The organism is Peribacillus sp. R9-11 (assembly GCF_031345095.1).
Lineage (GTDB): Bacteria > Bacillota > Bacilli > Bacillales > DSM-1321 > Peribacillus > Peribacillus butanolivorans.
Genome location: NZ_CP133763.1, coordinates 4,933,809 through 4,991,479, shown reverse-complemented (window position 1 = coordinate 4,991,479; position 57,671 = coordinate 4,933,809). Strand labels below are relative to the sequence as shown.

Annotated in this window: 54 protein-coding genes and 1 pseudogene (2 of these 55 cut by a window edge); 34 read left to right on the top strand and 21 right to left on the bottom strand. The window is 39.4% G+C overall.

Annotated elements, in window-relative coordinates; translation table 11 throughout:
• The 3 genes from RE409_RS24180 to RE409_RS24170 form a co-directional block, all read left to right on the top strand.
• Nucleotides 1-125: the end of a S8 family peptidase gene (locus RE409_RS24180; protein ID WP_309558216.1), read on the top strand. The gene continues 3,049 nt to the left of window position 1, outside the view; the window shows 125 of its 3,174 coding nt (coding positions 3,050-3,174); its start codon lies off the left edge, out of view; the stop codon is at nt 123-125.
• Between the two features lie 1,047 nt (nt 126-1,172).
• Entirely contained in the window at nt 1,173-1,802 is a 630-nt protein-coding gene (locus tag RE409_RS24175) for a hypothetical protein (protein ID WP_309558215.1), read from the top strand.
• On the top strand, nt 1,783-2,118 hold the full coding sequence (locus tag RE409_RS24170; protein ID WP_309558214.1) for a hypothetical protein: 336 nt from the start codon (nt 1,783-1,785) through the stop codon (nt 2,116-2,118). Before RE409_RS24175 ends, RE409_RS24170 begins: the two co-directional genes overlap by 20 nt.
• Nucleotides 2,119-2,213: 95 nt before the next feature.
• On the opposite strand, the gene RE409_RS24165 is transcribed toward RE409_RS24170, so the two are convergent.
• The 3 genes from RE409_RS24165 to RE409_RS24155 all read right to left on the bottom strand — a co-directional run bounded on the left by RE409_RS24165 (nt 2,214) and on the right by RE409_RS24155 (nt 4,860).
• Entirely contained in the window at nt 2,214-2,708 is a 495-nt protein-coding gene (locus RE409_RS24165) for a hypothetical protein (protein WP_309558213.1), read from the bottom strand.
• A gap of 285 nt (nt 2,709-2,993) precedes the next feature.
• Nucleotides 2,994-3,494, bottom strand: a complete 501-nt coding sequence (locus RE409_RS24160) for a spore coat protein (RefSeq protein ID WP_201222863.1) — start codon at nt 3,492-3,494, stop codon at nt 2,994-2,996.
• A gap of 463 nt (nt 3,495-3,957) precedes the next feature.
• Nucleotides 3,958-4,860: a glutamate biosynthesis transcriptional regulator GltC gene (locus RE409_RS24155; protein WP_201222864.1), complete on the bottom strand. Its 903-nt coding sequence runs from the start codon at nt 4,858-4,860 to the stop codon at nt 3,958-3,960.
• A gap of 134 nt (nt 4,861-4,994) precedes the next feature.
• On the opposite strand from RE409_RS24155, the gene gltB reads away from it, so the two are divergent.
• Both gltB and gltD read left to right on the top strand, forming a co-directional pair.
• Nucleotides 4,995-9,545, top strand: a complete 4,551-nt coding sequence (gltB, locus tag RE409_RS24150; protein WP_309558212.1) for a glutamate synthase large subunit — start codon at nt 4,995-4,997, stop codon at nt 9,543-9,545.
• 16 nt (nt 9,546-9,561) lie between these two features.
• Nucleotides 9,562-11,043 (top strand): glutamate synthase small subunit, encoded by a 1,482-nt coding sequence (gene gltD / locus RE409_RS24145; protein WP_309558211.1) that lies wholly within the window; start codon nt 9,562-9,564, stop codon nt 11,041-11,043.
• A gap of 241 nt (nt 11,044-11,284) precedes the next feature.
• Here gltD and RE409_RS24140 read toward each other — a convergent pair whose 3' ends face one another.
• The 6 genes from RE409_RS24140 to RE409_RS24115 form a co-directional block, all read right to left on the bottom strand.
• Complete coding sequence (locus RE409_RS24140) at nt 11,285-12,628, bottom strand: MmgE/PrpD family protein (RefSeq protein WP_309558210.1); 1,344 nt, start codon at nt 12,626-12,628, stop codon at nt 11,285-11,287.
• 17 nt (nt 12,629-12,645) lie between these two features.
• Nucleotides 12,646-13,401 carry an amino acid ABC transporter ATP-binding protein gene (locus RE409_RS24135; protein ID WP_201186964.1) on the bottom strand — a complete coding sequence of 252 codons (756 nt, stop codon included), beginning with the start codon at nt 13,399-13,401 and terminating at the stop codon, nt 12,646-12,648.
• Between the two features lie 4 nt (nt 13,402-13,405).
• Nucleotides 13,406-14,077 carry an amino acid ABC transporter permease gene (locus RE409_RS24130; RefSeq protein ID WP_309558209.1) on the bottom strand — a complete coding sequence of 224 codons (672 nt, stop codon included), beginning with the start codon at nt 14,075-14,077 and terminating at the stop codon, nt 13,406-13,408.
• Between the two features lie 23 nt (nt 14,078-14,100).
• Entirely contained in the window at nt 14,101-14,901 is an 801-nt protein-coding gene (locus RE409_RS24125; RefSeq protein ID WP_201186960.1) for an amino acid ABC transporter substrate-binding protein, read from the bottom strand.
• 20 nt (nt 14,902-14,921) lie between these two features.
• Nucleotides 14,922-15,455: a GNAT family N-acetyltransferase gene (locus RE409_RS24120; protein ID WP_201222868.1), complete on the bottom strand. Its 534-nt coding sequence runs from the start codon at nt 15,453-15,455 to the stop codon at nt 14,922-14,924.
• Nucleotides 15,456-15,536: 81 nt separating this feature from the next.
• The gene (locus RE409_RS24115; protein ID WP_309558208.1) at nt 15,537-16,865 is read right to left on the bottom strand and encodes an LLM class flavin-dependent oxidoreductase; all 1,329 of its coding nucleotides are present in this window, start codon (nt 16,863-16,865) and stop codon (nt 15,537-15,539) included.
• 472 nt (nt 16,866-17,337) lie between these two features.
• On the opposite strand from RE409_RS24115, the gene RE409_RS24110 reads away from it, so the two are divergent.
• Nucleotides 17,338-18,486: an amidohydrolase gene (locus RE409_RS24110; RefSeq protein ID WP_277950972.1), complete on the top strand. Its 1,149-nt coding sequence runs from the start codon at nt 17,338-17,340 to the stop codon at nt 18,484-18,486.
• A 160-nt stretch (nt 18,487-18,646) separates the two neighbouring features.
• Nucleotides 18,647-19,075 (top strand): cytidine deaminase, encoded by a 429-nt coding sequence (locus tag RE409_RS24105; RefSeq protein WP_397329221.1) that lies wholly within the window; start codon nt 18,647-18,649, stop codon nt 19,073-19,075.
• Between the two features lie 108 nt (nt 19,076-19,183).
• On the opposite strand, the gene RE409_RS24100 is transcribed toward RE409_RS24105, so the two are convergent.
• Both RE409_RS24100 and RE409_RS24095 read right to left on the bottom strand, forming a co-directional pair.
• A complete protein-coding gene (locus RE409_RS24100) occupies nt 19,184-19,819 on the bottom strand; it encodes a FusB/FusC family EF-G-binding protein (protein WP_201186951.1) in 636 nt (211 codons plus the stop codon).
• A 162-nt stretch (nt 19,820-19,981) separates the two neighbouring features.
• Nucleotides 19,982-20,245, bottom strand: a complete 264-nt coding sequence (locus RE409_RS24095) for a CD3324 family protein (RefSeq protein WP_053347873.1) — start codon at nt 20,243-20,245, stop codon at nt 19,982-19,984.
• Between the two features lie 386 nt (nt 20,246-20,631).
• Here RE409_RS24095 and RE409_RS24090 point away from each other — a divergent pair, with 386 nt between their 5' ends.
• A complete protein-coding gene (locus RE409_RS24090) occupies nt 20,632-21,276 on the top strand; it encodes an SDR family oxidoreductase (RefSeq protein WP_309558207.1) in 645 nt (214 codons plus the stop codon).
• A 44-nt stretch (nt 21,277-21,320) separates the two neighbouring features.
• On the opposite strand, the gene RE409_RS24085 is transcribed toward RE409_RS24090, so the two are convergent.
• Entirely contained in the window at nt 21,321-21,887 is a 567-nt protein-coding gene (locus RE409_RS24085; RefSeq protein ID WP_201186948.1) for a maltose acetyltransferase domain-containing protein, read from the bottom strand.
• Between the two features lie 268 nt (nt 21,888-22,155).
• Between RE409_RS24085 and brnQ the strand changes: the two genes are divergently transcribed.
• The 5 genes from brnQ to RE409_RS24060 all read left to right on the top strand — a co-directional run bounded on the left by brnQ (nt 22,156) and on the right by RE409_RS24060 (nt 28,332).
• A complete protein-coding gene (gene brnQ / locus RE409_RS24080; protein WP_201186947.1) occupies nt 22,156-23,487 on the top strand; it encodes a branched-chain amino acid transport system II carrier protein in 1,332 nt (443 codons plus the stop codon).
• Nucleotides 23,488-23,628: 141 nt separating this feature from the next.
• On the top strand, nt 23,629-24,495 hold the full coding sequence (locus tag RE409_RS24075; protein WP_082527419.1) for an ATP-binding protein: 867 nt from the start codon (nt 23,629-23,631) through the stop codon (nt 24,493-24,495).
• A 15-nt stretch (nt 24,496-24,510) separates the two neighbouring features.
• The gene (locus tag RE409_RS24070) at nt 24,511-26,427 is read left to right on the top strand and encodes a vWA domain-containing protein (protein WP_309558206.1); all 1,917 of its coding nucleotides are present in this window, start codon (nt 24,511-24,513) and stop codon (nt 26,425-26,427) included.
• A gap of 75 nt (nt 26,428-26,502) precedes the next feature.
• Nucleotides 26,503-27,336, top strand: a complete 834-nt coding sequence (locus RE409_RS24065) for a hypothetical protein (RefSeq protein WP_309558205.1) — start codon at nt 26,503-26,505, stop codon at nt 27,334-27,336.
• A 300-nt stretch (nt 27,337-27,636) separates the two neighbouring features.
• Nucleotides 27,637-28,332 carry a hypothetical protein gene (locus RE409_RS24060; protein WP_242486069.1) on the top strand — a complete coding sequence of 232 codons (696 nt, stop codon included), beginning with the start codon at nt 27,637-27,639 and terminating at the stop codon, nt 28,330-28,332.
• Nucleotides 28,333-28,401: 69 nt separating this feature from the next.
• Here RE409_RS24060 and RE409_RS24055 read toward each other — a convergent pair whose 3' ends face one another.
• Entirely contained in the window at nt 28,402-28,521 is a 120-nt protein-coding gene (locus RE409_RS24055; protein WP_053347866.1) for a DUF4023 domain-containing protein, read from the bottom strand.
• 229 nt (nt 28,522-28,750) lie between these two features.
• Between RE409_RS24055 and RE409_RS24050 the strand changes: the two genes are divergently transcribed.
• From RE409_RS24050 to eutC, 7 genes and pseudogenes are all read left to right on the top strand, one after another.
• Nucleotides 28,751-29,494 carry an SDR family oxidoreductase gene (locus RE409_RS24050; RefSeq protein ID WP_309558204.1) on the top strand — a complete coding sequence of 248 codons (744 nt, stop codon included), beginning with the start codon at nt 28,751-28,753 and terminating at the stop codon, nt 29,492-29,494.
• Nucleotides 29,495-29,682: 188 nt separating this feature from the next.
• The gene (locus RE409_RS24045) at nt 29,683-31,056 is read left to right on the top strand and encodes a sensor histidine kinase (protein ID WP_309558203.1); all 1,374 of its coding nucleotides are present in this window, start codon (nt 29,683-29,685) and stop codon (nt 31,054-31,056) included.
• Nucleotides 31,057-31,063: 7 nt separating this feature from the next.
• A complete protein-coding gene (locus tag RE409_RS24040) occupies nt 31,064-31,648 on the top strand; it encodes an ANTAR domain-containing response regulator (RefSeq protein WP_201222874.1) in 585 nt (194 codons plus the stop codon).
• Between the two features lie 148 nt (nt 31,649-31,796).
• The gene (gene eutH, locus RE409_RS24035) at nt 31,797-33,068 is read left to right on the top strand and encodes an ethanolamine utilization protein EutH (protein WP_201186938.1); all 1,272 of its coding nucleotides are present in this window, start codon (nt 31,797-31,799) and stop codon (nt 33,066-33,068) included.
• Between the two features lie 15 nt (nt 33,069-33,083).
• Nucleotides 33,084-34,499 (top strand): ethanolamine ammonia-lyase reactivating factor EutA, encoded by a 1,416-nt coding sequence (locus RE409_RS24030; protein WP_201222875.1) that lies wholly within the window; start codon nt 33,084-33,086, stop codon nt 34,497-34,499.
• A gap of 18 nt (nt 34,500-34,517) precedes the next feature.
• Nucleotides 34,518-35,882: an ethanolamine ammonia-lyase subunit EutB gene (locus RE409_RS24025; RefSeq protein ID WP_309558202.1), complete on the top strand. Its 1,365-nt coding sequence runs from the start codon at nt 34,518-34,520 to the stop codon at nt 35,880-35,882.
• Nucleotides 35,883-35,896: 14 nt separating this feature from the next.
• Nucleotides 35,897-36,649: pseudogene (gene eutC / locus RE409_RS24020) on the top strand (ethanolamine ammonia-lyase subunit EutC); the annotation flags it as partial.
• Nucleotides 36,650-36,679: 30 nt separating this feature from the next.
• Here eutC and RE409_RS24015 read toward each other — a convergent pair.
• Complete coding sequence (locus RE409_RS24015; protein WP_201186934.1) at nt 36,680-37,405, bottom strand: DUF4261 domain-containing protein; 726 nt, start codon at nt 37,403-37,405, stop codon at nt 36,680-36,682.
• 287 nt (nt 37,406-37,692) lie between these two features.
• On the opposite strand from RE409_RS24015, the gene RE409_RS24010 reads away from it, so the two are divergent.
• Nucleotides 37,693-38,412, top strand: a complete 720-nt coding sequence (locus RE409_RS24010; RefSeq protein ID WP_201186933.1) for a YebC/PmpR family DNA-binding transcriptional regulator — start codon at nt 37,693-37,695, stop codon at nt 38,410-38,412.
• 278 nt (nt 38,413-38,690) lie between these two features.
• On the opposite strand, the gene RE409_RS24005 is transcribed toward RE409_RS24010, so the two are convergent.
• The gene (locus RE409_RS24005) at nt 38,691-40,109 is read right to left on the bottom strand and encodes a polysaccharide deacetylase family protein (protein WP_201222880.1); all 1,419 of its coding nucleotides are present in this window, start codon (nt 40,107-40,109) and stop codon (nt 38,691-38,693) included.
• A gap of 185 nt (nt 40,110-40,294) precedes the next feature.
• Here RE409_RS24005 and RE409_RS24000 point away from each other — a divergent pair, with 185 nt between their 5' ends.
• Both RE409_RS24000 and RE409_RS23995 read left to right on the top strand, forming a co-directional pair.
• Nucleotides 40,295-40,810 (top strand): RNA polymerase sigma factor SigV, encoded by a 516-nt coding sequence (locus RE409_RS24000; protein ID WP_057215326.1) that lies wholly within the window; start codon nt 40,295-40,297, stop codon nt 40,808-40,810.
• Nucleotides 40,795-41,664, top strand: a complete 870-nt coding sequence (locus RE409_RS23995) for an anti-sigma-V factor RsiV (RefSeq protein ID WP_201222881.1) — start codon at nt 40,795-40,797, stop codon at nt 41,662-41,664. The genes RE409_RS24000 and RE409_RS23995 overlap by 16 nt, the downstream gene beginning before the upstream one ends.
• Nucleotides 41,665-41,763: 99 nt before the next feature.
• Here RE409_RS23995 and RE409_RS23990 read toward each other — a convergent pair whose 3' ends face one another.
• Nucleotides 41,764-41,988, bottom strand: coding sequence for a hypothetical protein (locus RE409_RS23990; protein ID WP_201186929.1), 225 nt, complete (start codon nt 41,986-41,988; stop codon nt 41,764-41,766).
• Nucleotides 41,989-42,350: 362 nt separating this feature from the next.
• Between RE409_RS23990 and RE409_RS23985 the strand changes: the two genes are divergently transcribed.
• The 4 genes from RE409_RS23985 (at nt 42,351) to RE409_RS23970 (ending at nt 46,178) form a co-directional block, all read left to right on the top strand.
• Nucleotides 42,351-43,844: a peptide MFS transporter gene (locus RE409_RS23985; protein ID WP_201186927.1), complete on the top strand. Its 1,494-nt coding sequence runs from the start codon at nt 42,351-42,353 to the stop codon at nt 43,842-43,844.
• A 682-nt stretch (nt 43,845-44,526) separates the two neighbouring features.
• Nucleotides 44,527-44,988 carry a hypothetical protein gene (locus RE409_RS23980; RefSeq protein ID WP_309558201.1) on the top strand — a complete coding sequence of 154 codons (462 nt, stop codon included), beginning with the start codon at nt 44,527-44,529 and terminating at the stop codon, nt 44,986-44,988.
• Nucleotides 44,989-45,075: 87 nt separating this feature from the next.
• Nucleotides 45,076-45,849 (top strand): TraX family protein, encoded by a 774-nt coding sequence (locus RE409_RS23975; protein WP_201188081.1) that lies wholly within the window; start codon nt 45,076-45,078, stop codon nt 45,847-45,849.
• A gap of 167 nt (nt 45,850-46,016) precedes the next feature.
• Complete coding sequence (locus tag RE409_RS23970; protein ID WP_309558200.1) at nt 46,017-46,178, top strand: hypothetical protein; 162 nt, start codon at nt 46,017-46,019, stop codon at nt 46,176-46,178.
• 66 nt (nt 46,179-46,244) lie between these two features.
• Here RE409_RS23970 and bioA read toward each other — a convergent pair whose 3' ends face one another.
• The 3 genes from bioA to RE409_RS23955 are packed head-to-tail and all read right to left on the bottom strand — an operon-like array spanning nt 46,245 to nt 48,893.
• Nucleotides 46,245-47,627, bottom strand: coding sequence for an adenosylmethionine--8-amino-7-oxononanoate transaminase (gene bioA, locus RE409_RS23965; RefSeq protein WP_309558199.1), 1,383 nt, complete (start codon nt 47,625-47,627; stop codon nt 46,245-46,247).
• Entirely contained in the window at nt 47,620-48,330 is a 711-nt protein-coding gene (gene bioD, locus RE409_RS23960) for a dethiobiotin synthase (protein WP_201250340.1), read from the bottom strand. The genes bioA and bioD overlap by 8 nt, the downstream gene beginning before the upstream one ends.
• The gene (locus RE409_RS23955) at nt 48,309-48,893 is read right to left on the bottom strand and encodes a biotin transporter BioY (RefSeq protein ID WP_201222884.1); all 585 of its coding nucleotides are present in this window, start codon (nt 48,891-48,893) and stop codon (nt 48,309-48,311) included. Before RE409_RS23955 ends, bioD begins: the two co-directional genes overlap by 22 nt.
• Nucleotides 48,894-49,137: 244 nt before the next feature.
• On the opposite strand from RE409_RS23955, the gene RE409_RS23950 reads away from it, so the two are divergent.
• The 3 genes from RE409_RS23950 to bioB all read left to right on the top strand — a co-directional run bounded on the left by RE409_RS23950 (nt 49,138) and on the right by bioB (nt 51,595).
• On the top strand, nt 49,138-49,329 hold the full coding sequence (locus RE409_RS23950) for a hypothetical protein (protein ID WP_201222885.1): 192 nt from the start codon (nt 49,138-49,140) through the stop codon (nt 49,327-49,329).
• On the top strand, nt 49,326-50,489 hold the full coding sequence (bioF, locus tag RE409_RS23945) for an 8-amino-7-oxononanoate synthase (RefSeq protein WP_201186917.1): 1,164 nt from the start codon (nt 49,326-49,328) through the stop codon (nt 50,487-50,489). The genes RE409_RS23950 and bioF overlap by 4 nt, the downstream gene beginning before the upstream one ends.
• A 140-nt stretch (nt 50,490-50,629) precedes the next feature.
• Complete coding sequence (gene bioB, locus RE409_RS23940; RefSeq protein WP_242486162.1) at nt 50,630-51,595, top strand: biotin synthase BioB; 966 nt, start codon at nt 50,630-50,632, stop codon at nt 51,593-51,595.
• Nucleotides 51,596-51,652: 57 nt separating this feature from the next.
• On the opposite strand, the gene RE409_RS23935 is transcribed toward bioB, so the two are convergent.
• Nucleotides 51,653-52,579, bottom strand: coding sequence for a substrate-binding domain-containing protein (locus tag RE409_RS23935; protein ID WP_201254004.1), 927 nt, complete (start codon nt 52,577-52,579; stop codon nt 51,653-51,655).
• Between the two features lie 149 nt (nt 52,580-52,728).
• Between RE409_RS23935 and modA the strand changes: the two genes are divergently transcribed.
• The gene (gene modA / locus RE409_RS23930) at nt 52,729-53,532 is read left to right on the top strand and encodes a molybdate ABC transporter substrate-binding protein (RefSeq protein ID WP_201186913.1); all 804 of its coding nucleotides are present in this window, start codon (nt 52,729-52,731) and stop codon (nt 53,530-53,532) included.
• Nucleotides 53,533-53,742: 210 nt separating this feature from the next.
• On the opposite strand, the gene RE409_RS23925 is transcribed toward modA, so the two are convergent.
• Nucleotides 53,743-54,525, bottom strand: coding sequence for a COG4705 family protein (locus tag RE409_RS23925; RefSeq protein WP_309558198.1), 783 nt, complete (start codon nt 54,523-54,525; stop codon nt 53,743-53,745).
• A gap of 362 nt (nt 54,526-54,887) precedes the next feature.
• Here RE409_RS23925 and RE409_RS23920 point away from each other — a divergent pair, with 362 nt between their 5' ends.
• The 3 genes from RE409_RS23920 to RE409_RS23910 form a co-directional block, all read left to right on the top strand.
• Nucleotides 54,888-55,586 (top strand): response regulator transcription factor, encoded by a 699-nt coding sequence (locus RE409_RS23920; RefSeq protein ID WP_309558197.1) that lies wholly within the window; start codon nt 54,888-54,890, stop codon nt 55,584-55,586.
• A gap of 3 nt (nt 55,587-55,589) precedes the next feature.
• Complete coding sequence (locus tag RE409_RS23915) at nt 55,590-56,951, top strand: sensor histidine kinase (RefSeq protein ID WP_309558196.1); 1,362 nt, start codon at nt 55,590-55,592, stop codon at nt 56,949-56,951.
• A gap of 101 nt (nt 56,952-57,052) precedes the next feature.
• On the top strand, nt 57,053-57,671 hold the 5' portion of the coding sequence (locus tag RE409_RS23910; protein ID WP_201188079.1) for a polysaccharide deacetylase family protein. Its footprint extends 68 nt past the window's final position; the window shows 619 of its 687 coding nt (coding positions 1-619); it begins with the start codon at nt 57,053-57,055; the stop codon falls past the right edge of the window.

The window sequence follows — 57,671 nt, the reverse complement described above, 5'->3', positions numbered from 1 at the left end:
AAAATGGAAAATTCTCTGTTAAAATCAGCAAGAAAAAAGCAGGTTCTGTATTATATGTCTCAGCAAAAGATAAAGCTGGCAATACAAGTAAAGCAGCAAAAGTAACGGTTAAGAAGAAAAAGTAACGGTTAAGAAGCATAAAAAATAAAAAGTATAGCCGTTTAACATTTATGTTAAACGGCTGTTTTTTGTTTAGGCGGCGTTACTGTTTATACCCTTCTATTACAAATGATATAAAGACAAAAATATCAATGTCATACTAGTTAATTCGATTTGAAATACAAAAAACTATTGAGAAAGCAAAAATTTAGACATATTGTTTTTTGACATTCTCTTTCACTACATTTAGTTTTCTGCATCAAGCGCATACCAAGTGGGTTATTGACATGACCTTTGAAATAACCCAAGTGTCAAAAATTCGGGATATAGTTCAGGGCGTTTTTTTTGTGCATTTTATCAAAAGGCATTAGGAATCAAACTGATTATAGCAAGATTCATTATTTTATATGATATCTAGGGCGGGATTTACGGGGGTCATTAAATCCGCCTTTTATTTGGTGTCCGAGAGAGCTTGCAATGACTACTGCTGCAAAGAAAAGGATGAGCTTCTTCAATTTAAAAATCTTCTTTCCGTTTATTTATATTAAAAGATTACACCCAGATATCTCTTCCTTCAATCCCCTTTTTAAAATGTTGAAAATTTGTCACAAACCTATCCGACATTGCATTAAAATGAACGCATACCCAACATTACTAAGCAGTTTCATTGTGATGGAGTGAGTGCATAATGGAAAAAAAGCAGCCATGTTCAAACGACGAGCAATGGCTGCTTTAGTTGGTAATTATCCATTAAAGATAAACTCATCTGGAATCCTGCCCAATTTTCTTCTGGGTATATATAACGGTTTATTAGCTGAATATCTAAAACCACGCCTATTAATTTTGTATGATCACCAGCTTCAACTTTTTTGAAGGACTGGTATTGCAGTACCTCATCCGGTCAAAAAACCTAGATTTCCTAAGCGTGTTTATTCCTATAGGGTTCTCTAATTATTAGTAATAACTTGACTTATAATATTTGCCTAGTCACGCTTCCGTTCTATTCCCAACAGTGAATCATACAGTAGTGTAAAAAAACATTTCAAATGAATTGTTTTTAGTGGAGGTATGTAGTGAAGTTTATTGACAAAATTAATCCGTTTCACTATATATTCAGTAAACAAGAATCAACTTTAATTATGGGGGCTACATTTGAAAAGCAGGGTGATAAACAAACAGAAACAAGGGAGATAGGTAATGAATATAAAAAAGCAGATACTGAAAAGTATTTTCGCCCTTCATGTCGCTCTATCCTCAATGATCAGAAATTGGATTATAAGTTTTTTCAGCCGTATTATGAGAAAGCATTGGATAATATTATTCTTCCAGCATCCCTTATGAATTCACCTGAAAATACGCTTGTAAATTATTTCAGTATAATACGAGAGGCTGAAAATCTTACAGGTAATCAAGTAGGAGGCTGTGGAACGGTTGGGATGGCAAAAATCCCTTTTCCTATCGCTTATCATTTTTTTACAAAGGATTATCAGAAGAAGGTACCCTATACAGCATACCTAATGTCTTTCAAAGGGATTGGTCATACTAATCTAATCAAATTAAATAAGCTTTCCGTCCAAAACCAATCCAAAACCACCCGATACTTTATTGAGCTTGAAACGATTGAGGGGTCACCAAAGGACCTTACTTATTTTGCCTATTATTATGGATATGTCACTATAAAAAATGAAAACAACATGTTTTAAAATAGAAGAAGTTACATTGATTGGAGAAGATTTTTTATGCGCTGCCTATCATCTTTGGCAGCATAATGCGGAAGCGGTCGTGGATATTGAGTATGGTAATTGGTGTAAACTTATTAAAAAAAGATGGCCAACAAAGCAGGAGGGATACGTTAAGAATATTGATAGTGTAGGTACCGATGGTAGCGAATATCGTTTTGTCTTTTATCAATTGACGAATGATTCTGATATCTTAATTGCTCAATATAAAAAGAATTCTAAAGGGAAATGGGATCTAATTAAAATTGATCCAGAAAAGTGCTTGAAGGAAAATAAATAATATTTATAGGATCTTAATCACAGGTTAAATTATATGAACGCCAAACAGTGTTGTTACAAGTTGGAGCAAACTTGTAACAACACTATCTATAAAGCTTATTTAGTAAATTCACTTCTCAGAAGATAGACAACATCGTAATCTTTTAATTCGTTTATGTGACTATCCATATCATTATAAAAATCCGTAGAAAGAGAATGCATGCCTTCATGTCCGCTTGAATAGCAAATACTCGCTAATACGAGCTTGTTTGTTTTCAGCATATTTATCGTTTCAATACTGCCGGTTACGATGGAATCTTTCTCTTCAATCTTTTCTAAATAAGTAGCTGTAGACACACCATCATCACTTTGAATACTGATATTAAACATCGATAGATTTTGTTTTTCGGGCGTTTTAGATGTTGTAAAGATGATCGTACCATTATCTTTAATCCCAGTTGTCATGAGGCCCATTTCATCTTCAACAAGTTTGCCAGCTTCATATTTTTCGACCCAAACGGACATCTTCTTATATGTATCATCAACATCAAAATCGATAAGAAAGGAGTGTTCACTTGTATTCGTAAGGATGGACTTTTCTCTTTCGGTCAACTTAGAAACAGAAAGAGAAGTCTCAGATTTTGGTTCAGCATTCTTACAGGCAACTAAAGAAAATGAGAGCAGGGATATCATGATTGATAGAAATACTTTTTTTATTATTTTCTCCCCCAAAATTTAATTCATAATCCAATAATAAACAATTATTTAATATTATAACATATTAATGGAGCTCATCTGTCCCATAGTTTGCAATTGAAACTACTGGACCCAGCAATTTAACGGAAAGTGAGAAAAAGGCAAGCGGACACCCATTCGGTGCACTTACCTTTTTTGTGTTTAGAATTGTTGGGAAAGAGCCTTATTAGCTACATTCACGTCATTTTGAAGCAGTTGATTAAAGTCATAAGCAGGATATAGGTTTCTTTCGTATAGATAGTTGAAAATTTTGGCATGGTTATCAATAGCTCCATTTAAATGCTTTTTAAATACTTTTCGAAGGGAAGGAGTGGCCGTTTCAGTTAAGGCAGTAGCATAATTGTTGATAGATGATTTGGCCAAGCCTAGCAAATCTCCGGCAGCCGTGGCTGATATATTGTCTCTTTGTTCCTCCTCCTCATCATCCCTCTCTGTTTTAGGTGCCAACGGATAAAATTTTAGCAACTCCATAATATTTTGAGTTAGTGTATCAATCATTTGCTTGTAAATCGTTTTTAAAATGGGATCTTTTACTTTTGGATAAGCTTTTTTCAATTTCATAAGTGCATTGGACTGGGCGGCGACCAATTCATGAAGTTCAAGTGTTTCGTGCCAAGCAAGGTGTGAATGAGTGGGTTTCATATAAACTCCTCCTGAACAAATAATCTTGATACGTTATTCGTAAAGTGGGCTCTTGGTAAGTTGTCTTTTGAAAAAAGATGAGTAAAATCGTCCAGCATTTTAGCTTAGATTACTTATCGAGAAACGCTTTCCGTTTTTTCAACGGCAAGCTTGATCAAACTCCGAAATAAAGGCAGAACAAGAAAAAGACAGTGGTCTCGGCAACTCAGGATTGAAATCCTGCGTGCATCGGTTAACTGTCTTTTTACCTCAAATTTCCTATCTTCAATCACACTGATCTACTGATCATTAATCCAATTGACTAAATTGCCAGTTTTGGAAGAAGGGTGATTTTTCAAAAGTTCCATCATTTCAATCACATATTTAATCCATTTTCAATATACTCTCAATATTGAAGTGGAAATAGGCTATGCAAGAGCTATGCATTGAGTAAGTATCATTCATTTATATTATTCTGAAATAATTATTGGTACTGCTCTAGAATCGAGAAAAACTTTTTGACAAACTGATAAAATACCTTTTCGGAAGGAGCCAAATCCCTGTTTTTAGGTGTGATGATACCAACTGTCCGCTTGACGTCAGGTGTATCAATCGGGATTTTTACAGTTAGTCTGGGAATTACTTCATAAAAGGTACTGTCAGGTAGAAGGCTGACTCCGATTCCCGCTGATACGAGTCCTTTTATGGAATCCATATCTTCACCTTCTGAGGCAATGATCGGTGTGAATCCTGCTTGCTTGCATGCATCGATTGCTATGCTATGGAGAATATATCCTTTTGGAAACAATACGAATGGAACGTCTCGTAAGTCGCTAAGTCGCAAACTCTTCTTATCAGCTAATGGATGAGAGATGGGAAGTAAAGCAGAAATGTTTTCTGTGAATAAAATATGGCCTTCGATATCTGGATCTTGTGTTGGAACTGGGCCAAGAAAGGCTAATCCGATTTCGCGGTTTTTGACAGCTTCCTTTAATGCGGAATACGAACCCTGTCTTAAGTGGAACCCGATATTCGGCTGCTCATCTTTAAATGCGGAAATAACGGTAGGTAATAATTGGGTGGAGAGACTTGTAGGAAAGCCGATCTTAATTGTTCCATGTTCAGGGTCTAAAAATTCTTCTATTTGATCTTTTGCATATTCTATCGCCTTTATTGCCGTTTTTGCATGGATTAAGAATATTTTACCAATAGGAGTTAACTGAATATTACGGCCTGCTTTTTCAAATAAAAGGACCCCAAGTTCATCTTCTAGTCTGGCGATCTGCCGGCTGATTGCTGATTGTGCGATATGCAGGTGCGCTGCGGCTTCAGAGACATGTTCTCTTTCAGCGACTTCAACAAAATAACGTAATTGACGTAGTTCCATTTATTCATCCTCCATTTATCCATCTCAATATGAGATGGATTTTAATAGAATTATATATTGTTTATATTGATTTGAAAACCTAGAATTAAATGTAAGTGAAATAACGGTATAAGAATACGATGGGGGCGATTAATATGACATACAATCAAATACCAAAGGCACAAGGTCTCTACCATCCTGAATTTGAACATGATGCATGTGGGATCGGTTTATACGCTCATTTAAAAGGGCTTGCTACACATGACATCGTCAAACAAGGACTAAAGATGCTGTGTCAATTAGATCATCGTGGAGGACAAGGAAGCGATCCCCTTACAGGAGATGGCGCAGGATTAATGGTGCAAATTCCTGATAAATACTTCAGACTGGCATGCCCGGAAATGAATTTGCCAGCTAAAGGGCGCTATGGTGTGGGGATGCTCTTTTTCTCAAACAATGATTTGGAACGGAATGAGATTGAAGCACGTCTAAATGCATTTATAGAACAAGAGGGACAAACGCTTTTAGGCTGGAGAACGGTTCCCGTCGATGTAGCAAAAATCGGAGAGGTCGGCAAGGAGACATGTCCGACGATCCGCCAAGTATTCATTGGGGCTAGTGAGGAGATATCCGACGATTTAGCTTTTGAACGTAAACTATTCATTATTAGAAAACAAGCCGAAAACTGGGCTCGTGAACGTGGTAATCGTTTTTATTTTGCTAGTCTTTCAAGTACAACGATTGTGTACAAAGGATTGTTGACACCAGAGCAGGTAGATGCTTTTTATCTTGATCTTCAACAAGAGGATTTTGTGTCGGCTTTTGCTTTAGTGCATTCCCGCTTCAGTACAAATACATTTCCAAGTTGGGAACGGGCACATCCAAACCGTTACCTGATTCATAATGGTGAAATCAATACGCTTAGAGGAAATGTAAACTGGATGAAAGCGCGTGAACAGCAGTTTGTTTCAGAAGCATTTGGAGATGATTTGCAAAAGGTCCTTCCTATATTAGATATAGATGGAAGTGATTCTTCGATTCTTGATAATGCACTTGAGTTCTTCGTACTTGCAGGTCGTAAACCGGCGCATGCAGCCATGATGCTTATTCCTGAACCATGGACGGAAAACCCACATATGACGAAGGAAAAGAAGGCTTTTTACGAATATCATAGCATGCTGATGGAACCGTGGGATGGTCCAACGGCGATTTCCTTTACGAACGGGAAACAAATTGGAGCCATTTTAGATCGTAATGGTTTAAGACCAGCACGATATTATGTGACCAAAGATGATTACATCATTTTCTCCTCTGAAGTCGGCGTGATCGATGTGGAGCCGGAGAATGTATTATATAAAGATCGTTTAAGCCCAGGTAGAATGCTTTTACTAGATTTAGAGGAAGGCCGCATTATTTCAGATGAAGAAATCAAATCCGAAATGGCACAGGAATATCCCTACCAGCAATGGCTGGATGAGCAGCTTGTTCAATTAAATAACGAAGAACATGTGGTTGAAGAGGAACTGTTGTCTGATTTGCTTTTCCGACAAAAAGCGTTTGGCTATACGTATGAAGATGTTCAAAAATATCTACTGCCGGTTATTAAGGAAGGTAAAGATCCATTAGGTTCCATGGGGAATGACATCCCGCTTGCGGTCTTATCTGACCGTCCGCAATCGTTATTCAACTATTTCAAGCAATCCTTTGCACAGGTAACCAATCCGCCAATCGATTCGCTTCGTGAGCAAATTGTCACGTCAACGATGACTTTCTTAGGTGCGGAAGGAGATCTTCTGAAGCCAAATGAAACAAATAGCCGCCGGATTCAATTGGATTCACCTGTTTTGACGCCAGGTCAGATGAAGCAGCTAAAAGAAAATGTATATCCGGAATTCAAAAGCAAGGTCATTCAAACTCTATTTTCAGAAGATTTAGAGAGCGAACTGGATCGAATCTGCCGTGAAGCAGAACAAGCGATTGCTGAAGGTGTTAGTCTCTTAATTTTGTCTGACAAAAATATGAGCAAAGAAAAGGCTGCTATACCTTCCTTGTTGGCTGCGAGCGCCCTTCATCAAGAGCTTATTCGTTATGGAAATCGTACGAAAGTGAGCATTATCGTTGAAGCAGGAGAAACAAGGGAAGTGCATCACTTTGCGGCACTTATCGGGTATGGGGTAGATGCCATTTATCCTTATCTTGCCTTTGAAACATACAAGCAGGCTGTATCAGAAGGCAGTTTATCCATCAGCTACGAAGAAACGGTAAACAAATACGTTCGCTCCTTAACAGAAGGCATCGTAAAAGTGATGTCGAAAATGGGTATTTCAACGATTCAAAGTTATCGCGGAGCTCAAATTTTCGAAGCGGTAGGAATCAGTGCAGATGTGATTGAACGTTATTTCAGTGGTACGGCTTCACAGCTTAGCGGGATTGAGCTAGAAACTATCGCAGAAGAAGCGTTAATTCGTCACCAAAATGCTGCAGCAGATTCTTATGATCAGACGCTTGAAAGCGGAAGTGACTTTCAGTGGAGAAAAACAGGGGAACATCATGCTTTCAACCCCAAAACGATTCATACACTTCAATGGGCTTGCCGAAAAGGTGACTACAGTTTATTTAAACAATATTCAAACTTGGCGAATGAAGAGAGACTCGGGTTTTTACGTAATTTATTCTCATTCGATCAGAAGCGCCAAAGTATCTCTATAGATGAAGTGGAATCCGTAGAATCCATCGTCAGCCGATTTAAAACAGGGGCGATGTCATTTGGCTCTTTGAGTCAGGAAGCACATGAAACATTAGCGATTGCGATGAACCGTTTAGGCGGAAAAAGCAATAGCGGTGAAGGCGGAGAACATCCAAGCCGATATCAATTGGATGAAAACGGTGATAACCGCCGCAGTGGGATTAAGCAAATTGCATCTGGGCGTTTTGGTGTGAAAAGTCATTACCTTGTCAATGCAGATGAGCTTCAAATTAAAATGGCGCAAGGTGCGAAGCCAGGTGAAGGTGGTCAGCTGCCGGGGAACAAAGTCTATCCGTGGGTTGCTGAAGTTCGTGGCTCTACACCGGGTGTTGGTCTGATTTCACCACCACCACATCATGATATCTACTCGATTGAAGATTTGGCACAGTTAATTCATGATTTGAAAAATGCAAATCGCGATGCACGGATCAGCGTCAAGCTTGTTTCTAAAGCAGGTGTTGGCACGATCGCAGCAGGTGTGGCCAAGGGTGCTGCAGATGTTATTGTTATCAGTGGATATGACGGCGGTACAGGTGCTTCGCCTAAAACGAGTATTAAACATACAGGTCTTCCTTGGGAGCTAGGCCTTGCAGAAGCACACCAAACGTTGATGCTGAACGGCCTGCGTAGTCGTGTAATCCTTGAGACAGATGGAAAGTTAATGACGGGACGCGATGTAGTTATGGCAGCGATCCTTGGGGCGGAAGAGTTTGGTTTTGCAACTGCACCACTTGTTGTCCTTGGATGTGTAATGATGCGTGCTTGCCATTTGGATACATGTCCGGTCGGAGTTGCCACGCAAAATCCTGAGCTCCGCAGTAAATTTGCAGGAGATCCGGATCATGTTGTAAATTTCATGCGCTTCATCGCTGAGGAAGTTCGTGAAACAATGGCTGAGCTTGGTTTTAGAACATTGGAGGAAATGGTTGGCCGCACCGATGTTTTACAAGTGAGTGAACGCGCTCAAAAGCATTGGAAAGCTAAACATCTGAACTTAACGACACTTCTTTTCCAACCAGAGGGCATTCGTACTTTCCAACGTCCTCAAAATCATAAAATTGAAGAATCCTTAGATATTCGGGAGATCTTACCGGCTGTGCAACCTGCTTTAGATGATCAATCCCAAGTGGATGTTAGCTTCCCGATTATGAACGTGAACCGTGTAGTCGGAACGATTGTCGGTAGTGAAGTATCCAAACGTTATGGAGAAGAAGGGTTGCCTGAAGATACGATAACACTCCGTTTCACAGGATCAGCAGGCCAAAGTTTTGGTGCATTCATTCCCAAAGGCATGTCGATGTATTTGACAGGCGATGTCAATGACTATGTTGGGAAAGGTTTATCCGGCGGTAAAATCATTGTCACGGCACCAACTGGTAATCAGATTGAGGCAGGAGATAATGTCATTGCCGGAAATATCGCCTTATACGGCGCAACAAGCGGCGAAGCATACATTAATGGCCGTGCTGGAGAACGCTTTGCGGTTAGGAACAGCGGTGTCAATGTCGTTGTTGAAGGAATCGGCGACCACGGCTGTGAGTATATGACAGGCGGGCGAGTGGTAATTCTAGGGGATGTCGGCAAAAACTTTGCTGCAGGTATGTCAGGCGGTATCGCTTATGTACTTGCAGATAATGCAGAAGAATTTAAGGCATTATGCAATGTAGAAATGATAGAATTCGAGACACTTGAGGATATAAATGATGTGAACGAAGTAAAAGAAATGCTCCATAGCCATCTACATTATACAGAGAGCGCCAAAGCTTCTTATGTACTGGAGAATTGGGACGATTTCGTTAAGAAATTTGTAAAAGTCATTCCAAAAGATTACAAACGGATGATGAAAAGTATCGAAGAGCAAAAGCATGCAGGTCTGACGGACGAAGAAGCGGTTATGAGTGCATTTCAAGCAAATGCCGTTCAAGATAAAAAAACCACAAAACAAGCTGTGATGCAGTAAGGAAGGGGAGAGAAAGATGGGAAAAGCAACAGGATTTATGGATTATCCGCGAGAAAAGCCAAAAGACCGGAATCCTCTCACTCGTTTAAGCGACTGGAGAGAGTATACAGCTCCTTTCTATGATGAAAAGTTAAGTACACAGGGAGCGCGGTGTATGGACTGCGCCACCCCTTTCTGCCATATGGGCATGGAATTGAACCGAGTCACAACGGGCTGCCCGATTCATAATCTGATTCCAGAGTGGAATGATTTGGTTTACCGCGGCAGATGGAAAGAAGCATTAGACCGTTTAACGAAAACGAATAATTTCCCTGAGTTCACGGGCCGCGTTTGTCCGGCCCCTTGTGAAGGGTCTTGTACGGTTGCGATTAATGATCCTGCGGTTGCCATCAAAAACATCGAACGTACTATAATCGATAAAGGGTTTGAAAATGGCTGGATCACACCTCGAATCCCCGAATATAGGACCGGAAAGAAAATTGCTATCATCGGTTCAGGCCCTGCTGGATTAGCAAGTGCTGATCAGTTAAATCAAGCAGGTCATTCGGTCACGGTTTATGAGCGTTCAGACCGTGCAGGCGGGCTATTAACATACGGCATTCCGAACATGAAGCTTGAAAAAGATGTCGTTGCGCGTCGAATCAAATTATTGAACCAGGAAGGTATCGATTTCGTCACGAATACGGAAATTGGAAAAGACATTTCATCCGAAGAACTGCAAAATCAATATGATGCAGTTATCCTATGTACAGGTGCTCAAAAGCAACGTGACTTAGTAATTGAAGGGCGCGAAGCAAAAGGCATTCACCTAGCGATGGATTACCTAACGACTTCGACTAAAAGCTTGTTGGATTCCAACTTTGAAGATGGTCAATTTTTAAATACAAAAGGTAAAGATGTCATTGTAATTGGTGGAGGAGACACAGGCGCTGACTGTGTGGCTACTGCTCTTCGCCAAGAATGTAAGAGTGTCGTACAGTTCGGGAAGCATCCTATCCTGCCGACAGCTCGGACTTCCGATAATATGTGGCCAGCCTACCCGAATGTATTTTCACTTGAATATGCGTATGAAGAAGCGGAAGCGAAATTTGGTGCAGATCCGCGCCAATATTCAATCCAAACTAAAAAAATCGTCGCGGATGAAAATGGCAACGTAAAAGAACTGCATACGATTTCAATGGAAAAAATTAAAGGGGAAGATGGAGTATACATTTTTAAAGAAATCCCGGGAACGGAAAAAGTATGGCCTGCACAATTTGTATTCATCGCAATCGGATTTGAAGGAACAGAACAGCCGCTTTTAACTCAATTTGGTGTAGAAACCGTCAATCAAAAAATTGATGCAGTCTATGGCGAATACAGAACGAATGTCGAAGGTGTTTTTGCTGCTGGAGACGCAAGAAGAGGGCAAAGCCTAATTGTTTGGGCCATCAATGAAGGCCGTGAAGTAGCAAGGGAAGTAGACCGCTACTTGATGGGTTCGTCGGTATTACCTTAAACAGAAAAAAGAAGTGCCATAAAAACGATTATGGCGCTCCTTTTTTTGTTGGCTGGTGAATTCACGAGTAAATTAGTGAAACTCACGAGTAAATCAGTAAAATTCACGAGTAAAGGAACAAAACTCACGAGTAAATCAGTAAAACTCACGAGTAAATTCACTTAGGATTAATGAGCAGCCAATATTGCTAGGTATACAAAATAGGCGAACAGTATATAAACACTGTCCGCCTAAAATACTATCATTCAGCTTCTGTAGTTGCTTCTTGAAAAACACCAAGTTCTGTGTGAGTTAGTGCATGGACAGATGCAATTATTTTTTCTGTCTTTACGTCATCTCCTACGGCTTGAAGCAATTTCTCTTTTAGTTGGGATTTAGTTAAAGGATTCCCAGGACTTCCTTTAGGTGTATCGGTTCGTTTCGAAAGCACATCCCCACTTGTTGTGGTCACGTTCACAATTGTAAATCGTCCCACTGGGAGTGCTGTTTTTGAAGGCTTGGTCGTTACATCTATCTCTCTAGTTACTTTCTGAAAAGATTTTCTCCATGAAGAGGGAATAGGTGTCGATTCAAAAGATGAAAAGGTCAGCGGTTTGCCTGAGAGCGCGAGCCATACAATATACTCGATCGAAAATCTGCCTTCTTCACCAGTCGCGGGGTTACGATGTATCAAAGCGGAATCACCATTTGGAGGAAAGCAAACACTCACCGATTGAATATCTTCATCCGACAAATCGTACTTCTTTTGTAAAAAAACAGCTGCTTCCACGCCATGTGCAGCAGCAGAACAAAAAGGGTACTGTTTAAACCATAACCCTGGTGTAACGATACGCCATGTCTTTCCCCAATTTACTGTCAAATCGGGAACTCCATTATCCGCATATACCTCAAAGAAACCGTTCTTTCCATTTAAGAAGTCTGGGTTGCTATGTAATCCCGCACGAATCCAATCCGCTGAATCCACAGCGTTTTTAGCAGCAATTCCTACATGGAGTGGCTTTACCACAGTACCAAACTGAAGCCGAAGACCCGCCGATTGCGTAGCGGCCAGACTCATCGTTTCAGCTATTAAACGTGGAGGATATTCCCGTAAGTATGCAATCGCCCCAGCAGCAGCTATCACGCCTAGTGTAGCTGTATTATGCCAACCTTTTGTATAATGATAGGGGTTCATAGCTTCGCCAAACCGAGCCATAATCTCCACACCAATCACATAGGCAGCTAAAAAACGATTCCCGGGCATTTCTGGTTCTCCCACCGCTAACAAAGCAGACAAAATGACTGCGCTTGGATGGCCTCTTACATCTGAATGTACATCATCATAATCTAGTAAATGAGCTTGAAAGCCATTGAAGAGTGCTGCTTGGGCCCTTGTTGCTTGAATGTCACTTCCAATCAAGTAACTCTTTCCATTTCCGCCCTCATCCAAAATGATTTGTTTTAAAATCGTAATCTCTTTCTCAGATTTTGTTTGATAGGAAACAGCTAGATAATCAAGCATTCCTTCGATGGCAGCATTTTTTACCAACTCATTTTCCAAAGGATTAGAATAATAGATCGCTTCTTCTAACATTTCCGTGTTCATCCACACCACTTCCTTTTTTACCTGGCTGCTCCGTCTGATTCATCTCCCATTTGCCGTAAAAAACGCTGCGTTCTCGGATTAAGAGAATGGTCAATTACTTGTTCTGGGGTGCCTTGTTCGATAATATGTCCATCAGCCATGAAAATGACATGGTCCGCGACTTCCTTCGCAAATTGCATTTCGTGCGTCACAATCACCATAGTGGTATCTTCTTTTGCCAACTCCCGTATTACTTGCAAAACCTCATTAACCAATTCAGGGTCAAGAGCGGAGGTAGGTTCATCAAATAAAATGGCATGTGGCTTTACAGCTAAAGCTCTAGCGATGCTAACACGCTGCTGTTGTCCACCAGATAAGGTAGCGGGGTATTGTTTTGCCTGTTTTTCTAAGCCAACCCGTTTCAATAAATCCTCGCCGATTTGAATGGCTTCCTCTTTTTTCATCTTTTTGCTGACAAGCAACGCTTCAATCACGTTTTTTAAGGCCGTTTTATTTTTAAATAGGTTATAGTGTTGGAATACCATCGCTGTTTGCTGTCTTAATTGATACGCGTCTCTCTCTTTATATTTTTGGGTATCCAATTTTACATCCTTGATTTCTATGGTGCCGCTGTTGGGCTTTTCCAACAAGTTCAGACAGCGTAATAACGTTGATTTTCCAGAACCCGAAGGACCAATAATGGCGACAACTTCCCCGGTTTTTATATCCAAGTTAATATCGTTCAATACTTGTTTATCATCAAAATGTTTGGTTAAGTTTCTTACTTTTATCATATGATCACCTTCTAAGTGGTTTGCTGAGCCAAATCTCCAGATATTTTTGTATCCAAGAATAAAGAATAACCAATAGCCAGTAAATCAAGCCAACCACCAAATACGTCTCGAAAAAGCGCATGTTAGCGGATGCAATCATTTTTCCCTCTGCAAATAGTTCCGTGATTCCTAATGTAAAGGCAAGGGACGTTTCTTTAATCAAAGATATAAATGTATTTCCTGTTGCTGGCAATGCATTTAAAGCAGCCTGTGGTAAAATGATTCGCGAGTAAATCTGCACTCGTTTCATGCCAGTTGCAAGGCCCGCTTCCATCTGCCCTTTGTCCACGGAATTCAATCCAGCTCGGGAAATTTCTGCTAAATAGGAGGATTCTTTCAAACTAAATCCAATGATCGCCGCCGTGATTGCTTCCATCGTTGACAACGACGGGAATAACTGTGGTAAACCGTAGTAAATGATGAATAAAAGCACCAATGTTGGCATCCCTCGAAATAAAGAGATATATAAGCCTGCCAAATGGGTGATTCCAAAAATAGTACTATTTCTTATTAAGGCTACTACAAGTCCGATAATAATGGCTAAAACCATCGAAATGATGGCTAAAACTAGAGTGATCGGAATAAATTTTGCGATTTGTAGGGAAATTTCCAACATATATTGTAAATCAAAATTCATAATGCTTTAAAACCTCCGCTATGTTATTCGCCGGAATTCGTGGTGATATCTTCACCAAAATATTTATTGGATAGCTTCGCTAATGTACCATCTTCTTTAAGTTTTTTTATTTCTGTCGTGAATTCTTCATTTAATTTTTTTCCCTTTTCTGTCTTGGGAAATGGATATCCTACATTTTCATAGGCAACTGGATCACCGACTAGTTTTAACGGAAGATCATTTTTCTTTATTTCTGCAACTAGGATTGGGCGGGAATTGATATATCCATCAACACGGTTGTTAATGGCATCTTGCATTGCGCCATCCCGAGTTTCATAGGTTCGTATTTTGATATCGCCGTTTTTATCATATTTTTCTAGGTTCGCAACGTTATTAGACCCCAACACACCGGAAACGGTTTTGCCTTTAAGATCAGCCAAACTTTTAATATCATTGTTTTTTGTGCTTGATACAATTTGTGCACCATAATAACTATATGGCTCTGTAAAATTAAATTGCTCTTGGCGTTCTGGTGTTATAGCAACCGCATTCGCAACGGTGTCTAATTTACCTGATCCCAATTGCCCCATTATCCCACTGAAATCAGAAGTGACCCACTCTACCTTGTATCCTAAATCCTTAGCGATGCGTTCTGTAACTTCTACGTCAAAACCAATTAATTTACCATCCTCTTGATAACCATTTGGATAGCTTTGGCCAGTTGACCCCACTTTGATTGTTTTTTGCAAGGAATCTTTTGCCGTATCCTCTTGTTTTGAATTGCCACATGCTGCAAGTACTACTATGAAAAGTAAAGAGAGTCCAAGGGAAAGGATTTTTTTCATCGTTGTTTTCCTCCTAATTATTAAATAGTTTGATTATGTTTTGCAGTCCAAGCTTGATATTGTTCCGGTTGCAATATTTTCCTCAAATATATCGTGAGATGACCTTTGCCTAAATCTTTTTGACCTATCTCTTCAAATCCACTTTTTTCGTACATTTCTTTTAGCCATGGATGATTATCCGCGGTTCCGAGTGTAACCGCGGGGGCTCTCAGTTGCTTCTTCAAAATTTCTTCTTCGAGCCATGACAGAACTTTTTTCCCTATGCCTTGACGCTTATATGCAGGGTTTGTAGCGAACCAGCCTATGTGTGGCAATACGAGCGGGCCAGGATTTGGGCCCCATGGTAACCGAATCGATACGGTGGAAATGAATGTCCCATTTTCCTCCAGAACATATACCTTATTTTCGGTTATGTGTTTAATCGCTTCCTCTCTTGTGGCTGTTGACGCAGAGAAGTGAATATCCAATTCTCGAATACTCGCATAAGCATCTAATGTTAAACGAAGAAATTTATCCACATCTTCTACTTGTACTTCACGAAATATTTGACTCATCTCGTACCTCCTATACTCTAGTAATTTCTTCTTCGGTGGGGTGGCTCTGTCTTTGCGAACCATCATCCAGGTGTAAGAAGTTTAAAAGTTATGAGAATATTGATTGACCGGTTTATCCAGGCCAAGATTCCCTCGTAATGTGTTACTTTCATATTTCGTACGGAAAATTCCTTTTGATTGCAGTTCAGGGACAACAAGTTCAACAAAATCTGTTAAAGAATCAGGTAATAGGGCTGGCATAATATTAAAGCCGTCAGCTGCATTTTCATTCACCCAATCTTCAATCTTATCCGCAATCTGCGTTGGTGTTCCAATTGCGATATGATGTCCACGTGATCCTGCAACCCATTGATATGTCTGACGTAATGTTAAATTTTCATTGGTCGCTCGTTTAACGATCAAATCATATTTACTTTGGATACTATCTACATTATCAGGCAATGAAATATCAGCAAACGGTGTATCCAAAGGGATACTCGGAAAATCCACATTTCCAAAATACCTTCCCATAATAGCCAACCCTATTTCGGGAATAATTAACTCCTGTAATGCCTCATACTTCTCTTTGGCTTCCTTCTCAGTCTGTCCCACAATCGGGAACAATCCTGGCATAATACTCAAGCTGCTTTTCTCCCGATTAAAAGCGGCCAAATGACTTTTTAACTCATTGTAAAATGAAATCGCGTCTTCCTTGTTCTCCTGCGCAGTAAAGACAATCTCTGCGTGCTTTGCTGCAAGCAATTGCCCATCGCCAGAAGAGCCTGCTTGTACGATAACCGGATGCCCTTGAGGAGAGCGAGAAACATTTAATGGTCCTTTTACAGTGAAGAACTCACCTTGATGATTGATTTCATGAAACTTGCTTTCATCAATAAATTGACCTGTTTCTTTATCAATAATCAACGTATCGTCTTCCCATGAGTCCCACAATTTCTTGGTAACTTCAACAAATTCAGTAGCTCTTTTATAACGTAGACTATGTTCTAGATGTTCTGATTTATTAAAATTTGCTGCTGTAGAGGCAAGGGACGTTGTGACTACGTTCCAGCCAGCACGGCCCGAGGTAATATGGTCTAAAGAAGCGAATCTTCTAGCAACATTAAAGGGTTCTTCGTAGGTGGTGGAGGCTGTTGAAACCAAACCAATATTGGAAGTCGCCGAGGCTAGATAAGATAACAGGGTCAATGGCTCAAATCGTGTCAGAATATTAGGGTGCGAGTCCTTTGCAACTGACAAACTATCTGCCAAAAATAATAAATCAAATAATCCTTTTTCTGCAGTCTGCGCTAACCCCTTAAAATAATCGATGTTCATATTAGCTTTCGGATTGGCGTTTGGATGTCTCCAAGAAGCAACGTGATGTCCTGTTCCAGCCAAAAATACACCTAGTTTTACTTTTTTCTTTTTCATGTGTCAATTACTCCTTTGTGTCTTCACTTTTAAACGCAGGGGATTTATAATATAAATATCCTTACTGGTTTACTCTGAATTATTGCTAAAATAAAACCCGCTTCCAATTAGAAGAGGGTTTCTTCCGCCCAAAGTGTATGTAATGTCTTTACTTTTTTACTACTATTGAAATTAAATACTTTTTTGTATTGATACGTTAATATAGTAAATTACTTCAAATGGTAGCATTTTGTATAATAAATTGTCAATGGAAAATATTCAAAATAAACACTTTTCATTTCTGGGATATGATTGACTTCATTCCATCAGATGCTTACCATGCTACATAAATTAGAACTCATACTTTACACGTTTATCAACAAGCGATAGCTGCTTCAATTGATATTCCTTGGAATTAGTTTCGTTCTTTAATTTTTTCATGAGAATGAATGTGGAAAACTTTTAATCGTATTTTTGAGGAGATGGATAACCGTTGACTATTAGCAATATAGAATTAGAGAATTATCTATTGAAATTCAGGCGTGATCTTCATATGACACCTGAGTTATCAAACGAAGAATTTGAAACGACTAGGAAAATTAAAGAAGCACTTCAATCTCAGGATATTAAGATACTTAATTTTCCATTGAAAACGGGTGTGGTAGCTGAGATAAAAGGAAGCAAGCCTGGACCTACGATAGCACTTCGCTCCGATATTGATGCTTTACCGATTTTGGAGCAATCTGAGGTGAGCTTCCCTTCAAAGCACGTCGGCGTGATGCATGCATGTGGTCACGATTTTCACACCTCTGTCATTTTGGGTACTGCTTTTTTATTAAAAAAAGAAGAAAGAGATATGGCCGGAACGATTCGTTTGATATTTCAGCCTGCAGAGGAAACGGGACACGGTGCAAGTGCTTTAATGGAGACCGGTGTGTTGGATGATGTGGATGTGATTTTTGGTCTTCATAATGATCCGACGTTGAAAGTTGGGGAGTTAGGAACAAAACATGGTGCATTGACAGCGGGAGTCGATCGCTTTGAAGTGCATGTTAAAGCAACTGGCTCACATGCGGCCAAACCGGAAGAGGGGAATGATCCGATTATCATAGCAGGACAAATTATCTCAACGCTGCAAACCATCATCAGCCGAAATGTGGCACCAAAAGAGACCGCCGTTTTGAGCATCACTCAAATTCATAGTGGATCAACGTGGAATGTTATCCCTGATAGTGCATATTTAGAAGGGACCGTACGCACCTTCAGTAAAATCCAACGAGAGTTTATACATAAACGTATGAAACAAGTCTTACATGGTATAAGTGAAACATTCAATGCGAAAGTTGAATTATCTTGGCATCCAGGTCCCCCATCAGTTGATAATACGCCAGAATGGGCAGATTTGATGCTTCAGGTTGGAGACTCAGCAGGCTACACGACAAAAACGCTAGAAGCTAGCTCAATAGGTGAAGATTTCGCTTTTTACCAAGAAAAAATACCAGGTGCTTTCGTAATGTTAGGTTCAGGCGGTCCATATGACCTGCATCATCCGAAGTTTATAGTAGATGAAACGGCACTTTTCCCAGCCGCTTCCTATTTTCGCTTATTGGCTTTAGAAGCGTTGAAAAAAGTAAAGAGTTGATAGTAAATCGAACACAATTTGTTAAACAAGCGAAGAAACAAGCTAAATAAGAAGGTCATCAAATTCGTTACCTTATGCATCCAATGAAAGTAGAAAAAAAATCGTATACAACAAGTCAACTAAATGAAATATTTGAAGTAAAAGAGAAGGGGGGCATATCATCATGAAAACCTATCCATTAAATGAATCCGATTATCATTTAATTGCTGCTGCAAGTGCTAAAATTACAGAACTTTACGAAGAAAATAAGCATCATGTGGGTGCTGCATTGAAAACAAAGACAGGGAAAATAGTTGCTGCCGTACATATTGAAGCATATATTGGCCGTGTAACAGTATGTGCAGAAGCTATTGCAATTGGAAAGGCAATATCGGACGGAGAAAAAGAATTTGATACAATTGTGGCAGTAAAGCATCCATATGCTGATGAAGTGGATAGAGCTTTAAAAGTTGTCAGTCCTTGTGGAATGTGTCGTGAATTAATCTCAGACTATGCGGAAGACTGTTTTGTCATATTAGATGTAAATGGAGTAACAGTTAAAACAAAAATTATTGAATTACTGCCACTGAAGTATACTAGAAATTCATAAAATACGATTCCACTTTTTCTAAGTTTGATCCTATACTATAACTAAAATTAAAACACAAAAAGCAATTCTTCCATAATGAAGGATTGCTTTTTTATTCGGGTACCATATCTACTTTATTCGCGCGATAAAATCATTTAATTTATCCAATGTGGTGATGTTTTGATTGCATTTTAAGCTATCCAAGCAAATATAATTACCTTTTTTAATGAATGTACCTTGTACTGTTCCTTTTGTTTCGGACATAAACATTCCTAATTCTTCAAAGCGACTGCATATGGCACAGATACCTTTTTTGTTAGAAGGTTTAATTGTCCCATGCAACCCCAATAGCTTATTGTGATGAGGTGCTATGATGAATTTTTTTCCGGAGCCGATATCATCCCATCCCAAATATGAAATCTCTCTCAAGTCTAAGTTCTCTAACATAGGGTTCTTTAACTTCTTCGCTTTAGGAAATAGCTTTTTGATCGTTTTTTCAGTCACTTCTTTAAAAGGAATCACAAATGGCTTTACCTTCAATAGAAACACTTCAGCTTGTGCAGGCTCTTTGATGGTATCAATTGGGTCTAATACTTGCCTTTGCTCCTCACTCAATTCATTGAATAAGCTTAACACTCTTTCTTTCGCGACTGTTTTCAGGGTATGAATAACATCCCTATCATTCGCAGTCGCGTGTCCATTTATGAGAATCTGAGTTTGAGACTTAATAAAGTTATATTGCTCACTTCTGATAAAAGGTTCCATTTTTCCACCCCTGTTCATGTTGCTACGATACCATTTAAACTTGGTACCGTTTCTAATTACTTTACAGAATTTGCATCAACATTGAAAGGTAGAGAACGACTAAGAAACATACTCGACATATGAGTAGCGCTGATAATATTGTCAGCGCTACAATTTTTTTACCTATTTAGAATAAACGATTTTTTTGATGGTTTCTATGGAGAGAAAATGTTCCTCGGCTAATTGATGAATTGTATGCCCCTTTTTAAATGCATATTTAATAGAAGCATTTCTGTCATCAATGTATTTCCTTGATCCCGAACTAGCTCCCCACTTTTGATAAGTCGTTTCTAGTTTAGGGATATATATCGTTTCACCTTGTATATACTTTTGAATTTCCACAATCAGCTTTTCAGGTAAAACAGTCGTTGCTTTTACATATTTCATTTCTGCCAGCCCCTTATTCTTTTTTTAGAACAAAATAAGGTGCAAAGCCAAATATATAGAAATGATAAGCTGGGCGATGTTAGTTTAGATTAATTTTACCCCATGCAAAGTATCGCCTCCAATACTAGGCTTTGCATGAGACGCTGCAGAAGGTGGCATTAAAAGTCTTATTGCCATCTTTACACCTCCCCTTTGTGTTATAAATAACACTTATTTTAATTATTATAAAATATATAAATGTGATTGCAAACTATTTCCAGTATATGACGATGCAAAATGAACGGACCCAAATGGATAGAAGGATGGGCTGATTGTTTGATAATGAACTTTGTACATGAAATAATTGAATATAGAAAGTAAACTAACCATTATGGGAGCTGACTTTTATGAAAGTATTCGTAGTTGGGGCAAATGGGCAGATCGGTAAACACCTGGTTGATTTGCTAAAAGATAGCCAGGAACATAGTGTACGAGCAATGATTCGCAAAGAAGAACAGAGGAAGCACTTTGAGAAAATCGGAGTCGAATCTGTAATCGTAAGTTTAACGGGATCAGTGGATGAGATTGCGAAAGCGGCAAATGGGTGCGATGCAATCGTGTTTACGGCAGGATCGGGAGGCAGCACAGGCGCGGATCAGACGCTTTTGATTGATTTAGACGGTGCTGTTAAAACGATTGAAGCAGCTGAAAACCTAGGAATCAACCGATTCATCATGGTCAGTGCCTTTCAGGCGAATAAAAGGGAAAACTGGAATGAAGCCATCAAACCATATTATGTGGCCAAACACTATGCGGATAGAGCATTGTTACAAAGCAGTTTAACGTATACCATCATCCGGCCGGGTGGACTTGTGAACGAACCTGGCACAGGCCATGTAGCCGCTGCTGAGGAACTGGAAAGAGGGACGATTGCGCGGGAGGATGTGGCTCAAACAATTCTTTCCTCATTAATCGAAGAAAATACGTATAACCGTTCCTTTGACTTAATAACAGGGGATACACCGATTCCTCAAGCGTTAAAAACAATTTAATAAGAAAAATAGAGGCAGAGCCATTCAGAAGTGAATGTGCTCTGCTATTTTATTCCTTCTATATATTTGATGATCTTAGCAGGGTTTCCACCTACAACCGCACAATCTGGGACATCTTTTGTTACAACAGCTCCCGAAGCAACAACAGCAGTGTTCCCTATTGTAATTCCGGGATTGATGATGGCTCTGCCGCCAATCCAAACATTGTCTCCAATCGTTACGGGCTTTCCGTATTCTACACCTGAACTGCGTTCGAATGGGTCTAGTGGATGTGTGGCTGTATAGATATGTACCCCAGGAGCCAACATACAATCCCTTCCTATACGGACTTCGCAAGTATCCAGGATGACACAATTAAAATTCGCATAAAAGTTTTCCCCTACAGTAATGTTATACCCATAGTCACAACGAAAAGTGGGCTCAATGTATATCTTTTTCCCACTGAAACCAAAAAGCTCCCTCAGAAGTTCAATTCTTTTACACTCATCGGTTTCCGTTGTCTGATTGTATAGTCGGGTTAATCTTCGTGCATTCTCTCTATCTTTTACTAATTCTGGGTCCGCCGCAATATATAGTTCTCCGTTCACCATTTTTTCTTTTTCTGTCTTCAATACTTCAACCTTCTTTCTAATTTGTTTTGTTATCTCTCATTTTAATAAAGGTAACAGGAAAAGAAAGATTTTTCTGAATAATAAATGTAATAACTTTTGACAAACGTTCCAGTGCATTTTATAGTAAGGGGTGTTGTGTTTAAGTTTCAGGTGGATACATGACTACGGAATAAGTCAATTCAGTAGTTTATTTCACTTTTAAATCGAAATTAGATGGACAACATCTCTTTTCTTTCGTTAAGAGAATCAAAATATTGGAGGCTTCAAAATGTCAAAGAAAGCACCACTTTCTTTTGTAATTGTTACAGGATTAATGCTTTTTGCTTTATTTTTTGGTGCAGGAAACTTAATATTCCCTGCTATGCTCGGTCAATCGGCCGGGACAAATTTATGGTCTGCTAGTTTAGGATTTATCATAACAGGTGTTGGATTGCCATTTGTCACAATATTGGCATTTGGTTTTTCAGGTAAAAGTGATGTGCAGTCGCTTGCAAGCAGAGCGCACCCGATGTTCGGTTTTATTTTCACAGCCGTTCTATATTTATCGCTCGGGCCGTTATTCGCTCTTCCAAGAACGGGAAGTGTGTCTTATGAAATAGGGATTAAACCTTTTCTTCCAGATGGAGTCGGCTTTTTACCTTTGCTAGTATTTACGGTCATATACTTTGGACTTGCCTGTTTATTATCTATTAACCCATCGAAAATGTTGGATATTGTCGGGAAAATTCTAACTCCACTATTATTGATTTTTATCGGGATACTAATTGTAGTGGCAATTGCAAATCCAATGGGGGAAATCCAATCTCCTATTGCAGATTATTCAGATAATTCTTTCTTCAAAGGCTTCAAAGAAGGATATTTAACTATGGATACGCTTGCTGCATTTGCATTTGGTATTATTATCATTAATGCAATCAAAGATAAAGGAATTACTTCAAGAAGAGAAGTTTTAGGTTTCTGTATGAAAGCTGGCCTTATAGCAGCTTCTCTATTAGTAATTGTTTATACTGCTTTAACTTATGTCGGAGCAACTAGTGTGGAGAAACTTGGTTATTTAGGGAATGGTGGAGACGTTCTAGCGCAAGCTTCGAATTATTTTTTTGGTCCTGCAGGTGCAGTACTGTTAGGGTTAATAGTAATCGCAGCTTGTTTAACTACTAGTATAGGCTTGATAACAGCTTGTTCTTCCTATTTCAATAAAGTAATTCCTGCTGTATCGTATAAGTCATTTGTTGTTATTTTTTCAGTTTTTAGCGCAGCTGTTGCCAATGTAGGTCTGACTAAACTAATTTCGATTACAGTGCCTGTGTTAACCGCGATTTATCCATTGGCCATCGTTTTAATTGTGTTAACATTCTTGCATTCCTTTTTCAAAGGAAAATCCGAGGTATACTTGGGGAGTTTATTATTAACAGCCATCATCAGTATTTTGGATGGATTAATGGCTTCCGGTGTTAAAATTTATGCTATTTCCGATTTTTTCACCGATTTCCTTCCATTATATAGTGTAGGAATAGGATGGGTGCTTCCAGCCATCTTTGGTGGTGTATTAGGCTTTACGATAAGCCTAATGAAAAGGAGTCCCGAAGAAGTGTATTAAGCCTAGTTATAGAAAATAGGCATCAGAACGTTGAATGTAAATGATTACTCTTAGAGCTGTCTTTATGACGGCTCTTTTTCTTAGTGTTTGTTTTTACCGGTAAAGAGCATTAAAATGATGAAAAAGGGGTGTATGGAGACAATGATTAATCGTTTACCAAAAGAAATAGCTAATATTTTACATACAAATAAAAAAAATTCTTCTCAATTTGAGGAACTGATAAGGAAAGGTGGATATCTGCCTCCTGAGATGGAGTTGATGGTGGATGCCATTACAGCCTTAAGTATGGGGAAGAACATCCTCTTGAAAGGACCGACAGGGGCAGGGAAGACGAAATTTGCCGAGACGTTATCGAATTTATTCAACCAACCGATGTTCAGTGTCAACTGCTCAGTCGATTTGGATGCTGAAAGCTTATTGGGCTTCAAGACGCTTGCTTACAAAGAGGAAAAACAGGTGATTGAATTCGTTCCAGGTCCTGTTATCAATTCGATGAATCATGGACATTTCTTATACATAGATGAAATCAATATGGCGAAGCCGGAAACACTGCCGTTAATCAATGGGGTGCTCGATTACAGGAGAACGATAACGAACCCGTTCACGAACGAAGTCATCACTGCGAAAGATGGTTTTAACGTAATTGCTGCAATAAACGAAGGCTATGTCGGTACAGTACCGCTGAATGAGGCGCTGAAAAACCGGTTTGTCGTGATCGAGGTTCCTTATATCGAAGGAGAGCAGTTAAAGCAATTGATTCAATCGAATACACAGTTGAAGGATTCAAGAAGTATCGAATTGTTCGTTAAGCTCTCAGGTGACTTGATAAACGCCGTTAATCAAGGAAAAGTGGCTGAAGATGCAGCATCAATTCGGGCTTTGCTTGATGCCTGTGACCTCAGTGTATTGATTCCCCCGAAACGTGCGATTCTTCGCTCCATCGTGGATAAGTTGGACGAGGAACGAGAGCGGGAGTTTGTGAAGAATTTGGCAGATACATTATTCTAACTAGGAGAATGCCGCATGAAGTATATTCGATTCAATGATTCAATAATTGATACGGCCCTTTTTTTACAGCTACAGGATCTATCGACTGTCTTATCAGGTATTCCTGACCTGGAATTTGAATATAATTATGGTTCCTTTATTGATCTGATTCAGACTAAGGTCACAGCCAGCCATTTTTGGGAAAATGGGAATCAGGAGGTAAAGGAAGCGGGATTGAAAACAGATGTGCTGCTTAGAACAATTGGGACGCTGCATCATTCTACAATCCGAAGCATGAAAGAGTACCAGGACATCATAGAAGAATGCTCTCTTCCAAAGTTTGCTGCTCAGTTGTTCACCATATTCGAAGATCTGCGTTTGGAGGAATTGGTGAAAAAAGAACGTCCTGGCACGAAAAAGTGGTTCTCTGTACGGGGAACGTACCTTAAACAATATTTCGAAAGCCAATTAGCGACAAATGTCACAAGAAGCTTTGCGCTAGACGAACTGTATTGCCTCGTTTATTTACTGATTCATTCAGATAGGCCCGATCCTGTTTTTCCGAGAGCTAATGAACGCCAACTAGAGGAACTGGAAAAAATTAAACCACTTATTCATTCGGTCTTTGAAGCAACAAAAACGAGTGATATCACTAGAATTTGTGAACAAATCGTTTTTAGGTTGAACGAAGAGTATCAGGATACGATGAATGAATATTTCATATTTCCTGTTGCTAATGTGGAGAAGTATACGGCGAATACGTTATTTGATGAACTAACAAGAAATGATGAACTGGTGAACGATGACGCAGAAGATGTAAGTGAAGAGAATAGTGAGTTTATTGATGAAAAATTCTCGACATGGCATCGCGAGAATAAAAATGGCGAGAACAATTCGACCTTCCTTCAGTTTGAATTGGAGCAGGGAACGAAAACAAGCTTGATGGGCGGAGGAGCTCGGGAAGCGGAAGATGCTGACCAGGCGCTGGCCACGATTCAAGGCTCGTCAGGAGAAAGTGAACAAAAGGAATACAAGCAACAGGAAACGCTCGAAAAGAAGCAAATGAATATCGGAAAAAGTGGTGAACATCCATTTGGCGAAGAAAATAAAGACGTCGTTCAGATAATTAAAGAAGCAAAAATGCCTTCGCCTATTGAGGAAAAACGCTATCGCGAGTTTGTTGCAGATATTGAACCGTTCAAGAGAAAACTCTCAAGTACGATTGAGAAAACACTCGAAAATAAAAAGAATGCACCAAGAAAAGACTTGGTCTATGGCCGCTTATCAAAGAAATTACTGCCGCTTGTACTCGACGAAAATCCAAGGGTCTTTTACAAAAAGAATAGGGATTCCAATGAAATAGATGCCGTGTTCACGCTATTGATCGATTGCTCGGCCTCTATGCATAACAAGATGGATGAAACGAAACGAGGGATCGTCCTGTTTCATGAAGTGCTAAAAAAATTAAGAATTCCTCACTCGATTGTCGGTTTTTGGGAGGATGCAAATGAGGTGAAAGAAGGCTATCAGCCAAATTACTTCCACGTGATCCAATCCCATTCTGATTCGTTTTATCAAAACTCAGGAGCAAAAATCATGCAGCTTGAACCGGAGGAAGACAACCGAGACGGATACAGTATCAGGGTTGCAACAAAAGAATTGGAAAAAAGGAGAGAAAAGAATCGCTTCTTGCTCGTATTTTCCGATGGTGAACCTGCCGCGGCCGATTATGACCAAAATGGAATCGTCGACACGCATCTTGCCGTATCCGAAGCCCGGAAAAAAGGAATCGAAATCATTGGCATGTTTTTAGCGGATGGAAGCGTGGATGAAAGTGAAGAACTGACGATGCAAAACATCTACGGCAAAGAACGGCTGATGATTCCGAGTGTAGCTGAATTGCCAGAGCATTTTACCCCGCTATTAAAGAAGCTGTTACTGAAGACCATTTGAGAAAGCCATGTACCTGCACTCTTTCGCTCAACATTCATATTCTAGACTGTAACCTAGATGGGGAGTGAAAGAAAAATGGAAGATACAATGCAAAACTATGGTGAATATGGAAGTTTTGATGGGGCCCCTATGACGGAAGGGTTTGGTGAATTTGATCGACCCGGAGGATTTGCAATGCCCGGAGGTCAAGGTCAACCTGGAGGATTTCCAATGCCCGGAGGTCAAGGCCAGCCGGGAGGATTTCCAATGCCCGGAGGTCAAGGTCAACCTGGAGGATTTCCAATGCCCGGAGGTCAAGGCCAGCCGGGAGGATTTGCAATGCCCGGAGGTCAAGGCCAGCCGGGAGGATTTGCAATGCCCGGAGGTCAAGGCCAGCCGGGAGGATTTGCAATGCCCGGAGGTCAAGGCCAGCCGGGAGGATTTGCAATGCCCGGAGGTCAAGGCCAGCCGGGAGGATCTCCAATGCCCGGAGGTCAAGGCCAACCTGGAGGATTCCCGATGCAAGGATTTCAAGGTCAACCTGGAGGATTCCCGATGCAAGGATTTCAAGGCCAACCTGGAGGATTCCCGATGCAAGGATTTCAAGGCCAACCTGGAGGATTCCCGATGCAAGGATTTCAAGGTCAACCTGGAGGATTCCCGATGCAAGGATTTCAAGGTCAACCTGGAGGATTCCCGATGCAAGGATTTCAAGGTCAACCTGGAGGATTCCCGATGCAAGGATTTCAAGGCCAGCCGGGAGGATTCCCAATGCAAGGATTTCAAGGCCAGCCGGGAGGATTCCCGATGCAAGGATTTCAAGGCCAGCCGGGAGGATTCCCGATGCAAGGATTTCAAGGTCAACCTGGAGGATTCCCGATGCCCGGAGGTCAAGGTCAGCCCGGAGGATTCCCGATGCAAGGATTTTAGAGCTAATATGTTGAATTTCCGATACAAGGCGGGGGAATTCAGCAACATTAAAGTAGGTTGAATAAATATTGAACGGAAAAATACATCCCAATTTGATTAACAGGATCATAAGAGGTACGTAAAACACAGTAGGATTCAGCAATGAATTCTACTGTGTTTTTTTGTATTTCACGCTAGTTATTCGCATGAATCCAATACTCTAAATCAGATGTAAACTATTAGAATAAATGATGAGGATTCTTTTTAGAATAATTAGGGTAAACCATAAATGACGAAAGATGGATGGAGGTAATAATCATAATGATGAATGTAGTGTTTATGGTGCTTTATTTTTTAATCATTGGTCTTGTTATTGAAATATCGGTTACCTTATTAAAACTGACTGGGTTAAAGAACACTGTAGCTAGATTTCAAGTTATCTCCATGCTAACAGGTACTGGATTCACTACTGACGAATCAAAGTCTATTATTGATCATCCTGTTCGAAGAAAAATAAGCATGTTTTTAATTTTATTTGGAGCCTTTTCTCTTGCTGTTATTATTTCATCAATTAGTACACTGCTTACAGATGATTTACGCTTAATGGAGTTAAGCATTATTATTGGGATATTGACGATCTTGACTATTACCGTTAAAACACCATTCATAAATAATAGATTATCGAATAAAATGCAAAGTGAAATGCACAATCATTATGAATTGTGGGAACACCCAATAGAAGAGGTTTTATTTTTAGAAAATGAAGACGTTGTTATGCAGATTGATATTAATGAGGACTCTGAGTTCATTGACGTTATTACTTTTGATATCGTATCGCGAGGAGTAGACATCAATATCTTGTATATCGAAAGCGGAGAAGCAAAAATTAGGAAAGAGTTAAATGAACATAAAATTCAACTTGGTGATAATCTCTTTCTGTATGGAAATAAAAACGAAATAGAAGAGACCTTTTCAAAAGAAATCGAAGCGATGAACAAGAAAGAGAATGCCTCATGAAACATTCCCCGCCCTAAATAGGAGCGGAGAATGAATATGAAGATGCGTACCTAATACAATGTTGCTGTATTAATGTTTTTTATTCGGTAATTTCTGGGCGGGATTGCCGTTACCTTGACGACGCTTATTGGCTGCATCTTTTTTTTGCTGTTCTTGAATATTCTCTACAAACTCTTCTGAACTTTTCATGGATAAAACCTCCTCAGTTATTTTCTTCTTTACTATAACCAGAAGAGGAGTAATTCATGAGCATTGATGGGGACAAGCACTTTTAAATTTTCTTTTATTGAAAATATAATCAGAGGAACTTTTTTTATTGAACGAAAAGAAACTGTAGCGAGGAAATGGTGGTAAAATATGGACTAATAAGTTTTGGTGTGAAATTGAATAACTATATGAAAAGAAAGAAGTGAACTTAATGAATAATCGTTTAGATGGAAAGGTTGCGTTGGTCACAGGTTCATCAAGAGGAATTGGCCGAGCTATAGTAGAACAGCTCGCGGATTTAGGTGCAAAAGTAGTAATCAACTATTCAGGCAGTTCACAAAAGGCGTATGAAGTAGTGGAAGGCATAAAGAAAAATGATGGAGAAGCAATTGCTATCCAAGCAGATATTAGCCAAGTTACTCACATTGTCAATCTCTTCGAAGAAACGGTCAAAGCGTATGGGAGAATTGATATTTTAGTGAACAATGCTGGACTGATGATTAATAAACCACTAGCAGAGGCAACGGAAGAAGACTTTGATAAACAATTTGGCGTAAACGTTAAGGGGACGTACTTTGCTTGTCAACAAGCATTAAAATATATGGAGCTCAATGGTAGGATCGTTAATATTTCTACCTCTGTATTAGGCCAAATGTTCCCTACGTATAGTATGTATGCAGGTACAAAAGGGGCAGTTGAACAATTTACAAGACAACTGGCTAAAGAGTTTGGTTCTAAACAGATCACTATTAACGCAATTGCTCCAGGTCCCGTTAACACAGAATTGTTTAATATAGGAAAATCCGAGCAACAAATCGAAGGGATGAAAAAAATGAGTGCATTCGGACGTTTAGGTGAAACGGATGACATTCCTAATGTGATCACGTTTTTAGTGAGTGAACAAGCACAGTGGGTTACGGGACAAACGATCAGAGTCAATGGAGGGTTTATTTAATTGCTTGAAATTAATACTAAAGCAACGTTAGTATGATATTTGCTTTAGTATTATGCTCCTATGAAAATATTATTTCTGATGTTAGGATATATAACATTAGAATATTTGGAATATTGACAAAAATGAAAGCGGTATCTATAATGATTAATAATAATACCCATGATTAAACTTTTATTGGAGTTTTGCCAATGGAGAAGACATCTTCAGTCCGAGAATTATGTGAAATGCATACTAACTTAATAGACAAGGATATATGCATACTTGAAAATCTGTCGAATAATCTAACATTGATTGCTAATTTGAATCAAGCCAATGTCTTTATTGACTGTCCAGTACGAGAAGGAAAGCATGCCATTGTTGTGGCAGAGCAAAGCGCACATTCTGTAAAGTCGGTTTATAATTATTCGGTTGTTGGTAAGATCGCCTATGAAGCCTTCGAGCCGGCAGTCTTTTATGTATTACGTACCGGAAAGGATATGTTTGTGAATCGAGCATTGACTCAAGAGGGAGTCATGGTCCAACAAAGTGTTGTTCCGGTTAGAGGGGAATGCAATCGTGTCATTGCCGTATTGATTATGGAGAAGGCGATTCAAGAAGAACCCGAAACTTCAAATTTTTTCGAAAGACAGGATGAACAAAATTCTTTAGTACCTGAATTTATTGAAGAGTCTATATTCCTGATTAATAATCATAATCAGATTGTCTATACTAATCCGGCGGCTATTAATCTAGTAACGGATATTTGTTTGACCGAATGTGTGCTAGGTACCAGCATTTTCGACTATTTTCCTAGCTTTGCTGATGTACTCGCATCAACAGAAGAAGTATTAATGAAGGAGCTGCACATTGGGAAGAAAATTTTTCAAGTAAAGAAATTTCATATACGCGGCAAGAAATCTAAGGAAGCATTTATCATCTTCCGGGATATGACTGAACTGCGGGAAAAAGAAAGAGAACTGATTAGTAAGTCAGTTGCGATTCGTGAAATTCATCATAGAGTGAAAAATAATCTGCAGACGGTTGCCAGTTTGCTTCGGCTACAGATGAGGATGGAGGTTCCTGAAGAAAGTAAACCTCATTTATTGGTCAGTTTAAACCGAGTATTAAGCATATCGTCGGTTTATGAAATCATTTTGGCTAGTAGCCATGTTGATCATGTAGATTTACTGGAGCTCATTAAAAAAATCGGTGATATGATTGTGTATAGTGAGAATCAAGAAAGTAAAAACCTAAGTATTGAATATATTGGTGAGCTTCATTCCATTGACTCCGATATAGCTGTATCAGTTGCGTTGGTGGCGAATGAACTCATTTATAATTGTGTGAGGCATGCTTTCAGTGGAAGAACGGTTGGAAAGATTACCGTGTCTTTACAAAAGGATGGTTCTGAATTAGAGATTCAAGTTTTGGATAATGGCATTGGGTATTCTCCGGCAGCTAAGCCTTCATTAGGATTAGATATTATCCGCATGACGGTCGAGAATGATTTGGGTGGAGAATTTTCGGTTTGTCGAATCATGGAAGGTACGTTGGCTTCCATAAGATTTCCATACAATAGGTAGGTGAGACATGGGCAAGAGGATTTTGGTCGTGGAAGATGAATCGATTGTTCTGCTTGATATTACTTATATGCTCAAGGATGCGGGTTTCGATGTGGTTGGACAGGCACGTGATGGTGAAAAGGCGATTGAGCTGGCACATACTTTGCAACCCGATCTCGTTTTAATGGATATAAAAATGCCTAAACTGAATGGGCTCAAGGCGAGTGAAGTGATTTCTAATACTTTTCAGATTCCGGTCCTTTTGTTAACGGCATTTAGCCAGCGTGAATATATCGACCAGGCAAAACGAGCCAATATCGTAGGATATCTTGTAAAGCCAATTACCGAAGCTAGTCTAATCCCAGCGGTAGAGATTGCCTTACTGCAAGCTGAGAATACAAAAAAGTATCAGGAACAAATGGCTCAATTGGATGAAACCCTCCACAATCGTAAAGCCATTGAAAAAGCAAAAGGAATTATCATGAAGAGAAAGAATGTAACCGAAGAAATCGCATATAACAAGCTACGAAGGTTGAGTATGAATAAGCAACTATCGATTGAAAAAGTTGCAGAACTAATAATTATAAATGATCAAAAACAAGTGAATAGATGAAGCAATGACGCTTTGATAGACCAAATGGTTGTATCGTAGAAACTTCTACGGAAAAACCTTAGTTTGGGCTATACGATGCGTCTTTTTTTATATTCTTTTTTCTAGTTGAAATGTGCAAAACCAAATCATAATTCAAGGGGGAAAACGTATGGAGATGGTTGGGAATTTCGTTATTTATATCATTATGACTTGTGCTGTGCTAGGTGCTTTTGCGTCGATTAAAGACAGTGAGCAAGGCTTGGGTAAGCAGTTCATGGAAGGCTTGCATACCGTTGGCCATATATTCATTCCTGCAGCTGGAATTATGGCGTCGATTCCTTATTTATCATGGTTCATTGATAAAGTGTGCGGCCCGATTTTTGCCGCGATAGGCGCAGACCCTGCCCTCGCTGCCACAGCGATTTTGGCAACTGACATGGGTGGTTACCAATTAGCAGCTCAACTACAGGAGACATATGAAGGCTGGATCATGGCGATGATTGTAGGTTTCATGTCTGGGGCAACGATTGTCTTTTCGATCCCGATGGGGCTGGCAATGCTAGAGAAACGTGATCATAAATATATGGCACTTGGCGTCATGTCTGGAATTTTGACGATTCCAATAGGTGCCTTTATCTCAAGCATACTAGTCGTTGCAACGAATTCAAAGGTACGCGAAGTGATTTCTACTAATGCGGATTCTACATATGAATTCACATTGAGCTATTTGAAAATCGTCTTGAATCTTTCACCGCTTCTTATTTTTGTTGTATTGCTTGCATTAGGTCTTTATTTCTTGCCAGATATGATGATTAAAGGGTTTATGTGGTTTGGGAGAATAATGGATGCGGGGATTAAACTCGTATTAGTGTTCTCGATTGTAGAAATTTTCACCGGGCTGTTTTCTAAGGTATTTGGTGCTTGGGGATTTCATCCAATCATGGCCGATAAGGCGGATCAGTTTCGTGCCCTGGAGACGGCAGGATATATCGGAATAATGCTTGCAGGTGCTTTTCCAATGATTTATCTGATTCAGAAATATGCTGGCAAGCCCCTTGAAGCAATGGGTAGAAAAGTTGGATTGAGCAAGGAGGGGAGTGCAGGAATTCTAGCCACGGTTGCCAATATATTAGCGATGTTCAAACTTATTAAAGATATGCCCCCAAAGGATAAGGTGATTAACATTTCCTTCTCAGTATGTGCTGCCTTCTTATTAGGGGATCACTTATCCTTCACGGCAAACTTTCAACCTTCCTTAATTTTACCTATCATCGTAGGGAAGCTATCTGCTGGTGTTATCGGAATCGGTCTGGCTTACTGGCTGTCAGTTCCGAAGGCTTTGGAATTAGAGAAAAAAGATCGTGAATTAGGTGTTATCGGTTTGAATGAATATAAAGAAAAAAACCAAGAAGAAGAGGACAATAAAATTCAAGTGGTTTAAAACTGAGGTGAGGTTTTGCTAAATAAACAGTTGGAGCGAATCATCAGTGCAGGAATTGATATTGGCACAAGCACGACGAAGCTTGTTATCAGCGAGTTTTCACTTATGAATGTGGCGGGCGGGGGACAGGTCCCGAAAATTGAAATTACCGATAAGAAAGTTCTGTATCGAAGCCCGATTTTCAGGACCCCGCTTTTATCGGATACAGTGATTGATATCCCGGCGGTTCAAAGAATAGTAGAAAGTGAATATCATCATGCAGGTATCACGATGGAAAAGATTCAAACAGGCGCAGTCATCATCACAGGCGAGACGGCAACAAAACAAAATGCAGAAGAAATGGTACACCAGTTGTCTAAAGCGGCAGGGGAATTCCTCGTCGCAGCAGCAGGACCGGATTTAGAGGGAATCATTGCCGCAAAGGGTTCCGGTGCTTATCAACATTCAATAGAGACAAGAAAAACTATAGCAAACATTGACATTGGCGGGGGAACAGCAAATATTGCCGTATACCGTTCGGGTACGCTTTGCGGTACATGCACCTTACACATCGGAGGCCGTTTGATGGAATGGGAATGGGAGGGGGCGGAGATGAAAGTCGCTCCTTCGATTGAACAATGGCTGAAAACAAAGGGGTATTCTCCTTCGAAAGAGAATAGGGGAATAATTACAGATGAGATGGCTAAGGTGCTGGCGAGGTTTTTGGACAATTCATATACGAAAGAAGACGAACAGCTTTTAGTAGGAAAGGTGCCAACTTGGACAGGTCGCATTGATGGATTAATGTTCTCGGGTGGAGTCAGTGACTGCATGTATCATGAAGAACTGATGTGCACCAGCTTTCAGGATATTGGCATGACTCTTGCCACTTCTATAAAAGAAAATAAAGAATTGGCTTATTGGGAGTGGGAAAAGCCAGTTGAAACGATTCGTGCGACTGTTCTTGGAGCCGGCACCCATACAACCGAGATCAGCGGGGCAACAATTGAAGTGAATGATTCCCACCTACCGGTACGAAATATCCCAGTCTATCGGATCGATTTTCAGGGTGTTCTAGAGCAAGGTATCGAGGGAATGACAAAAGCGGTTCAGGACGCGATTACGATATATGACCCCCAGCGGGAAGGACAGAATTTTGCCTTTTATTTAACGAACCTACCATATCTATCATTCCGGGACATTCAGCTGCTCACGTTGGCTTTTACTGAGGCACTGAAGCAAAAACCGAATCAGCAGCAGCCGCTGATAATCGTCATGGATAGTGATTATGGAAAGGTGCTTGGTCAGACCTTACTAGCGAATCAGCCGGAACAGCCGGTTATCTGTATCGATCAAACACAGGTGGAGCATGGTGATTATTTAGATATAGGAAGGCTATTGCGGTCAGGGGTTGTGCCGGTTGTTGTTAAAACACTAACTTTCCACAACTAAGAAATGGAGGAGGATATGATGAAATTATCTACACAATACTTTGGGGAAACCTATCAATTTACTTCACTTAAAGACGTCTTGGCCAAGGCAAACGAAGAGAAATCAGGGGATAGACTTGCAGGGATTGCAGCTGAATCGGTCCAGGAACGGATAGCTGCGAAATCGGTACTAAGCGAAGTGACTTTAGCAGACATTCGAAACTATCCATTACTCTCTCCGGATGAGGATGAGGTGTCCCGAATAATTGATGGACTCATCAATCGTAGCATCTATCAATCTGTGAAAAATTGGACGGTTGCCGAGCTGCGGGAATATATTTTAAGTGATGAGACGACTGGCGAAGAGTTAATGAGGATAAGTAGAGGACTAAATAGTGAAATGATTGCTGCTGCAACAAAGCTCATGTCGAATCTCGATCTCATCCATGCAGCCAATAAAATCGAAGTGCTTACCAAAAACAATAGTACGATCGGATACAAAGGAACACTTGCCTCCCGTCTTCAGCCTAACCATCCGACTGACAATGTGGAAGGGATGCTAGCTTCATTAAAGGAGGGGCTTTCCTATGGAATTGGGGATGCACTCATTGGAATCAACCCTGTCGATGATTCAGTGGAAAGTATCAAAAGGTTGTTAAATGCCACTCAGGACGTTATTCAAAAATGGAATATCCCAACCCAAAATTGCGTACTTGCTCATGTGACCACTCAAATTAAAGCCGTACAGCAGGGAGCACCCGCTGATATGATTTTTCAAAGTATAGCCGGAACGGAAGCGGCCAATCGTTCTTTTGGAATTAGCGTTGAATTGCTTGAAGAAGCCAATGAGGTAGCAAAGTCTTATGGAACCGGCACAGGTCCACAACATCTTTATTTTGAAACGGGGCAAGGTTCAGAATTATCAGCGGAAGCCCACTTTGGAATTGATCAAGTGACGCTTGAGGCCAGGAACTATGGCTTTGCACGCTATTTTGATCCGTACATCGTCAATACGGTCGTCGGATTCATCGGTCCAGAATATCTTTATAACAGTAAGCAGGTCATTCGCGCCGGATTAGAGGATCATTTTATGGGGAAAATGCATGGCCTGCCGATGGGAGTGGATATTTGCTATACGAATCATATGAAAGCGGATCAAAATGATATTGAGGACCTGGGTGTTCTTTTATCCGCGGCTGGTGTGAATTTTATCATTGCTACTCCAATGGGGGATGACTGTATGTTGAACTATCAGTCTTTGAGTTTCCACGATATTGCAACATTGAGGCAAACGATGAACAAGCGACCTGCACCTTTATTCGAATCTTGGCTAGAGAAGATGGGTATCATGGAAAACGGCAAGTTGACGAAACGCGCGGGTGATCCGACTATTTTTAACCGTTAGGAGTGGATGATATGGGAATAAACGAACCATTTAATAAGGAAGAATTGGAAGCCTTGATAACGAAAACTCCTGCTCGAATAGGGATAGGCAGAGCAGGGACACGTCCGAGGACAGATTCATGGCTGAAGTTTAGGTTTGACCACGCTGCGGCGGTTGATGCAGTATATGGTGACGTTAGTGAGGTTTTATTGAAACGGTTGGATCTGTTCAAAGTGAAAACGAGGGCGAGTGATAAGGAAGTCTATTTGCGTCGTCCGGATTATGGCCGAAAGCTTTCGGACGAAGCAAAGCAAATGATTGAAGCCAAGTGCATAAAGGGCCCTATGGTTCAAATCATCATTTCAGATGGCTTGAGCTCCAAGGCAGTGGAAGAAAATGTGGAAGACGTTTATCTATCTTTTAAACAATCTTTGCTAAGGGCAAACTTGGATGTCGGTACTCCCTTTTATATTGAAAAAGGCAGAGTTGCTGTGATGGATGATGTCGGTGAAATTCTTAGACCAAAGGTCATTGTCTTGTTGATCGGCGAACGACCGGGACTTGTCAGTGCTGAATCACTGAGCGCCTATTTTTGCTACGAACCTTGTTTGGGTACTATTGAAGCAGAGCGGATGGTTATCTCTAACATTCATAAAGGCGGCATTCCACCGGTCGAAGCGGGAGCACATCTCGGCACGGTCATTCAAAAAATCCTTAAATACCAAGCAAGCGGTATGTCACTCGTGAAGAAAGAAAATGAGGAAGAAAAGAGTACGGGATCAGCTTGAATAACAAAAATAGAGGAGCTTATAGCTCCTCTATTTACTTGTCCCTAAATTCCATAATCCAAATGGGTTGTAGAAAGGATGGTCTTCTTCGTATCTAAAGTCTTGAAGACCCGTCAATATATAGGTGGGTGCATCTGGTTGTACACAAAAGGTTTCACCATTTGTAAAGATGGGTCTTTCTCCTGCATGATAATAATTAAATGTGTTAAGTAAATCAGCTGCCTCTTTTGGTCTCATCGTGTTAAGTGTCACGGCATCTGGTAGACCAAATGCTTTCATTCCAAATGAACAATAATAATCTTCCTCGCCAATAATCGTAACAAAATGGGCATAAACCGAGAGAATATCCGGGGTATGATGAAGTTGTTGCCAATCCTCTTTTGAATGTGCAATGCCTGTGGTTTCTATTTTTACAGCCATTCCACCAGCCTTCAGGATTGCTGCCCCAGCATCAATCAAATCTGTAATATTTCCAAAGTCAGATACATCAGCAATTATATATACCGTAAAAGTATGATTATTGATTTCCTCTAATAAACGCTCCGAAAAGGCCCCTTTACTGGCATAGGAAAAGGTCTCTTTTAAACTCGGTTCATAATCATAGACTTCCACTTGGAAAGTTATGTTTTTATCCTTGCTATGCAAAATATGACCGGCTAGCAGGTACCCTTCACTTTGAGAAGCCACAGCTTGAATCAATTCTGTTCGGTTCTTCCACTTTCCAGGTATCCCGATAATAATTTGAGTATCCGTCATGTAGCATCTCTCCTTTGTAATCATTTTATACTATACTACTCTTGGCGTTTTCCATAGTATTAAAAAAAACAAAGTGCCAAGTTGGGATCAATTTGTCCCTAGAGATGGTGTGCAGGACTTTTTCAAATTTATACAATTGATGTATAATATAATCTAGTAATCGTATAGCATATCTTCCGTGGAATTTATTTATGGATTTCCTTGTAGTTATATGAAAAAATGCTGTAGAGACAAGAATTATAGTAATCAATTTGTGTATATTCAATGATGAAAGAGAGTGGAATATAATGGGTCGTAAGTGGAACAATATCAAAGAAAAAAAAGCTTCAAAAGATGCAAATACAAGTCGTATTTATGCTAAGTTTGGACGTGAAATTTATGTAGTGGCCAAACAAGGTGAACCAGATCCAGAATCCAATCAGGCTTTGAGAGTTGTACTTGAACGTGCGAAAACATACAATGTGCCGAGAGCGATTATTGACCGTGCGATTGAAAAAGCAAAAGGCGGTTCTGAAGAAAGCTATGACGAACTTCGTTATGAAGGCTTCGGACCAAATGGATCAATGGTTATCGTAGATGCGCTGACAAACAACGTGAACCGGACGGCATCAGATGTGCGTGCTGCATTTGGTAAAAACGGAGGAAACATGGGAGTCAGTGGATCTGTAGCCTATATGTTTGATGCAACGGCAGTTATCGGTATTGAAGGTAAAACTGGAGACGATGTGCTTGAACTATTAATGGAAGCGGATGTTGACGTACGTGACATTATTGAAGAAGAAGAATCGGTTATCGTTTATGCTGAACCTGAACAATTCCATGCTGTACAAAAAGCATTCAAAGATGCGGGCATTACGGAATTTACAGTAGCAGAGCTAACGATGCTTGCACAAAATGACCTAACCCTTCCGGAAGATGCACAAGTACAATTCGAAAAAATGATCGATGCATTAGAAGATTTAGAAGATGTTCAACAGGTCTATCACAATGTGGATCTTGGGGAATAAAAAAGTTGAGCAGACCTTTGCTATGTAATCAAAGGCCTGCTTATTTTGCATTCATGGGGCACTGAGAGCCTGGTATGTAAATGACGGACGTTTCTTTTATGACTGAAAAATCATTGGCAGTTCCATTTTGAACCTCAGCTCCTACTAAAGAAGATATTAAAGGCTTTAATGAAGGTGCATAACAGGGTTGAAAATAAAAGGAGAGAAGGATAGATAAAAGCGAATTAATTTGGCTTTTATCTATCCTTCTCTTTTTCGTTTAATCTGCTAACAATCTATTATTCTTGTAAGTCGATACCGTAAAGTTCGCGGTCTTTTTTTACCTGCTCTAGTTCGGAAATGGTAACTAGTTGATATCCTTTGTCATGCAATTGTTTGATGATTTCCACTGCAGCCTGGGCGCTAGTTTGGTAAATATCATGCATAAGAATGACTTTACCGTCTTTGGCTTTGCTCATTACTTTGCCTACAATCTTCTTTTTACTGCGATTTTTCCAGTCTTCAGGGTCAACATCCCAAAGTGTGACCTTCATATCTTCCATATATTCCCGGACATTATCGTTAATCGCTCCATATGGGGGACGAATAAGGTCTGGCTCAGTTCCGGTAGCTTTTTCAATAGCGTCTTGAGTCTGCTCAATTTGACTTTTGATTTTTTTCTTGCTTAGACGTGTCAATTGCGGATGATCCCAGGAATGGTTGCCGATTTCATTTCCTTGTTCAGTCATCTTTTGCAGCACCTCTGGATAGTGTTGCACGCGGCTTCCAAGCACAAAAAAGGTAGCATGTGCATCATACTTGTTTAGGGCTTCCAGGATAGACATAGTATGACTTGGATGTGGCCCGTCATCGAACGTTAAGGCGATTACCTTTTGTGAAGGGTCAATCCATTCATTTTTCACTGGGAGCTTGGCGACGACATGTTTCGGTTGCCATTCCTTTACACGATCCTGATTTAAATCTTTACTTTGATATGAATCTAGCAAACTATTTTTGAAAAGTTCTTTATTAATAGCGATGGTATGAGTCTTAGATGAGTCTCCATCCTCATCAGTCTTTACATAGAATACAAGCGTATTTTTCAGCACTGAAAAAGAATCAAAGTTGGCTGCTTTTAGTTGGGTTTTCTTCTTAACAAGACTTTTCGAAATGCCTTCTTCTTTACTCTCGGTTAACTCTTCAAAAACAATGTCAGATAAAACGGATAAATAATCAGTATCCGGGGCAAAAATGTCTTCTATAGAGAGTTTTTTCTGAGATGGAATATCATAAGTGAAGATCCGGGATCCGGACTGCTTCTTTCCTCCTACTTGTTCATATTTATCGAAGGAAATGGTAATGGTTTGCTTGCTGAAATGGAGTATCGTATAAGTGAGGTTAAGCTCAGAAGACGCTTTACCGCCAATGGCTTTCCATTTCTTTTCGTAATCTTTTATTTCTTTTTTTATGTAAGCTTCTAGTTGCATGTCGATATTTTCTATATGAAGAACGGGCCTGCTTACTGAATACCCGCCTTTCGTATCATCTTTTACAAACGTTTGAATATCAGCTTCTGGGTAATTTTGATCATTTGAATAAGCCGAAACAGTTTTCTTCTTATCAAAAGCTAGGCTTTTTATAGCTAAACCCATTGCTCCCACTGCAGCTGTTAGACAAAATAGAAAAATAAAGACCTTTTTATAATTTAATTTCCTCATGATGCATTCCACCTCGATAATCATTCTACTATATAGACGCGCCAAAAGCCTTAAAAGTTTGTAAGAAATTTCATTTTTTTATATGAAAATCTTTCTTTAGCCATTTTCAAACTTTTAAAGCCCGTCGAGCGTCTATTCTTTGTACCTAGGATACGTAATTTAAATGTAAGGAGCTCTTTAAGGGAATGAAAAATCTAGATATAAATCAATTAATAGCGGCCCGGATAACCGAACGGCAAGAAAATTTGTACAGACTTGCTTTTTACTATGTGAAAAATAAAGAGGATGCGCTTGATATCGTGCAGGAATCAATTAGAAAAGCGCTAGCCTCGAGCAGCAAAATTAAAGATGCTGCTTCTATAGACAGCTGGTTATATAAGATCATAGTCAGAACGGCACTTGATGTTTTACGAAAGAATAAGAAACTGACAATTGCGGATGACGAAACAATAGAATACTTACGTAGTGGAGAGGAAGATCACTATCGGGACCTGGATTTGCAAAGGGCCATGGAGGGACTTTCGATCAAGTATAAAACGGTAGTCATTCTTCGTTTCTTTGAGGACTTGAAGTTGGAAGAAATAGCGGAAGTGCTGGAAGAGAACGTAAGCACAATTAAAACGAGATTATATAAAGCACTGCAACTATTGCGGATCAACATGACTGAACAGGAGGAAACGAAAAAATGGAAAAAAAATTAAAGGATCTGCGAGAAGAGTATCTTCAAACACCAATCCCAAAGGAATTAAACGATGTCGTTCAAGCGGCCTTGAATGAAAAACCCAGGAAAAAGCCGAGGGTTGCCAGAACCATATGGATTACAGCAGCAGCGGCCATGCTGATTGTGACAGCCTCAGTAAACATGAGCCCAGCAGTGGCAAAAGCAATGAGCGACATTCCGATAGTTGAAAAAGTCATCGAAGTGATTACATTCGTTGAATGGAATGAAGAAGAAAATAATTCCTCAGCAGTAATCAAAACACCAGCTATTACAGGACTGGAAAATAAACAGCTGGAAAATAGCTTAAATGATAAATACTTAGCGGAGAGCAAACAGCTCTATAAGGAATTCACGGACTCCATGTCTACTCTGAAGGAAGGAGAAAATGGAAATATCTCGGTGGAAAGTGGATATAAGATATTAACCGATAATGACACGATATTATCCGTCCAGCGTTATACAGACAAGATTCAAGCTTCCAGTTCTACAGAGAGCCAATTTGATACAGTTGACAAGAAAAACGAAGTGCTATTAACGTTAAATAGCTTGTTTAAAGATGACCGCTATCTTCAGGTAATAAACGAGAATATTATGGAACAGATGAAACAGCAAATGGCTGAGGACCCAAATAAAATATATTGGGTGGAAGACGATGAATTTGTTGAATTTAAAGGTATCGATGCAACCCAAAACTTTTATATCAACAAAGATGGCAAGCTTGTGATCGCTTTTAACAGCTATGAAGCAGCACCAGGATATATGGGTGCAGTTGAATTTACGATCCCGACCAAGGTTATATCAGATCTTCTAGTTGGGGATCAATATATTCATTAAGAACTTACTTATTTAAACTTATATGTATGAAGAGCGATTTGTTTTTAAAACAGAGAACTCAAAATACTCGTTAATTAAAGACGAACCAAAGTTACGCGATTACAGTAACTTTGGTTCGTCTTTTGATTCCCCAAATTTCATCTGATCCAGTTCAAGCCTCATTTTTTCCGTTTCAATAAGAAAATTTGCGTGTTTAAGTTTTTCGAGTTCTAATTCGTCTTTAATCATATTGTGTTTAGTTTTTGCTTGTTTTTCGAAATGGCTCGTTATGATTCCAATAATGGGAATGGAAAATATCATTATAACTGTTACTAGACCTATCATATTTGTGCCTCCTCGTTTTAAAAAAGTATTTTTACTATATATATTATACGGTGTATTGAATGGTTTTGGTTGGATTTTTTTTACAATACACTCTTTTTATTTGCTCTTATATTTTTCGAACCCTCTTTTTTTTGCACAGTGTATCTGTTGCGATGCGGTCGGGAAAGTTAGGTATTATATCATTGGTGATTCATCTTTATAGGCAAAATTGAATAGTGGTTTGCCCTTTTGGAGATTGTAAGATCGGTTTTCAAGGTGAGAAGCACTATTTTATTTTGAAAACAATTATTTAAATATACTAAATATTTATTTACAATAGAGCAAATAAAAGTTATTATACAATAATAAAAGGAGGGCTAGGTATGGCAACGATAAATAAACAGAAAATTGTGGATAGTGTACCTCAAAAAGGTTTTTTTGGAAACCCCAAAGGACTATTCACCCTTTTCTTTACTGAGTTCTGGGAGCGTTTCTCCTATTATGGCATGAAGGCCATTCTTGTTTACTATATGTATTATGAGGTTTCTAAAGGGGGACTAGGTCTTGATGAACACACAGCCCTTGCCCTTGTATCCATCTACGGATCTTTAGTATATATGTCCGGTATAATTGGCGGATGGCTTGCCGATAGGATTTTCGGGACTTCAAAATCCGTATTTTACGGTGGTATCTTGATCATGCTCGGGCATATTGTCCTTGCTGTACCAGGCAGTCTCTCCATGTTCTTTGTTTCCATGGTACTCATTGTTCTGGGTACTGGTCTGTTAAAACCGAATGTTTCCAGCATTGTCGGGGAAATATACGCGGAAAATGACGATCGCCGGGATTCCGGTTTCAGTATATTCTATATGGGTATCAACATGGGTGCATTCCTTTCACCGTTTCTTGTCGGTACAGTCGGAATGAATTACAGCTTCCACCTTGGTTTTGGGCTGGCGGCAATTGGTATGTTACTTGGGCTTATCGTCTTTGTTGCAACAAAGAAAAAGAACCTGGGCCTAGCTGGAACTCTTCCTGCTAACCCATTATCGCAAAATGAAAAGAAAACCGTATTCACTAAATTGGGAATAGCTGCATTGATTGTAGCTGCCATCATCGGCATCACTGCCACTAAAGGTATCTTAACGATTAAAACCTTTATTAATCTTGTAGGTATCCTAGGGATCCTTATCCCGACCCTTTATTTCATTTTCATGTATCGCAGCCCTAAAACAACTTCTGTTGAACGTTCACGATTGATAGCCTATATTCCTTTGTTTATAGCAGCTGTCATGTTCTGGGCAATTCAAGAGCAAGGTGCAACTATATTAGCAAATTATGCAGACAAACGGACACAGTTGAATTTTGCTGGAATAGAAATAAACCCGGCATGGTTCCAATCATTGAACCCTTTGTTCATCATTACCCTTGCACCAGTATTCGCATGGTTATGGATTAAACTAGGAAAGCGTCAGCCGACCGTACCTCAAAAATTCTCATTAGGTTTGCTATTCGCCGGTTTATCATTCTTGGTGATCCTGCTTCCTGTTTATTTCGGTGGATCAGACTCATTAGTAAATCCATTATGGCTTGTACTTAGTTATTTCCTTGTAGTGCTTGGAGAACTTTGTTTATCCCCTGTTGGACTTTCAGCAACTACAAAATTGGCTCCGGCTGCATTCTCGGCACAAACGATGAGCCTGTGGTTCCTGGCAAGTGCAGCAGCACAAGCACTAAACGCGCAAATCGTTAGATTCTACACTCCTCAAACCGAAATGGCTTATTTTGGAGTGATCGGCGTTGCTTCAATGATCCTTGGACTGGCTCTGATGGCCTTATCACCAAAGATTCAAGGTTACATGAAAGGCATTCGCTAACACTTAGCCAGCAGTAAGGAAAAAAGGAATAGACTATAAAATGAAGATGACCTCTGAATTAAAGGGGTCATCTTTTTTATTACAATGATTATCATGTTTTGTGCATCCGCCGGAAATCCCTATGTTTGAGTAGAGTGACATCATTCAACAATTGTCGAAAAAAAGGGCATCCAATGTAACCCTTTGCAGAATCCGGAAGTTAGTCTAGAATGTTTTCACATCAGGCTAATTCTTTTATGGAGTCAACGGGCCATTACCATACGCCAGTTGTTCAGCGTTTTGAGAGGTCCTGCTAACAAAACGCGGAAAATATACGCTAAGGAAGGATTAGCTTTTATTTGTATTGGATAAGCGGACGCGGCGATTATCCTATATTCTTCATATCAAAGGTGTATTCACCAAGAAAATTGATATGTTCCCATCTTAATGACGAAATATGTTTTAGTAAAACTTCTCACGATTTCCCTTTTTCCTTCAACAAATTTGTTAGATTTTCCAACCCAATGTCAAAAACTATTACCCTAAATCTCTTCCATTACGGATAGAAGTGTTTGAATTGCCCATATGAAAAGTAAAATTAAAAAATGAAAATAAATTGTAATATATTAAAAAAATTTGGAATAACTAGTAAAATAGATTAATATAGGTTTCGTTGTCAAAATAAAGAAATTGGGTTTTAAAAATGAAGAAAATTTCAAAACTAGGTTTCTTATCAATTATGTTAGTAGTTTTAATGTTTAGTAGTACTGTTGCGTTTGCGGAAGAAGGAGAAAGTATTGGTGTAACAACTGAATCACCTGTTACTGAAAGCGGGGGAATTACTGTTTTTGGAACTGGTACTCCAACTACCTCTCATAATTTAGTAAGTAGCGGAAGAATGACATTTTCTGGTTCTGCTCAAGGATCAAATTTATTCACAAATAAGTATTTTAAAGGGAAATCTCAAGTTAAGGTTTATGTAAAGAATAACCATTCTACGAAATTAACCTTAAAAATATATAAAAGCACAAGTGTTATTTCTGTATATTCTGAAACTTTAGATTCAGGACATACATTAACTGCATTTCCATCTGGTTTAGATAAAAATGGACTATACTACATTAAATTTGCAGCTCCAAGTAATTTTAGCGGATATGTAGAATAAATACATATTATAAAACCTGAAAGACTAGAAGTGTCTTTTGTTGATGCTTTTAGTCTTTTTACATGAAACAAAATGGGGAATATTCAAATGACTTCTACACTACTTAAACTAATTGCATTAGTTTCTATGTTTATTGATCATACCGGGCAATTCATCCCTGATACTCCAGAATATTTTAGATGGATTGGCAGGTTGGCTATCCCAATTTTCATATATTGTGTTGTTTTAGGATACAAACATACATCTAACAGAAAGAAATACATGTTACGTTTGTATTTTTCAGGAGTTGCTATGGCCTTTATTAATTTAGGAATTAACATTGCCTATAGCCAAACAGGGGTCATTATCACAAACAATTTCTTTGCAACTTTATTTGTAATTGTTCTAGTAATTTATTTATTGGATAAAAGACAGGTAAAACTATATGCGTACTTTATTTTATGGCAACTGATTAGTACTATCTTATGTGTACTTTTTTCAGAGATTATAGTGATTAATTTTCAGGCAGACCATTTATTTTATGGAGCAATATTAGGAAATATATTCTTTGTTGAGGGTGGTATTTTCTTTGTATTACTGGGTATTCTACTTTATTTAAGTAGAAGTAAAGTAGGAATTACTATTGTATATATCATTTTTCACTTGATTATCTTTACAGCTTACGCTAAATGGGGAGTTGTCAAGGACGGTATTATAAATCATTTATTTCCGTTTAGTGATTACCAATGGATGATGATTTCTGCACTGCCACTATTATTACTCTACAATGGGAAAAAAGGTACTGGATTAAAATATTTCTTTTATTTCTTCTATCCTATTCATATTATAATTCTTTTTTTGATCGGGATAAATCTCCGTTAAAAAGTTTTGGAGTCGCAGGCCCCCTTATCCAATACAAATAAAAGCCAATCCTTCCTTAGCTTAGGAAACTTGGCTTTTTCGTGTCGAAATGTGCTTAGCGTATCAGGTGAAAAAATCATTTTGCAAAAACGTGAAGTATGTATGAAATTTGCCAGAGGAGGTGCAGGATGAAAAAGAGGCTAATGATGATTTTCATTTTATTAAGTGCAGCCGTGCAGATAACTGGTTTAACAGTTGATTTCCCATGGAAGGGAATCACGCTGTGGACATTATCTGTGATTTTTCTTTTAATGGCAGCGTATTTCACGAAGTCCCCTGCGAAGAACTGAAAATCCAATCGAGAAGGAACCGGAATAAGATATGGTCTTATTCCGGTTCTTTTTGAAAAATTTATATCAGTTTGCTGCTGGGATCAATCCTTTATGAATGGAGACTTCCTGAATGGCACGGTAGACAGTTTCGACCATAATATTCAGTTCTGTTTCTGACATGGAAAGAATGGGCATCATCGTGATGACGGGGCCAAGTTCCCGTATAATCAGACCATTCTCCCGAGCGTTTTGAATGATGCTTGAAACGATATTTTCTTGGATTGTGAACGGTTCTTTTGTTTGGCGATCTTTAACGATTTCTATTCCAATCATGAGACCGCGCTGGCGGACATCACCGACAATCGGAAGTTCATATAGTGATTGCAGTTTTTCAGATAGCTGCTTGGCTTTTTTCTGGATGTCTTTGACGAGATCTCGTCTTTCTATTAGTTCGATATTCTTCAGCGCCAGGGCACAGGCTAGTTGATTCCCTGTATAGGTGTGGCCGTGATAGAAGGTTTTATGTTCTTCGGGCTCTCCTAAAAAAGAATTAAAGATTTGTTCGGTCATGATAGTGGCCGCCAGAGGCATATAGCCGCCAGTAATTCCTTTACCGATACACATAATATCAGGGATGACATCTTCTTGTTCACAGGCAAATAATGTACCGGTGCGACCAAATCCTACCGCTACTTCGTCACAAATCAATAATATATTGTACTTCTTGCACAATTGTTCGACTGCTTTTAAAAAGCCAGGAGGGTGGGTAATGATGCCTGCTGCTCCTTGAACAAGCGGTTCGATAATCAATCCTGCAATTTCCTCTGCTTGGTCTTGAAGCAACTTTTCCAGCTCATCAATACAATAGTTTTTCACTGCTTCTTGATCCCCGTATTCAGTCATGCGATATGTATAAGGAGAAGGAGTTGGAATCCGTTCAAATAGTAGTGGTTTAAAGATTCTATGGAATAAATCCATTCCGCCGACACTCACTGCTCCAACTGTATCACCGTGGTACGCCTCGTTCAGGGAGACAAATTTATTTTTATGTTGATACTTTACAGGATCGATATTTTTCCAATATTGATAAGCGACTTTAAGGGAGATTTCTACAGCAGCTGATCCTGTGTCCGAGTAAAAGACTTTCGATAAATGACCAGGAGTAATCTCTGCTAATTTCTTAGCCAGTAATATGGATGGTACATTTGCAGATCCTAGTAGTGTAGAGTGTGCGACTTTTTCAACTTGTTCAATGAGAGCGTTGTTTAGCTCTGGTTCATTATGGCCATGTACGTTGACCCATAATGAAGCATAACCGTCCAAGTACCGATTGCCTTCTACGTCAAAAAGGTAGCTCCCTTCCCCGCGTTCAATGATTAGCGGTTTACTTTCTCGATACGTTTTCATTTGTGTAAACGGATGCCATACATATTCCTTATCCCATTTTTCTAAGTCATGACTATTCATTCTTGAACACCTCTTTTAGTTGTTGGGTAAATTCATGATTACTAAGTAAATCAAGTATGTAGACTCTCAGATCTTTTCTTACGTCGACAAATGTTGGTATGCAGGCGAGGTCAGCGAGTCCTGTGAGTTTTTCAACGGTTAGGATATTGTCACGATGAATTTCATCGTCGGGCCGATAATGGTTATATAAAATAGTTTTAACGCTAATATCATGCAATTTGGCATACGAATGCGTAGTTATGACATTATGAATCGATCCTAAACCGCTTGTAGAAACGAAAATGACTGGCATGTTGCAATCTCTAATTAAATCGGTTGTCATATAGAAACTGTCCGCTCGTTCAATGAGTGGTACGGCCAATCCCCCAGCGCCCTCGACTAATACGACGTCATACATTTGTTCGAGTTCGTGAACTCGTTCCACGACCTTTTGCTCGTCGATTTGTTGCCCTGTTAACTTTATAGCTAAGTGTGGAGATGTTTCTGGTTCAAGCATGTAAAACCCAGGTGCCTTTACACCAATTTCCTGCTCAAACCAAGAGATGTCGGGGTATGTATTCGTTTCGTGAATCAATCCTGTTTGAAATGGCTTAAATATCGTGACGCTTTTTCCCATTGTTTGGAGAGACATATAGAGTAAACTCGTGGCGACGGTTTTTCCGATATCCGTGCCAGTTCCGGTTATAAAGTAGGCTTGGCCCATGGGTGTTTCAGCTCCTTCATTTTTGTAAATCGTGCAATACGCGGCCTTACTTGCTGAATGATGATGGCACATAGAACACACAGCAACAAATCACCGGGTGCAGGTAGTAAGAAGCCGTAAAAAATTGTCTGGTAGATTGAAAGAGGCGTTTCTACAACCCACTTCATCGCTCCATAAAGCCATATACAGCCAAATAAATAAACAGTCAGCAATGATGCTAGGTTAGCGAAGAAAATGGAACGAATCGTGGAGAGATTAAGCCTGTTAATCAACCATCCATTCACATAGGCCCCGAGTATATAACCAAGCAAATAGCCGAAAGTGGGCTTAAATATATAGCCAAAACCTCCGCCCTCGGCAAACACTGGCACTCCTATAAGACCGATTAAGACGTAGCATAATTGACTAAGTAACCCGAGACGTGGTCCTAGCAGCGCCCCTGCCAAATAGACTGCTAGAATTTGCAGCGTGAAAGGTATGTAGGGAATAGGGATCTTTATAAAGGCGCCAATGGCAGTTAACGCAGTAAATAGGGCCACGTAAGAAATCGTTTTAGCTTTCAAGTTTTCAACCTCCTTTTTTGAAATTGGTAGGTAAAATGCCCACTATTAGTGTGCATGATTTATATTTTATATGTCAACCATTTATTATTTTAGTTAACATATAAAACACAATTAAAAATGACAGACTTAGAAAAATATTGAAAATTAGTAATTGAACAATATTTTGTTTGTGTGTTATTATTCATTTTATATGTTAACCATTTTTAAAATATAGTTAACATATAAAAGCTTGGAGGGAACAAATATGACAGGAGAAATGTTAATACAGCATGAACTTTCCAGAGAAACAGCGGTATTTATGGCGCCCTTTTTTTCTGATGAAACAATTCTTCGAAGAAAATCCAGTCATCAGCGAGAATGGCAAGAAGCTCCACTCATAGGTAACGAATATTGGAATCTTGTATATCAATCGGTTTATGAGGTTAAGGAAAGATGATTTGGGAGAAGGAACTAGAAAAGATTAAAGAAGGAGGACTTTACAGACAACTACAAACCGTTGAAGCAATGAGCGATCAAGGATATGCCATGGTGAACGGGCACAAAATGATGATGTTTGCCTCCAATAATTACTTAGGGCTTGCCAATGATCAGCGCTTAATCGAGGCTTCTGTTCAAGCGACCCAAAGATTTGGTACGGGTTCTACTGGTTCACGATTAACAACTGGCAATACAATTGTCCATGAAAAACTAGAAAAAAGACTAGCTGAGTTTAAGCAAACGGATTCAGCGATTGTGTTAAACACAGGGTATATGGCTAACATAGCAGCGTTAACGACCCTTGTTGGTAAGGACGATCTCATTTTATCCGATGAGATGAATCATGCCAGTATTATTGATGGCTGCCGTTTATCACGTGCGGAAACTATGATTTATCGTCATGCTGATTTACTTGACTTGGAAATGAAACTCCAGATTAATACCCGCTACAGGAAAAGAATAATTGTAACGGATGGCGTCTTTTCGATGGATGGTGATATTGCGCCATTGCCAGGCATTGTCGAACTTGCCAAGCGTTATGATGCACTTGTTATGGTGGATGACGCACATGCGACGGGGGTTTTAGGCAAAGACGGAAGGGGAACTTCTGAACATTTTGGACTGAAGGGGAAGATAGATATCGAGATGGGGACACTCTCCAAAGCTGTTGGTACAGAAGGAGGGTATATCGCTGGAAGTAGGTCTTTAGTTGACTATGTCTTAAATCGAGCCAGACCGTTTGTCTTCTCTACCGCCTTATCAGCAGGAGTAGTAGCAAGTGCACTTACAGCAGTCGATATCATTCAATCAGAACCTGAACGCAGAGTACGCATTCGAGCCATGAGCCAGCGTCTTTATAATGAATTAACCTCCCTTGGCTACACAGTGTCGGGGGGAGAAACTCCGATTCTTGCCATTATTTGCGGAGAACCGGAACAGGCCATGTTCCTTTCGAAGGAATTACATAAGCACGGAATTTATGCACCAGCTATCCGTCCGCCAACGGTACCATCTGGAACTTCGCGCATTCGATTTACGTTAATGGCGACACATCAAGAAGAACAAATGAATCATGTTATCGACGTGTTCAGAACAATCCGTACCAATAGATACAAATAGGTTGTTTGATTTTCAAGGAAGTTTATCGCGGCGAGGACGTTAAATAAAGACATAAGCTAGATTCATAGGATGAATGGGATGTACAACATATAAGAAAAGAGGGATTAGGTTTGGAAACATTGGTGAAAAAGGACTGGAAGATGCTAGCGGAGAACGTAATCAAAGGATATAAAGTAACAGCAGAAGAAGCACTTGCTATTGTACAAGCACCTGACAACGAGGTTTTAGAGATTTTGAATGCAGCTTTCCTTATTCGTCAGCACTATTATGGAAAAAAGGTTAAGTTGAATATGATCATTAATACGAAGTCAGGTCTATGTCCTGAAGATTGTGGCTATTGTTCGCAGTCAATCGTGTCGGAAGCTCCTATCGATAAATATGCTTGGCTGACCAAAGAGAAGATTGTTGAAGGTGCTCAAGAATCAATTCGTCGCAAAGCTGGCACGTATTGTATCGTTGCTTCTGGCCGTCGTCCGACCAATAGGGAAATTGATCATGTCATTGAAGCCGTGAAAGAAATTCGCGAGACAACGGATCTTAAAATCTGCTGCTGTCTAGGTTTCTTAAATGAAATGCATGCCAGTAAGTTAGCCGAAGCTGGGGTTCATCGCTACAATCACAACTTGAATACATCTCAAGATAATTATAAGAATATTACATCCACACATACCTATGAGGACCGTGTAGATACAGTCGAAGCTGTAAAAGAGGCCGGAATGTCTCCATGCTCGGGTGCCATTTTTGGTATGAATGAGTCTAATGAAGAAGCAGTAGAGATTGCCCTATCCCTACGCAGTCTTGACGCGGATTCTATTCCTTGTAATTTCCTCAATGCGATTGACGGTACACCACTTGAGGGAACTTCCGAGTTGACTCCAACTAAATGTTTGAAATTAATTTCGATGATGAGATTTGTTAATCCAAGTAAGGAAATCCGTCTAGCTGGAGGTCGCGAGGTGAACCTCCGTTCCATGCAACCCATGGCACTTTATGCAGCCAATTCTATCTTCGTCGGCGATTATCTAACAACAGCTGGACAAGAACCTACGGCGGATTGGGGCATTATCGAAGACCTTGGTTTTGAAATTGAAGAATGCGCTCTTTAACATAGTAAAAAAACTGCATATTAAACAGGAAGGCTGCTGAATCAGTAGCCTTCCTGTTTAATATGTCTCGTAAATGATAGAGCCTGTCTGGGAAATATCATAATCACCTAAAGCTTTGATTTCAGCTTGAAATGAATTTGATGATAAAATTCGCTTAACAACGTTTATAAGCTGTTCGTTTTTCGGAGATTTTAAAATAACAAGGTCATAACGCTCTGTAATTAATGGAACAAAGTCGATTCCAACGATTTTTGCAGCTTTTTCAATTCCCACACCTACATCCGCTATCCCAGCAGAAACAGCTGATGCCACACTTAAGTGATTGGTCTCTTCGTTATCATATCCCTTAAGATTTTTTGAAGGGATTTTGTGAATCCTTAGCTGCTCATCAAGAAGAATTCGAGCTCCTGATCCTCTTTCTCGATTGATGATGGACAAGTCTTTTTGTTTTAAATCAGTCCAATTTGTGAGGTCTAAAGGATTTCCTTTTTTAACATATAAACCTGCTTTCCTTGAAACCAGATTAAGTAAAATATAAGGATAGCCTACCAAAATCTTTTTTATATAAGGAAGATTATATTCCCCAGTATCTCCATCAAACATATGTAAACTAACGATGTCGGAATCCCCATTGTACATGGATATAAGCCCGCTTAGACTTCCTTTGTTAGAGCGTAATGTTTTATAGCTGGAGTCCTTCTCAATGTGCTGCCCTAGTATATCTAACACCATATCTTGCCCGCTAATGACAAGGTTAAGAGAATCCTTCACATCGTTTCTATGGGGTTCGGCAACAGGAACTGGGGATGTACTGGACTTATTGTTATTAATATACATCTCCAAGTCTTTTGCATCCATTCTCATCTGCCTTCCCACACGGAATACAGGCAGTTCCCCTTTTTTAACAAGATCATAAATTGTCAATTTAGATACCTTTAAAAGCTGTGACACTTCCTCGATCGTATAGGAAAGCTCTTTTGACATGTGCATCCCTCCATTCTTTATTGTAGCTTAGAGTCCTTTGAAAAGTAAATTCACAGTAAAAAAAGGCATTGATTAAAACCTTTTATCTGTTTTATACTAGTTATAATTAGATATAACTAGTTATAACTAGTCGGAAAGGGAGAGAGACTTTGAAAAAAATATATCTTATGATTTTCTCGATTATGCTACTTGTGATAGTTGGCACAGGGTGTTCAAGTGATAAAGAAAAAGGCACAGAAAAGCAGACGCAACAAGCTGACGAGAAAGTAGAATTGACGATGTCAGCAGCCGTGAGTTTACAAGCTGCCTTAAATGACATTAAAACTGCTTTTGAAAAAGAAAATCCAAATGTGACAGTAAACTATAACTTAGGAGCTTCTGGAGCTCTTCAACAACAAATTTCACAAGGAGCACCTGTGGATCTGTTTTTCTCTGCTGCAGAAGATAAATTTGATAAATTAGTAGCTGAAGACCTAATTGAAGAGAAAAATGGAATCGACTTAGTAGGAAATGAACTTGTGCTGGTGGTTCCAAAGGAATCGGATAAAGAAATCAAGAGAATAGATGACATCACAAAGGCTACCAAAATTTCCATCGGTACCCCTGAGTCAGTGCCGGCAGGGCAATATGCGAAACAAACATTAGAAAACCTAAATCTTTGGAAAGAGATTGAAGGTAAATTGGTATATGCCAAGGACGTTAGCCAAGTGCTTACATACGTAGAAACAGGAAATGTAGACGCAGGACTAGTTTATAAAACAGATGCCTTAAACTCAGAAAAAGTTGATATCGTCGCAACAGCTAAGGAAGATTTACACGACCCGATTATTTATCCAGTAGGCATGATTAAGGATAGTTCTCATCCAAAAGAAGCGCAGCTATTTTACGACTATCTTCAAAGCGAAGATTCTATCAAGGTTTTTGAAAAATATGGATTTGAAGATTTGAATTAATGCCGCAGTTTTGTAAAATAAAGATAAATTTCATTCTATAACAAAGGCCACCAATTTGGTGGCCTTTTCTTTTGTGCGCCCGGCATGGATGCAATCTATAGGGTGAAACCCGAACAATGAAGGCTTTATCAAGTAAATGATTGTACTCTTTCCACGAGGTCTGTAACCTGTTCAGTGATGGACAGCTGAATTATCAGAAATTGACTACCTCTACTCTACAACTTTGCTCTCATCTCTTTTGGTTTTGGTCAAATAGACGACCAAGCCCAAGATTATAACGAGGAAGACCAAACTGGTTCCCGTCGTACCTAGACCAAGGCCACCCTTATCACGAGGTTGTGACAGATAGTCGCCAAGAGAGGCGCCGAGAGGACGAGTCAAGATGTAGGCAATCCAGAAGGAAAGCACTGTATTTAGTTTGAAACCGTAGTGGGCGATGGTCACCACCCCAATCAACGCCGCGAACATAAGTGCTGACTTCCAATAGCCTATGTTGAGACCTTCTGCTATGAGGTCACCAGCTGCAGTACCCAAGGCGAAGGTGAAAAGGATGGCCAACCAGTAGAACGCTTCTCGTTTGGTCGTGTAGATAGAGTGAATGGACAGTGTCTTCTCACTCGAGTACCAAGCCGCAAACGTCGCAAGCATCGCAATTGTGAAGATGATAGTTGTCGTCACTAGACTGACCCCAAAATTGTCCACGAGATTGTCGGTAATCAGCGTGCCTACAACGCTAATCATCACTACCGTGAACCAGTAAATACTTGGCACATACTTACTCGCTTTGAATTGGAAGAAAAGCGTTATGATTAAAAGGACACTCATGATTAAGGTTGTGTTGGTCAAGCCCAATTTCAGATTTCCAATCAGAAAGTCTGCGGCCGTCTCGCCCACAGTGGTGGCCATTATTTTGATGATCCAGAAGTAAATGATGACTTCAGGAACCTTGTTCAACATCTGCCGCCCTATGGATGGGCTTTTTGTATCATTCATTTATGAATCCTCCTTATCTTCTCTTGGTTTATTTCGTTTTCTATAAAACCTTATTGGCTGGTTTTATTGCTCCCTAGATTCACTATATCGAGTCAACCTTAACGCAACTTGAAAAAAGGATTAAAAATCAATTAAAAAGCGAAATTAAAAGCAAAATAATGCTAAATTGTAGAAAGAGCATTTCAATAATTAGTAAAAGCGAGTAAAATGCAGGACTTTGGAGCAAATATAGAAGGGTATTGAATTATAAGCGGACGACAATTTTCTGTATTTAGGATGGAACTAATATTCCTAGCTAAATTCAATAAATACATGTGGATGTGGCTTCCTTTCCATATTGCACTCAAGTAGGAGGATTTTAAATGAAACAGCGTATTTTGGTTGTAGAAGATGAAGTCCAGATAGCAACGATATTAAAGATAGAACTCGAGTACGAAGGGTATGAAGTGCTTGTGGCCCATACTGGTAAGGCGGGGTTGGAAGCTGCATTACAGGGGAAATTAGATTTAATACTTTTAGATGTTATGTTACCTGAGATGAATGGTATTGAAGTTTTAAGAAGAATACGAAATGAGAACACCTTACTGCCAATCATCCTATTAACAGCTCGTAATATTACGATGGATAAGGTGACGGGACTAGATCAGGGAGCCAATGACTATATAACGAAGCCTTTTGAAATCGAGGAGTTATTGGCAAGAATACGTTCTTGTATTCGTCAGAATTCAATAGCTGCCAAAGCTTCAAAAGAACAGGAATCGATCTTATCAATTAAGGATCTATTCATTAATCTCGATACTAGGGAGGTTAACAGGGGCGATTTTTCTATAGCGTTAACCCCGAAGGAATTTGATTTACTCGTTTATTTACTATCCAATAAAAATAAAATAGTGACACGAGAAAATATCCTGATTAATGTATGGGGTTATGAGTATGAAGGGGAGACCAATGTAATCGATGTGTATATCCGTCATTTAAGAAAGAAAACAGAAGAAGGTTTTTCTGATCCAACGATTATTCAGACGGTAAGAGGAATTGGCTATACAGTAAGGGAGAATTAAGTAATGAAAATTACTACAAAAATTAACCTGATTACGACTGCTTGGATACTCTGTGTGTTGGTTGCCGTTAATGCTGTTGTATTTATTTCTTTTATGAAAATTACTGTAAACATGGAAGAGGATATATTACTTCACAAAGCGCAAAATATTATTGCTGAAATTCAAAAGGATGATTCTCCTCAAGAGATAAAAAAAAAATTAACCACATATTTAACGAATCATTCATTTATACGGATCATTCAACCTGATTCTCAAATTAGTAGTGAAGTATCCAGTGACCATTATTTGCTTACTAAATTTAAAGGAGAATTTTCAAGCGAACAAGAATCGCAAAGAAGTACAATTAGACAAGCGCATAAAGAAGAGCAAATATTAATTGTTAGGGTTCCTATCCTATCTAAAGGTAAAGTTGTTGAAACGTTAGAAATTGGAGATAGATTACTAGGACTGGAATTAGGGAAGGATGTATTACTTTCCATTCTGACATTTTGTACGCTATTAGGGGCGGGGTTATCGTTGCTAGGCGGCAGGTGGTTATCGAATGTAATTATGAGACCTATTTCCAATATGATTAATACGATGGAGGATATTGAACAAAGCGGTATACCAAAAAAAATCATCATCCAACATGAAACAAAGGATGAACTGCAAAAAATGGCTGTTACATTCAATCGGATGATGGGCAGATTGGATGCAAATTTGGATAAACAGAAGCAATTTATTTCGGATGCTTCTCATGAAATAAAGACCCCGCTTACGATTATAAAAAGTTATGCTGATCTACTGCGAAGACGTCGTATACAAAACGAAGAGAAAGCACTTGATGTTATAGATGTAATTCATTCAGAGGCAACTCGTATACAGAAAATGACGGAAAGGCTGCTAGAATTAGCCGATACAGAATTGGAAAATACTTTAGATTATAAATCATTGAATGTAATAACTTTATGTCAGAACGTGTTTAATCAATTCAAAGAAGTCTATGATCGGGAAATAGACTTTCATTATCAAGAAGATTCCATTATGGTTATAGCAGATGAATTGAAGATAAAACAGGTGATCATTATCCTTTTAGATAACGCAATCAAATATAGTACAGACAAAATTGATGTGTATGTAAAGGATCAGCTATACTCTACGGTCATTAGAGTAAAAGATTATGGGATTGGAATACCTGAGAATGAAATAGAAAATATCTTCGAACGTTTTTACCGGGTGGATAAGGCTAGAAGCCGGGAGACAGGTGGAACAGGGCTAGGTTTGTCGATAGCCAAAAATATAATGAATCAACATAATGGGGAAATTAAAGTGGTTAGTACCGATGGAAAAGGAACAGAGGTGGTATTGTCCTTACCCAAAAGATAATCTGCTTCTTGCTAAATTCAGACTTGAATGGATGAAGAAGGTGCAAGATAATTTGCCGCTAAATACAAGAATGAGGTGTTCTGTGAGTGACACATATAGGGATGATTAGCTTGAGTATCTTATTATTGCTATTTCTCGTTTATACGATTGTCCCAACGGTATTTATTCGTGTATGCGGACTGGGCATAACCAAAAATATCAAGAGGAATAATAGGATAGCCTTAACTTTTGATGATGGACCTAACCCTGAATATACGACACAATTACTTGACCTTTTAAAAAGGTATAAGATAAAGGGTTCGTTTTTTGTTGTGGGCAGTAAAGTGAAAAACAACCCTGATATCATTAAACGAATGCATGAAGAAGGACATACAATTGGAATCCATCATTTTGATCATATTTCAAGCTGGGTCCTTTCGCCATTTCATTTAAGGAAACAGTTAGATATGACTGAAAAGGCCATAATGGAATGTACCCATGAAAAAGTCACTTTTTACAGACCTCCATGGGGCCATTTTAATATTTTTACGCAAATAGCCAGTAAGAAATATCAAGTGATCATGTGGTCAGACATTTTCGGAGATTGGAAAGTGGAAACATGCAAAAATGACCTACTTGATCAATTGCGAAAAACGTCAACAGAAGGTTCCATTCTCCTGCTCCATGACTGTGGGGAAACCTTGGGGGCGGATAAAGAAGCACCTCGATATATGATTGAAG

Bases quoted from the DNA above. Each gene is read 5' to 3' on its own strand.
- RE409_RS24170 (WP_309558214.1), top strand. From the start codon at position 1,783: ATGAAAACAACATGTTTTAAAATAGAAGAAGTTACATTGATTGGAGAA.
- RE409_RS24160 (WP_201222863.1), bottom strand. From the start codon at position 3,494: ATGAAACCCACTCATTCACACCTTGCTTGGCACGAAACACTTGAACTT.
- RE409_RS24155 (WP_201222864.1), bottom strand. From the start codon at position 4,860: ATGGAACTACGTCAATTACGTTATTTTGTTGAAGTCGCTGAAAGAGAA.
- gltB (WP_309558212.1), top strand. From the start codon at position 4,995: ATGACATACAATCAAATACCAAAGGCACAAGGTCTCTACCATCCTGAA.
- gltD (WP_309558211.1), top strand. From the start codon at position 9,562: ATGGGAAAAGCAACAGGATTTATGGATTATCCGCGAGAAAAGCCAAAA.
- RE409_RS24140 (WP_309558210.1), bottom strand. From the start codon at position 12,628: ATGAACACGGAAATGTTAGAAGAAGCGATCTATTATTCTAATCCTTTG.
- RE409_RS24135 (WP_201186964.1), bottom strand. From the start codon at position 13,401: ATGATAAAAGTAAGAAACTTAACCAAACATTTTGATGATAAACAAGTA.
- RE409_RS24130 (WP_309558209.1), bottom strand. From the start codon at position 14,077: ATGAATTTTGATTTACAATATATGTTGGAAATTTCCCTACAAATCGCA.
- RE409_RS24125 (WP_201186960.1), bottom strand. From the start codon at position 14,901: ATGAAAAAAATCCTTTCCCTTGGACTCTCTTTACTTTTCATAGTAGTA.
- RE409_RS24120 (WP_201222868.1), bottom strand. From the start codon at position 15,455: ATGAGTCAAATATTTCGTGAAGTACAAGTAGAAGATGTGGATAAATTT.
- RE409_RS24115 (WP_309558208.1), bottom strand. From the start codon at position 16,865: ATGAAAAAGAAAAAAGTAAAACTAGGTGTATTTTTGGCTGGAACAGGA.
- RE409_RS24100 (WP_201186951.1), bottom strand. From the start codon at position 19,819: ATGGAACCTTTTATCAGAAGTGAGCAATATAACTTTATTAAGTCTCAA.
- RE409_RS24095 (WP_053347873.1), bottom strand. From the start codon at position 20,245: ATGAAATATGTAAAAGCAACGACTGTTTTACCTGAAAAGCTGATTGTG.
- RE409_RS24090 (WP_309558207.1), top strand. From the start codon at position 20,632: ATGAAAGTATTCGTAGTTGGGGCAAATGGGCAGATCGGTAAACACCTG.
- brnQ (WP_201186947.1), top strand. From the start codon at position 22,156: ATGTCAAAGAAAGCACCACTTTCTTTTGTAATTGTTACAGGATTAATG.
- RE409_RS24075 (WP_082527419.1), top strand. From the start codon at position 23,629: ATGATTAATCGTTTACCAAAAGAAATAGCTAATATTTTACATACAAAT.
- RE409_RS24070 (WP_309558206.1), top strand. From the start codon at position 24,511: ATGAAGTATATTCGATTCAATGATTCAATAATTGATACGGCCCTTTTT.
- RE409_RS24065 (WP_309558205.1), top strand. From the start codon at position 26,503: ATGGAAGATACAATGCAAAACTATGGTGAATATGGAAGTTTTGATGGG.
- RE409_RS24060 (WP_242486069.1), top strand. From the start codon at position 27,637: ATGATGAATGTAGTGTTTATGGTGCTTTATTTTTTAATCATTGGTCTT.
- RE409_RS24055 (WP_053347866.1), bottom strand. From the start codon at position 28,521: ATGAAAAGTTCAGAAGAGTTTGTAGAGAATATTCAAGAACAGCAAAAA.
- RE409_RS24050 (WP_309558204.1), top strand. From the start codon at position 28,751: ATGAATAATCGTTTAGATGGAAAGGTTGCGTTGGTCACAGGTTCATCA.
- RE409_RS24045 (WP_309558203.1), top strand. From the start codon at position 29,683: ATGGAGAAGACATCTTCAGTCCGAGAATTATGTGAAATGCATACTAAC.
- RE409_RS24040 (WP_201222874.1), top strand. From the start codon at position 31,064: ATGGGCAAGAGGATTTTGGTCGTGGAAGATGAATCGATTGTTCTGCTT.
- eutH (WP_201186938.1), top strand. From the start codon at position 31,797: ATGGAGATGGTTGGGAATTTCGTTATTTATATCATTATGACTTGTGCT.
- RE409_RS24025 (WP_309558202.1), top strand. From the start codon at position 34,518: ATGAAATTATCTACACAATACTTTGGGGAAACCTATCAATTTACTTCA.
- RE409_RS24015 (WP_201186934.1), bottom strand. From the start codon at position 37,405: ATGACGGATACTCAAATTATTATCGGGATACCTGGAAAGTGGAAGAAC.
- RE409_RS24010 (WP_201186933.1), top strand. From the start codon at position 37,693: ATGGGTCGTAAGTGGAACAATATCAAAGAAAAAAAAGCTTCAAAAGAT.
- RE409_RS24005 (WP_201222880.1), bottom strand. From the start codon at position 40,109: ATGAGGAAATTAAATTATAAAAAGGTCTTTATTTTTCTATTTTGTCTA.
- RE409_RS24000 (WP_057215326.1), top strand. From the start codon at position 40,295: ATGAAAAATCTAGATATAAATCAATTAATAGCGGCCCGGATAACCGAA.
- RE409_RS23995 (WP_201222881.1), top strand. From the start codon at position 40,795: ATGGAAAAAAAATTAAAGGATCTGCGAGAAGAGTATCTTCAAACACCA.
- RE409_RS23990 (WP_201186929.1), bottom strand. From the start codon at position 41,988: ATGATAGGTCTAGTAACAGTTATAATGATATTTTCCATTCCCATTATT.
- RE409_RS23985 (WP_201186927.1), top strand. From the start codon at position 42,351: ATGGCAACGATAAATAAACAGAAAATTGTGGATAGTGTACCTCAAAAA.
- RE409_RS23980 (WP_309558201.1), top strand. From the start codon at position 44,527: ATGAAGAAAATTTCAAAACTAGGTTTCTTATCAATTATGTTAGTAGTT.
- RE409_RS23975 (WP_201188081.1), top strand. From the start codon at position 45,076: ATGACTTCTACACTACTTAAACTAATTGCATTAGTTTCTATGTTTATT.
- RE409_RS23970 (WP_309558200.1), top strand. From the start codon at position 46,017: ATGAAAAAGAGGCTAATGATGATTTTCATTTTATTAAGTGCAGCCGTG.
- bioA (WP_309558199.1), bottom strand. From the start codon at position 47,627: ATGAATAGTCATGACTTAGAAAAATGGGATAAGGAATATGTATGGCAT.
- bioD (WP_201250340.1), bottom strand. From the start codon at position 48,330: ATGGGCCAAGCCTACTTTATAACCGGAACTGGCACGGATATCGGAAAA.
- RE409_RS23950 (WP_201222885.1), top strand. From the start codon at position 49,138: ATGACAGGAGAAATGTTAATACAGCATGAACTTTCCAGAGAAACAGCG.
- bioF (WP_201186917.1), top strand. From the start codon at position 49,326: ATGATTTGGGAGAAGGAACTAGAAAAGATTAAAGAAGGAGGACTTTAC.
- bioB (WP_242486162.1), top strand. From the start codon at position 50,630: ATGCTAGCGGAGAACGTAATCAAAGGATATAAAGTAACAGCAGAAGAA.
- RE409_RS23935 (WP_201254004.1), bottom strand. From the start codon at position 52,579: ATGTCAAAAGAGCTTTCCTATACGATCGAGGAAGTGTCACAGCTTTTA.
- RE409_RS23925 (WP_309558198.1), bottom strand. From the start codon at position 54,525: ATGAATGATACAAAAAGCCCATCCATAGGGCGGCAGATGTTGAACAAG.
- RE409_RS23920 (WP_309558197.1), top strand. From the start codon at position 54,888: ATGAAACAGCGTATTTTGGTTGTAGAAGATGAAGTCCAGATAGCAACG.
- RE409_RS23915 (WP_309558196.1), top strand. From the start codon at position 55,590: ATGAAAATTACTACAAAAATTAACCTGATTACGACTGCTTGGATACTC.